Annotated in this window: 43 protein-coding genes and 5 pseudogenes (2 of these 48 running past the window's edge); 5 read left to right on the top strand and 43 right to left on the bottom strand. The window is 55.1% G+C overall.

Annotated features, from left to right (window positions below; translation table 11 throughout):
- From OMP38_RS23400 to OMP38_RS23360, 9 genes and pseudogenes are all read right to left on the bottom strand, one after another.
- On the bottom strand, positions 1-2,204 hold the 5' portion of the coding sequence (locus OMP38_RS23400) for a golvesin C-terminal-like domain-containing protein (protein WP_277567235.1). The gene continues 616 nt to the left of window position 1, outside the view; 2,204 of the gene's 2,820 nt are visible here — the first part of the coding sequence; the start codon lies at positions 2,202-2,204; its stop codon lies beyond the left edge, outside the window.
- 103 nt (positions 2,205-2,307) lie between these two features.
- Entirely contained in the window at positions 2,308-3,120 is an 813-nt protein-coding gene (locus tag OMP38_RS23395; protein ID WP_420869723.1) for a phytanoyl-CoA dioxygenase family protein, read from the bottom strand.
- Positions 3,121-3,143: 23 nt separating this feature from the next.
- Entirely contained in the window at positions 3,144-4,733 is a 1,590-nt protein-coding gene (locus OMP38_RS23390; protein ID WP_277567233.1) for an extracellular solute-binding protein, read from the bottom strand.
- Positions 4,734-4,805: 72 nt separating this feature from the next.
- Positions 4,806-5,667: pseudogene (locus tag OMP38_RS23385) on the bottom strand (carbohydrate ABC transporter permease).
- Positions 5,661-6,563 (bottom strand): ABC transporter permease, encoded by a 903-nt coding sequence (locus OMP38_RS23380; RefSeq protein ID WP_277567232.1) that lies wholly within the window; start codon positions 6,561-6,563, stop codon positions 5,661-5,663. Before OMP38_RS23380 ends, OMP38_RS23385 begins: the two are co-directional and overlap by 7 nt.
- A 49-nt stretch (positions 6,564-6,612) precedes the next feature.
- Entirely contained in the window at positions 6,613-8,370 is a 1,758-nt protein-coding gene (locus tag OMP38_RS23375) for a cache domain-containing sensor histidine kinase (protein WP_277567231.1), read from the bottom strand.
- 54 nt (positions 8,371-8,424) lie between these two features.
- Positions 8,425-10,071 carry a response regulator gene (locus OMP38_RS23370; RefSeq protein WP_277567230.1) on the bottom strand — a complete coding sequence of 549 codons (1,647 nt, stop codon included), beginning with the start codon at positions 10,069-10,071 and terminating at the stop codon, positions 8,425-8,427.
- Between the two features lie 142 nt (positions 10,072-10,213).
- Complete coding sequence (locus OMP38_RS23365) at positions 10,214-11,134, bottom strand: aldose epimerase family protein (RefSeq protein ID WP_277567229.1); 921 nt, start codon at positions 11,132-11,134, stop codon at positions 10,214-10,216.
- Positions 11,135-11,295: 161 nt separating this feature from the next.
- Positions 11,296-13,191 carry a beta-L-arabinofuranosidase domain-containing protein gene (locus OMP38_RS23360; protein WP_277567228.1) on the bottom strand — a complete coding sequence of 632 codons (1,896 nt, stop codon included), beginning with the start codon at positions 13,189-13,191 and terminating at the stop codon, positions 11,296-11,298.
- A 195-nt stretch (positions 13,192-13,386) separates the two neighbouring features.
- Between OMP38_RS23360 and OMP38_RS23355 the strand changes: the two genes are divergently transcribed.
- Positions 13,387-14,244, top strand: coding sequence for a helix-turn-helix transcriptional regulator (locus OMP38_RS23355; protein ID WP_277567227.1), 858 nt, complete (start codon positions 13,387-13,389; stop codon positions 14,242-14,244).
- Between the two features lie 665 nt (positions 14,245-14,909).
- On the opposite strand, the pseudogene OMP38_RS23350 reads toward OMP38_RS23355, so the two are convergent.
- From OMP38_RS23350 to OMP38_RS23325, 6 genes and pseudogenes are all read right to left on the bottom strand, one after another.
- Positions 14,910-15,642: pseudogene (locus OMP38_RS23350) on the bottom strand (COG4705 family protein); the annotation flags it as partial.
- Positions 15,643-16,201: 559 nt separating this feature from the next.
- A complete protein-coding gene (locus OMP38_RS23345; protein ID WP_277567226.1) occupies positions 16,202-17,395 on the bottom strand; it encodes an MFS transporter in 1,194 nt (397 codons plus the stop codon).
- Between the two features lie 201 nt (positions 17,396-17,596).
- Positions 17,597-17,723 (bottom strand): annotated as a pseudogene (locus OMP38_RS36185) (diglucosyl diacylglycerol synthase); the annotation flags it as partial.
- A gap of 67 nt (positions 17,724-17,790) precedes the next feature.
- Entirely contained in the window at positions 17,791-18,147 is a 357-nt protein-coding gene (locus tag OMP38_RS23335) for a glycosyltransferase family protein (protein ID WP_277567224.1), read from the bottom strand.
- Positions 18,148-18,249: 102 nt separating this feature from the next.
- Entirely contained in the window at positions 18,250-18,945 is a 696-nt protein-coding gene (locus OMP38_RS23330) for a response regulator transcription factor (protein ID WP_277567223.1), read from the bottom strand.
- Positions 18,932-20,404, bottom strand: a complete 1,473-nt coding sequence (locus tag OMP38_RS23325; RefSeq protein WP_277567222.1) for a sensor histidine kinase — start codon at positions 20,402-20,404, stop codon at positions 18,932-18,934. Before OMP38_RS23325 ends, OMP38_RS23330 begins: the two co-directional genes overlap by 14 nt.
- A 199-nt stretch (positions 20,405-20,603) precedes the next feature.
- Between OMP38_RS23325 and OMP38_RS23320 the strand changes: the two genes are divergently transcribed.
- Entirely contained in the window at positions 20,604-21,473 is an 870-nt protein-coding gene (locus tag OMP38_RS23320; protein ID WP_277567221.1) for an alkaline phosphatase family protein, read from the top strand.
- 39 nt (positions 21,474-21,512) lie between these two features.
- On the top strand, positions 21,513-22,079 hold the full coding sequence (locus OMP38_RS23315; RefSeq protein ID WP_277567220.1) for an undecaprenyl-diphosphatase: 567 nt from the start codon (positions 21,513-21,515) through the stop codon (positions 22,077-22,079).
- A gap of 126 nt (positions 22,080-22,205) precedes the next feature.
- Here the strand turns inward: OMP38_RS23315 and OMP38_RS23310 are convergent, their stop codons facing one another.
- Entirely contained in the window at positions 22,206-23,732 is a 1,527-nt protein-coding gene (locus OMP38_RS23310; protein ID WP_277567219.1) for a 3-keto-alpha-glucoside-1,2-lyase-like domain-containing protein, read from the bottom strand.
- Positions 23,710-24,882 (bottom strand): glycosyl hydrolase family 28 protein, encoded by a 1,173-nt coding sequence (locus OMP38_RS23305; RefSeq protein ID WP_277567218.1) that lies wholly within the window; start codon positions 24,880-24,882, stop codon positions 23,710-23,712. The genes OMP38_RS23310 and OMP38_RS23305 overlap by 23 nt, the downstream gene beginning before the upstream one ends.
- Before the next feature lie 454 nt (positions 24,883-25,336).
- Between OMP38_RS23305 and OMP38_RS23300 the strand changes: the two genes are divergently transcribed.
- Positions 25,337-26,014, top strand: a complete 678-nt coding sequence (locus tag OMP38_RS23300) for a helix-turn-helix domain-containing protein (RefSeq protein WP_277567217.1) — start codon at positions 25,337-25,339, stop codon at positions 26,012-26,014.
- Between the two features lie 95 nt (positions 26,015-26,109).
- Here OMP38_RS23300 and OMP38_RS23295 read toward each other — a convergent pair whose 3' ends face one another.
- The 26 genes and pseudogenes from OMP38_RS23295 to OMP38_RS23170 all read right to left on the bottom strand — a co-directional run bounded on the left by OMP38_RS23295 (position 26,110) and on the right by OMP38_RS23170 (position 56,586).
- Positions 26,110-26,445, bottom strand: a complete 336-nt coding sequence (locus OMP38_RS23295; protein WP_277567216.1) for a DUF6176 family protein — start codon at positions 26,443-26,445, stop codon at positions 26,110-26,112.
- A gap of 407 nt (positions 26,446-26,852) precedes the next feature.
- Positions 26,853-27,356 carry an ATP-binding protein gene (locus OMP38_RS36665; RefSeq protein ID WP_277567635.1) on the bottom strand — a complete coding sequence of 168 codons (504 nt, stop codon included), beginning with the start codon at positions 27,354-27,356 and terminating at the stop codon, positions 26,853-26,855.
- Positions 27,313-28,053: a histidine kinase dimerization/phospho-acceptor domain-containing protein gene (locus OMP38_RS23285; RefSeq protein ID WP_277567215.1), complete on the bottom strand. Its 741-nt coding sequence runs from the start codon at positions 28,051-28,053 to the stop codon at positions 27,313-27,315. The genes OMP38_RS36665 and OMP38_RS23285 overlap by 44 nt, the downstream gene beginning before the upstream one ends.
- A complete protein-coding gene (locus OMP38_RS23280; RefSeq protein ID WP_277567214.1) occupies positions 28,050-28,472 on the bottom strand; it encodes a response regulator in 423 nt (140 codons plus the stop codon). The genes OMP38_RS23285 and OMP38_RS23280 overlap by 4 nt, the downstream gene beginning before the upstream one ends.
- A gap of 673 nt (positions 28,473-29,145) precedes the next feature.
- Entirely contained in the window at positions 29,146-31,044 is a 1,899-nt protein-coding gene (locus tag OMP38_RS23275; RefSeq protein ID WP_277567634.1) for a glycoside hydrolase family 127 protein, read from the bottom strand.
- A gap of 10 nt (positions 31,045-31,054) precedes the next feature.
- A pseudogene (locus OMP38_RS23270) lies at positions 31,055-31,907 on the bottom strand (carbohydrate ABC transporter permease).
- Positions 31,894-32,772: pseudogene (locus OMP38_RS23265) on the bottom strand (carbohydrate ABC transporter permease); the annotation flags it as partial. The pseudogenes OMP38_RS23270 and OMP38_RS23265, both read right to left, overlap by 14 nt.
- An 86-nt stretch (positions 32,773-32,858) precedes the next feature.
- Positions 32,859-34,310 (bottom strand): ABC transporter substrate-binding protein, encoded by a 1,452-nt coding sequence (locus OMP38_RS23260; protein WP_277567213.1) that lies wholly within the window; start codon positions 34,308-34,310, stop codon positions 32,859-32,861.
- 129 nt (positions 34,311-34,439) lie between these two features.
- Positions 34,440-36,101 carry a cache domain-containing sensor histidine kinase gene (locus tag OMP38_RS23255; protein WP_277567212.1) on the bottom strand — a complete coding sequence of 554 codons (1,662 nt, stop codon included), beginning with the start codon at positions 36,099-36,101 and terminating at the stop codon, positions 34,440-34,442.
- Positions 36,102-36,203: 102 nt separating this feature from the next.
- A complete protein-coding gene (locus OMP38_RS23250) occupies positions 36,204-37,799 on the bottom strand; it encodes a response regulator transcription factor (protein ID WP_277567211.1) in 1,596 nt (531 codons plus the stop codon).
- A 461-nt stretch (positions 37,800-38,260) separates the two neighbouring features.
- Positions 38,261-39,301, bottom strand: a complete 1,041-nt coding sequence (locus OMP38_RS23245; RefSeq protein WP_277567210.1) for a LacI family DNA-binding transcriptional regulator — start codon at positions 39,299-39,301, stop codon at positions 38,261-38,263.
- 68 nt (positions 39,302-39,369) lie between these two features.
- The gene (locus OMP38_RS23240) at positions 39,370-40,926 is read right to left on the bottom strand and encodes a response regulator (protein ID WP_277567209.1); all 1,557 of its coding nucleotides are present in this window, start codon (positions 40,924-40,926) and stop codon (positions 39,370-39,372) included.
- Complete coding sequence (locus OMP38_RS23235) at positions 40,923-41,975, bottom strand: sensor histidine kinase (RefSeq protein WP_277567208.1); 1,053 nt, start codon at positions 41,973-41,975, stop codon at positions 40,923-40,925. Before OMP38_RS23235 ends, OMP38_RS23240 begins: the two co-directional genes overlap by 4 nt.
- 34 nt (positions 41,976-42,009) lie before the next feature.
- Positions 42,010-42,732 (bottom strand): hypothetical protein, encoded by a 723-nt coding sequence (locus OMP38_RS23230; RefSeq protein WP_277567207.1) that lies wholly within the window; start codon positions 42,730-42,732, stop codon positions 42,010-42,012.
- 9 nt (positions 42,733-42,741) lie between these two features.
- On the bottom strand, positions 42,742-44,070 hold the full coding sequence (locus OMP38_RS23225) for an ABC transporter substrate-binding protein (RefSeq protein WP_277567206.1): 1,329 nt from the start codon (positions 44,068-44,070) through the stop codon (positions 42,742-42,744).
- 133 nt (positions 44,071-44,203) lie between these two features.
- Entirely contained in the window at positions 44,204-45,550 is a 1,347-nt protein-coding gene (locus OMP38_RS23220) for an ABC transporter substrate-binding protein (RefSeq protein WP_338130619.1), read from the bottom strand.
- A gap of 362 nt (positions 45,551-45,912) precedes the next feature.
- Positions 45,913-46,818 carry a carbohydrate ABC transporter permease gene (locus OMP38_RS23215; RefSeq protein ID WP_277567205.1) on the bottom strand — a complete coding sequence of 302 codons (906 nt, stop codon included), beginning with the start codon at positions 46,816-46,818 and terminating at the stop codon, positions 45,913-45,915.
- A gap of 23 nt (positions 46,819-46,841) precedes the next feature.
- Positions 46,842-47,780 carry an ABC transporter permease gene (locus OMP38_RS23210; protein WP_277567633.1) on the bottom strand — a complete coding sequence of 313 codons (939 nt, stop codon included), beginning with the start codon at positions 47,778-47,780 and terminating at the stop codon, positions 46,842-46,844.
- 90 nt (positions 47,781-47,870) lie between these two features.
- On the bottom strand, positions 47,871-50,651 hold the full coding sequence (locus tag OMP38_RS23205; RefSeq protein WP_277567204.1) for a beta-galactosidase: 2,781 nt from the start codon (positions 50,649-50,651) through the stop codon (positions 47,871-47,873).
- 745 nt (positions 50,652-51,396) lie between these two features.
- Positions 51,397-52,410 (bottom strand): 5'-methylthioadenosine/S-adenosylhomocysteine nucleosidase family protein, encoded by a 1,014-nt coding sequence (locus OMP38_RS23200; protein ID WP_277567203.1) that lies wholly within the window; start codon positions 52,408-52,410, stop codon positions 51,397-51,399.
- Complete coding sequence (locus OMP38_RS23195) at positions 52,388-52,636, bottom strand: response regulator (RefSeq protein ID WP_277567202.1); 249 nt, start codon at positions 52,634-52,636, stop codon at positions 52,388-52,390. Before OMP38_RS23195 ends, OMP38_RS23200 begins: the two co-directional genes overlap by 23 nt.
- Before the next feature lie 3 nt (positions 52,637-52,639).
- Positions 52,640-53,113: a response regulator gene (locus tag OMP38_RS23190; RefSeq protein ID WP_277567201.1), complete on the bottom strand. Its 474-nt coding sequence runs from the start codon at positions 53,111-53,113 to the stop codon at positions 52,640-52,642.
- Positions 53,094-54,050 carry a hypothetical protein gene (locus OMP38_RS23185; protein ID WP_277567200.1) on the bottom strand — a complete coding sequence of 319 codons (957 nt, stop codon included), beginning with the start codon at positions 54,048-54,050 and terminating at the stop codon, positions 53,094-53,096. The genes OMP38_RS23190 and OMP38_RS23185 overlap by 20 nt, the downstream gene beginning before the upstream one ends.
- A gap of 88 nt (positions 54,051-54,138) precedes the next feature.
- Positions 54,139-54,681, bottom strand: a complete 543-nt coding sequence (locus OMP38_RS23180; protein WP_277567199.1) for a hypothetical protein — start codon at positions 54,679-54,681, stop codon at positions 54,139-54,141.
- 7 nt (positions 54,682-54,688) lie between these two features.
- A complete protein-coding gene (locus OMP38_RS23175; RefSeq protein ID WP_277567198.1) occupies positions 54,689-55,879 on the bottom strand; it encodes a hypothetical protein in 1,191 nt (396 codons plus the stop codon).
- A gap of 434 nt (positions 55,880-56,313) precedes the next feature.
- Positions 56,314-56,586: a hypothetical protein gene (locus OMP38_RS23170; protein ID WP_277567197.1), complete on the bottom strand. Its 273-nt coding sequence runs from the start codon at positions 56,584-56,586 to the stop codon at positions 56,314-56,316.
- Positions 56,587-57,648: 1,062 nt separating this feature from the next.
- Between OMP38_RS23170 and OMP38_RS23165 the strand changes: the two genes are divergently transcribed.
- On the top strand, positions 57,649-57,671 hold the start of the coding sequence (locus OMP38_RS23165; RefSeq protein WP_090117551.1) for a hypothetical protein. It continues 184 nt past the right edge of the window; 23 of the gene's 207 nt are visible here — the first part of the coding sequence; the start codon lies at positions 57,649-57,651; its stop codon lies beyond the right edge, outside the window.

The raw sequence follows: 57,671 nt of genomic DNA, 5'->3' as shown, positions 1-57,671 counted from the left end.
TGAACGTAGTCTTCGCCAAAGCGGGATGCCGAATAGGCGCTGGTCACCCAGCCCGTACCGGCGGCAAATCCAGTGTCCCTATTGTCGACGATAATGTCCAAAGGTTCCTTCGGCATCGAAGGGTTCGAGGCATCCTCGTGAACGGCCTCCAGGCCGGCATTGGTGGATTTCATGATCGAGATCATATCGGCATAAGGCTGATCCTGCTGATTGAGCAGGCCGATGTTGAAATTTTCGCCGTCCTTCCGTCCGGTCACGGCTTGATCGTAGTAGGAAAACCACCCGGAGCCGACGAACAGCGGGTTGCGCAGCTGACTTTCCGTAAAGGCTTTGTAGCCGAGCCCCCGGTCCGCGACGGTGGGAACGTGCGTCGCTCCGTTAACCGCGGACAGTCCGTGCTGCGTCGTGCTGAACGTGTACTCCAGGTTAAGCAGCGGCTTGCCGAATTCCTGATAGCGCGCCATCCAATTCGGATCGTTCGTATAATTGTCGACCGAGAACGCGTCCACGAACGCCATCGACGCCGCATCCCAGTCGAGGCTGGTGCGCCAAGTCGGCACGATCGACGAGCCTAAAAATAAGTGGTTCGTATCGTATCGGTCGATGATCGTGGTGACCGTCGAATAAAACGTTCTGGACGCAAGCTGGATATAAGCCGATACGTCCGCGGCCGGCACTTTGGACAACGTGATCGGAACCGCTTTCAAAGCTTCGAAAGAGGTCGCATTCGTTCCCAGGATCTGATTGACCTCCGCCAGATCCTCGTTATGCCGCTGCGCGAACATATCGACGAACCTTCCCTTCGCGGGCGATTCGGCGCCGAAGGCCAGCACCTTCGCGACGATGTCGGCGCTCCATCCCGCTTCGTTGTCGTACGTGTAGCCGATGAGCCACGGATCGCTCGCCGCCGCCTGAAGCTGCGGCTGAAGGGAAGCCTCGATGGTCGATTCGACCTGCGGATCGAACACGTCGTACGTCCAATCGATTCTGTTTAGCGTCGGCGGGTCCTGTAGCACCATGATATAAGGAAACGTCACCGTATTCGGTTTCGACCACTTGCTGAACGCGTTGAACCCCCAATCGATCAGCCGTTTTTTCGTGATATCCTCCCACTTCGCTTCATAATCGCTGCCGTACTTTTTCATGATATTCGCCGTCAAGAAGCTGACCCGCTCGCCGTTGGCGTCATTGGAGTAGGCGTCCGCATAGATCGCAGGGTCGGGTAGCTCCTCGAAAACCCTTCGGGGCGTCCCGTCCGCCTTCTTAAGCGGCGTCCCGTATCCCCATTCCCAGATGCTGGTCGTATCGACGCCCTTCAAGATAAAAGGGTACCCGTCAGGCGTAATGAACCACCAAATGCCGTCGATCTGCTGAAGCCTGAAGTAGCCGCTCGCGGTCTGTCTCTCCATCGCTTTGATCCCGCCGTACGGATCGTAGACGTCAGCATCCAGCTCGACGTCATCGAGCGCGGCGGCTTCCGTCGCATATTCCTGCTGCAGCTGCGCGTCCGTCGTCACCTTGCCCGGCCAATCCTCGTAAATCCACTGCCCGTAGCGGTCCGCCATCATGCCGTCCTTTTTCATTTCCGCCTGCAGCTCCGCGGCGGTCAATGCCGGTCCGGGATTGGCGCCTTCCTCTCCGACGCCCCGGTAGATCTGCACCTCGTTCAGCGGAATGTGCTGATAGGCATGAGAGCGCTTCATGTCGATGACGATAAACCGGGCGACGGCGTCGTGAAGCGGAAAGTTAACGGCGTAGTTAAGCGTGGTTCCGGTTCGGACGTGTTTGCCCGCCAAATAATAGTAGTCCGCATTCGCCTCCGCTCGGTATTTGACGGTGATCTCCTTAAATCCCCAGTAGCTGTTCGGAGAATTCATGACGACGTTGATCCGGTCCAGCGGATAATCCTTGAGCAGATCGAACACGACTTGAACCGTACCGGGCAAACTCCCGTTGCCCATCCATCCCGCATAGGTCGTCGTCGATCCGTCGAACAGCTTGCCCGTGGATGCTGGAACGATCCCCGTCGCGTTGTAGTCCGGCGAGCTTCCCGCATTCGGCGCAAGGCTGAAATAGTAGTTGCCGGTCCGAAGCACGGCGCCGGGTTGTTCGCCATGAATGCGGGCGGTCGGAACCAGAAATGCGGCTGCCAATACGAAAGCCAGGAGGAGCGGCCAAAAACGAAACGGATGCCGGGTTTCCATGATGCGTTCGCCTCCCATAGTGTCTTGCCTATGCGATAAAAAAAGAAAGCACCGTAGACGGGATTCGTCTGCAGTGCTTTCCGCGAATTAAACTGCGTGCGAATCAGGCCTGGTACAACGCCTTGAGCGGCACCATGGATTCCTGCGGGACATAATACTTGAACTTGTCGTCGCTGATGCTGCCGAGCAGCTGCCGCCGGACCGGGCCCGCGCCTTCCAGCAGCTTCTCGGAAGCTTGATGGTAATCGATCGGCCGCATCCAGATCGGGCTGTAGCCCATGAACAGCTGGCGTCGGGTAAACGAAGACGTGTTCGGCGCGCCTGCGTGCCAGACGTTTTGCGCGAAAAGAAACACGTCTCCCGGCTTGCCGCACAGCTGTACCTCGTCCTCGAGTGCGATGTTGACGTCCTTTTGGTTCGGATTAAAAGGCTTTCTGTGACTGCCCGGGATCAGCTTCGTATTGCCGCGGTTCGGCTCCGACATATCGCTCAGCACATAGCAGGCCTTAATATAATACGTCGCGGTCAGTCCGTTCGTCTTCGGGAACTGCGGATGCGGGCCGTCCTGATGCCAATCGATAAAACTGTTCGTCGCCGTCTGCTTCAGCTCGGGATTCGGTTTTCTCACCGTCAGATGCGAGATATGAAGCTGGATGTTGTAGCCGAGCAGGTTCACGACCAGCGGCAGGATCGTCGGCTCGTCGATCAACGACAGAAATTCCGGATGGCGCTCCACGCTGTTATAAATATTGTAGGACAGACTCTCACCTTCCTCCGCCAGCACGGCGTCGACCGCCTCGTTCAGCCGCCGCACCCGATCTTCGCTTAATACGCCGGGCAGCAGCAGATAGCCTTGCTCCTCGAACTGCTTTTTCAGCGCCGGTATATCCAGCTGCTTGCGGTCGTCATTGCTCACTTCGCTTGCACCTCCGCCCTTATTCATTTATTTCCATAGCCGAGCGCGGTGAGCTGCGCCTCGGCCGCATCCATGAACAGCTTATACTTCATCGTCGTTTCGAGCGTTTTCAGGAACTTGTCGTACTCGCCCAGGTCCCGCTGCCCGTAGGCGAACTTCGCCAACTCTTCCTTGATATACCGGTCCGCGTCGGAGGCGACGTAGCCTTCCGGCAGATCGACGAACCCGTTCAGCGTTTGAATACGCGGCTGATCGTTCGCGAACTTGATAAATGCGGCCTGCGGCACGAATTTCGTCTGCAAATAAGATATTTCGGGACGGCCGGTGAACTGGTACAGCCACGAATAGCCAACTTCGCCCGCCTTATCCGTCATGACGATTTTGTCGCCTTCCTTCGTATAGTGCGTGCCTTCGACGCCGAACTGCACGAGCAGCGACCCGCCTTTCGGATCGGACACGTAGTTCAGCAGATCGAATACGCGCTGCAGCTTCTCCGGATCCTTCTCGAGCGCCTTCGGGATCGCATACCGTCCGGGCGTATTGCCGATTTCCCAGGATCCGTCGAATTTCCCGGCCGGGCCGGCCGGCGGCTCCATTTGAATCCATTCCGCTTTCGGATTGACCGCCTTGATCTGTTCGATCATGTTTTCCTTCGTCATGTTCGGCCAGTCGATCCAGACGATGCCGGCCTGCCCTTTGAACGCCTTCTCCTGATGCTGCAGCGCCGTATTGGCGAGCAGCTCCGGATCGACGGAGCCCGTCGCGATCATCTCCTTGATGAAGGCGAGCGCGTCCTTCATAGCCGGGTCGTACAGCGCGTTCATCAGCTTTCCGTCTTTCTCGTAGATCGAACCCGGCGAACCGACGCCGAAGGCGCCGAATACAGGCGCGAACGCCCCGTTCAGCTCGGCCCCCGTCAGACCGAACGTATCCTTCTTGCCGTTTTTGTCCGGATCGTCATTCGTAAAGGCGGTTGCGACGGCTTTCAGATCCTCGATCGTTTTCGGTACCTGCAAGTTCAGGTTTTCGAGCCAATCTTTGCGGATGAAGTACGTATTGTACGGAATTTGCGAGCTTTTGGAGATCGCGAATATTTTCCCTCCGACCGCCCCCTTCTTGACGTTTTCCTCGCCGATAAAATCGGTCGCCTGCTTCAGCCGGTCCATATACGGCGTCAAATCCAGCAGCAGGCCCTGCTTGGAAAATTCGATCAGCTGCTGCCGGTCGAGCGCGAACAAATCCGGGAAATTGCCGGAAGCCATCCGGACGTTCAACTGGTTTTTGTAGTCGTCTCCGGAGGCGTATACGGTCAGGTTAAAGTCGACGTTAAGCGCTTTGTCCAGTTCCTTCTTGATAATGTCTTGGTCCGGAGGCGACAGATTGTTGCCGGTCTCGATGACCTCCAGCTTGATCTTTTTGCCGGCATCGGCGCTGGCTTGGGGCGTGGAGGCTTCCGTGCTTGCAGGCTTCGAAGCGGACGACGAGCTTGAAGACGAGTTCGAAGGCGACGAGGAGGCCTCGCTGTCGCCTCCGTTGCCGCAACCTGAGACGACGGCGCCGAGCAATGCGAATGACGACAAAAGCGCAGTCCGTTTGATCGATTTCGAGGACATGGCGAACCCCTTTCAAATCGCTGTATTGGAGCGGCCGCTAATCGTCCGGCGCGCTGCCGGACGCGGACCGGATCACCCTTTGATCGAACCGAGCAGCATGCCTTTGGTGAAGTACTTTTGGATAAACGGATAAACGACGAGCACCGGCAGGCTGGCGATCATGACGGAGGCCATCTGCAGCGTTTGCGTAGGCGTGATATTGTCGGCATTTTCGAGCGTCTGCTGGCTCTGCATCAAGATCTCGCGCACGATGACCTGCAGCGGGAACAGCGTCCGGTCGGTCACGTAGAAGATCGCCTGGAAAAACTCGTTCCAGTGGCCGACGAGATAAAATAAACCGATCGTCATGATCACGGGAACCGACAGCGGCGTCACGATTTGAAACAGGATGCGGAATTCCTTCGCCCCGTCGATGCGGGCGGATTCGAACAGCTCCTCGGGCAAGCCCTCGAAAAAGCTTTTCATGATCAGGACGTTGAAGCTCCATATCGCGTTCGGCAAAATCATCGCCCAGATCGAATCGATTAACCCGACGGACTTGACGATCAGGTAGGTCGGAATGAGACCGCCGCTGAAAATAAGCGTGAACACGATCATGAGCAGAAAGATCCGGCGTCCGGGGGAGGTTTTTGCGGCTGAGCGGGTAGGCCATCAGTCCGGTCAAGATCAGGTTGACCGCGGTGCCGACGACGGTGATCAGCACGGTGACTTTGAACGCCTGCGGCAAATTCGACTGCGTCAGCAGCGTTTTGTAAGCCGAAAACGTGACGTCCCTCGGGATGAGAATAAACCCGCCGTTGCGAAGCACTTCGCCGAAAGGCGTGATCGACACGGAGATGACGTACAGGATCGGGAAGATGGCCAGGAGTGCGCAAAAGACGAGCACGGCATAGACGAGGACGTTGAACAGCCGGTCTTCCAGGCCTTTCACCATATCCCTTCCCCCCATCTCTTGGCCACGTTGTTGGCAAACAGGACGAGTCCCATGCCGATCAGCGATTTAAACAGCCCGACGGCGGAGGCGAGGCTGAAATTCAGCTGCTGCAAGCCCGTGCGGTACACCCAGGTGTCCAATATATCGGCGACCGGGTACACCTGAATGTTGTAAAGAATGTAAATCTGGTCGAAGCCGGCGTCGAGCAGATGCCCGAGCTTTAAAATAAAGAGCAGGACGATGACGCTGCGGATGCCGGGGATCGTAATATGCCAGATCATCCGAAGCCGGCTCGCGCCGTCCACCCTCGCCGCTTCGTACAGCGTCGGATCGATGCCCGCGATCGCGGCCAGATAGATGATGGCGCCCCAGCCGAGATTTTGCCACACCTCCGAGCCGACGAGCACGCTGCGAAACGTATCGGTAGACGTCAGGAACGGATAGGAGCTGCCGCCGGCTTCGACGATCCAGCGGTTCACGATGCCGCCGTTTTGCGAGAATAGCGCGATCAGGATGCCGAAGATGATCACCCAGGACAAAAAGTGAGGCATATAGGTCAGCGTCTGCACGATGGAGCGCAGCCAGCGGATCCGGCACTCGTTCAGCAGCAGGGCGAGCAGAATCGGCGGGATCGTGCCCCAGACGAGCTTGTATAGGCTGATCAGCAGCGTATTCCTCAGCAGTTCTCCGAAATAGGGAGACTGGTAGAACGTTTCGAAATGTTTGTACCAGGGATTCGCCCAAGGGCTGCGCAGGATGCCGTCCATCATCGAGAAATCCTTGAACGCGATGACCATGCCGTACATCGGAAAGTACCGGAAGACGAGATAAAAGATTACGCCGGGCAACAACATGACATAGAAGGGCCAGTATTTGCGCAGGGCGGCGAGAGCCATACTTTCCTCCTTTCAGGCAGTTCGGCTTGGATGTAAGCGTTATCTGCATTCAGTGTATGACAGACTCGGCCATCCCCGTTATGCGCAATTCCCGTAAAAATGTTCGATTTTCCAACCTTACACCGGTTGGGAGAGCGGCAGCTCGACGCGAACGACGGTGCCTACGCCCTTTCGTCCCCCCGATGCGCAAACCGTAAGGGTCGCCGAAATGGATGCGAATGCGTTCGTGGACGTTCGCGAGGCCGATCCCGGTAAAGGAGTGCCTGGAGGGCTCGGCCGCCTGCTTGCGATAGACATCCCGAATGTCGCCTCGGCTCATGCCGACGCCGTCGTCGCGAACGTACAAGCGCAGCCTGCCGTGATGTACGCATCCCGTCACGACGACGCTGCCTCCGCCCTTCGGCGCAAGACCGTGGAACAACGCGTTTTCGACGAGCGGCTGCAGCGTCAGCTTCAATACGCGCAACTGCAGAAGCTCGGGCCTGATCTCGATCCGGCAATTGTACTTCGAGCCGTAACGAACCTGCTGGATATGCATGTACATCCTGAGTCCTTCGATCTCCTCCTCCAGCGCGACGAACTCGCCCTGCTTGTCGAAGCTGAAGGTGAGCAGGCCGACCAGCGACCGTATCGTCTGACGGACATCTTCGATCTTCTGCTGCTTGGCCATGCTGCTGATGCAAGCTAGCGTATTGTACAAAAAGTGCGGCGCGATTTGACTGCGCAGCATCTTCAGCTCGTATTCCTTCTTTTTTTCCTCCGCGCGTTTCGTCTCGTGAAGCAGATGCTGGATCCGGTCCAGCATCGCGTTGAAGCTGCTCGCGAGCTTTCCGATCTCGTCGCGGCGATTTTCGGGCAGTTTGGAGACGACCTGGAAGTCATGCAGCCGATCCATCTTGTTCACGAGTCCGCGGATTGGCCGCGTCAGCGTCCGAGACAGCATATAGGCGCTGAACAGCAAAATAACGATCCAGAGCATGGTCGCATTGCGATAATTGCCGTAGAGCGGCTGCAAGTCCTTGTAGAAGCTGTCCTCGGGGATAAACGCGATGAGCGACCAGCCCAGCCGGTTTTTTGCCGACTTTACCGCGATGAGCCGTTCTCCTTTTACGGTCATGGTGTCCGCTCCGGTTTTCAGGCCTGGCAGCTTGGCCGTAAATTCGGGGAGCAGCTCCGGCGGATAGGTTCCCGGCACGACCGGGAGAAGCCGCTCGCCCGCTTCCATGCGGTTAATGACGTTCCCGTTCGCGGTCAAGAGCGTGAAGGCTTGATAGATGAGCGGAGAGATGCGGGATACGAGGAGATCCAGGCCCAGCTCGGCGATGATGACGCCCTGGACATCGTTGTTCCGGTCTTTGACCGGCATCATATAGGCGAGCGTGCGGCCGGACAGCGGGGAAATATACGGCTCGCTCACCTGAATCGAGCCATAGTTGCCAAGCGCCTGCGCGTACAGCTCTTCCAGGTGGGGATTGCCGATAATGTCGTAATTGACCTGCGTATTGGAGAAAACGGTGCCATCGCTCCTCACGAAGTAAAGCGTCCTGACGACGGAGCTGTTGTAATCGGCAAAGCTCTGCAACGTGTGAACCACCTCTGTCTCGCTGCCGTCTTCAAGCAGGTCCTGTCTCGTCGAGAGCAGCAGCAAAATGTTCTCGACGTTGTCCAGCGTCGCGTCGATGTATTGGTTCGTCCTCGCCACGAGCAGCTCCGCGTCCTTCGTGACCTGATCCTTGAGCAGCGCCTCCGCTTCGCTAAGGTTGCTCCACGCCAGCAGCAGAAAGAGAAGCAGCGTGACCAAAAACAAATAAAAAAAACTGTTTCGTGGCGATCCCCGTATGGGCGAGCCGGCTGATGAGCTTCATGTTCGGTTCTCCCTCTCGTCTCCGCTTCGTTCGGCTTGGTAGCCAAGGCGCTTCACGTCGGTCGGCGCGGCTCCCGCCCAGTTGCGGAACGTGGACGTAAAGTAGCGGTAGTTCGGAATGCCCACCGCCTCCGCGACTTCATACACCTTCATGTCGGTCTCCCGCAGCAGCTTCAGCGCCTTTTCCATTCGAAGCCGAAGCACGAGCTGATGCACCGACTCCCCGGTCTCTTCCTTGAACAGCCTGCCGAAATATGCCGGCCCGAGGCCGATGCGCTGGGCGACGATCGGCAGCGACAGCGGTTCCTGAAGATGCGCCTGGATCCAGCTCCGCGCTTCGACGATCTCGCGGCGCGGCCCGGCTTCGGGAGCCGAGCGCACCAGGCCGGCAAAGCGCGACTCCAGCTCGCCCCAGTCCGAAGCGCCGCTGAGCTCGATAGCCGGATCGGAATGGCCCGGTCGCGAACGCGCCAGCCACTCGGAGGTCCAGGCAGCGAGCCAACGCTTCAGGGCGGCGGGACGAAAACGGCGCTCGGCGCACCACGGCGCGACGTCTCCCTGCATCGTCCTCATGAGCCGGTCGGCGTTCATCCCGGCTTGGCCAAGCAAGCCGGACAGATGACGCCGATGCGCGGGCTCCAGTTCGGAAAGCGGCTTAGGCGGGCCCATCTTGATGCGCGGCGACGGCGCGTCGTCGTAAAAGTCCGCCTCCCGCCACCAGGATGCAGCCTCGAGAAGCGCCCATACGTCCGCACGGCTTCGGGCCAAGCCGCCCACCGTCACGGACAGCGCGATTGCTTGCTCTTCGATCAACGGCGTTTCCCTGCTCTCTGCCTCGGCCAGCAGCGCGCCGAGCAGTCGCTCCAAGCGCAGCCGAACCTCCTCCGGCTCTTCGGCTTCCGATAACCAAACGGCGTATTCGCCGTCCCTCATCGGAAACCATGCCTTGCAAGTCGGCGTACGCCGTTCGTACGCGAGCAGACTCTCCAGTGTGGCGTCTTGCGCGATCCGAAGCTCGTCCTCCGGAGCCGTCAGTCGAAGGAGGACGAATCGCAAGGGCTGGTGCTCGTCCGGGAAGCCCAAAAGCGTCCAATCTTCGCCGGAGAGGTCTGACTTTGCGGACAGGCCGGTACGGTCAGCCTGTACGGGCAAGCGCTCTCTGCCGGGCAAGGCGCGATGTTCCTTTAACCGCGTCTCCAGTCTTCTTGCCGCCTTCAGCCTCCGGGACAAAATCTCCCTGCCGAGGTGCCCCCGATCGCGCAGCAGCGTCTCCCTGGCTTTTTGCAGCGCCCGCTTCAGCTCTTCTTCGTCAAGCGATACCTTCAGGATATAATCCGACGCGCCGAGCGCGATCGCTTTCCTCGCATATTCGAAATCGCTATGGCAGGTCAGCAGGATAATCTGCGTGACGGGATGGTTTTTGCGCAGTTCGCGGATGAAGGTCAACCCGTCCATAATCGGCATCGTAATATCGGTCACGACGATGTCCGGCGCGTGCTTTTCGCAGAGGGCCAGCGCCTCTTCGCCATTTTCCGCCTCGCCGATCAGCACGGCGTCGCACGCTGCCCACGGGAACGCGCGCAGCTCCTCGCGGATCGGGTATTCGTCGTCCACGATCAATACGCCGATCGGTTTTATCGTCATGTCGCGCGAAACCTCCCATCCTTTCTCTTGTTTTTATTTTTATGCGCGGGTTCGCGTAAAATGGCAAACGCAAACAGGACGAAGCGGATTGTCCGCTTCGTCCTGTTTGCGTTTGACGTTCGCATGTATGAAACGGCGTCGGTCACGCTGCGCCTCCGCCGAATGAAACCGTCAACGACCACTCGCAAGCTTGTCCGGGCAGGATCGTTTGCGCCGTACCGTTCGCTCTCGCGCGGTCCAGCGAATCGTAGTAGCCGATCGACGGCTCAAGCGCGATGGCGTTTTGGCGATTGAACATGCCTTCGTCGATCCAGACGCCGATATAGGGAACCCGCTGCGGGTCGAAGTCCATCCGCAGCCAGTTCCCGCTTCGCTCGCAGAACAGTCCGCACCGTCCCTCGGACACCTTGCCCGGCGCGTAGAACTTGCGTCCGTCGCCTGTCTGGCTAGCGTCGACGTCCGCTTCAGCCGCCCAAGCGTACGTTCGGCCCTCCTGCCGGGCAGCGCCGCCGAATACGCAGAGCATCTCCTGCGCCGACGGCGGCAGCTCGATGCGCGTCGGCTCCGACACGGCGAACTGCGGATGCGGCACCCAGAGAAACTGCAGCGGCGATTCCCCTAAGTTTTCGGCGCGATATGCCATCCGAAGCGTATCCGGAGACGTGAAATAAAGGCTCCTGCCCAGCCTGTACGGAAGCGCCACGCCGCCGACCGAGCAGTCGATTCGGCCTTCGCTTACTTCGGCGTCCCAGGCAAGCGCCCATACTTCGCCGTGATCGGGAAGCATAAGCGCCCCTCCGGCCTCGGCTGCGCATGGCGCGATCGTCGGGAAGCATTCGTCCCAGCCGCTCATGTCCGCATCTCCGAAGTTTGAGCCGTAAGCCGGCTGCTTCAGCGCCTGAAGGTCGGACTGTACGAGCCATTCCTTGCCAGTCGGCTTGTACAGCAGGGAGACGACCTTCCCGCCAAGCCCCGGGATCAGCTCGACGCGGATCTCCCCCGTCTCCATGATCAACGATTCGCGATTTTTATAGACGGCGGACCGAATTTGAACGTCTGCCAATGGCGCCAACCTCCTCATTCCACGCAGCCGGCGGAATCCATAACCCGCACTGCGATACGACGACCTTTATCATTTCACTTTACGACAGGTCGTCTCCCACGCCAATTCACGATAATCGGCTTTTGATGGAGGATTTTCGGATTCTGATCCTTGCGATTGCTTCACTTCGGGCGCCTTGGCTCCAACGGGTGGCCGATCACGGGAAACTCTCCGATTCTCAGCTTGGCGCCGCCATACGGCACGAGCTCCAGATCCACGATCGGCTGACCCTCCGCGTTCGGGTGAAGCGGAGGCGTGCCCGCGCTGTTGCCCTCCATCTTCCAATCGCGGATCAGCTGCCCTTTCGCTTTCAGGCGGACGGGCGAATGGCCTGCGATGAACGGTTGATAGGCGACGTCGGACGTTTCGACCGCGAATTCACTGCCGGACAGCAAGCCGTATTTCCATGGAGAACCGGGGTAGATCTCCCAATCATGGAACTTTTCCCGCTTCGTCAATAGCTGCCAGTTTTCCTGGACCGGCAGCGCATAGACGAGCGGGCCTCTTTCGACGCTTGCCGCATACAAGTTGCGAGTGACCGTCTTTACCGTCATCGGCAAGTTCAGCGTCAACCGGTCGCCGTTCTCCCAATGGCGCGTCACCGTGGCATAGCCGTCCTTCACTTCGAGTTCGATACGCTCGCCGTTCACCGTCAGCGTCGGATTCGCGCACCACGCCGGCATGCGAAGCGAGATCCCGAACGCAACCGGGCTACTCAGCTTGAGCGAGATCTCGACCGATTCGCGGAACGGGTAACTGCCGGAAACTTCGAGCTCCGCTACCGCGCCGCGCTGCGCCCCCACTTCCGCCCGCACCGCGCAAGGCGCGTACGATACCGCCGCCAGCCCGCCCGCGCGATCGGCCATCCACAGATGCGAGACGAATTTCGGCCACCCCTGGTGCATATTCGCCGTGCAGCAGCCGAAGTGCGGCTCCAGCCCGAATACGTTCGCGTCGGCGTCGTTGCTCCAGGCGCGCGGCGCGACATTGCACATCATCTGGTTCACCTGCTGATCGTACTGGTGGGACGTCCAGTCTCCGGAGATGGCCGCGGGAAGGGCGTTAAACGCCACCTTCTCCAAAATGTCGCCGAATCGGCCTTCCCCGAACACGCGCGTGAGCTGCTCCATGGAGAACATATACTCCACGACGGCGCACAACTCGACCCCTTGGCTTGGATGCGTGCCGGACAGCCATTCGTCGCCCGAAAACATGCCATGGGCCTGCCCATGGTAAGTCATCAGACTGTCGATGCCGCGCCGTACGGCCTCTTTTTCCCTCGCGTCTCCGGTTAGCTCGTAGCGCACGCCAGGCGCCTTGACGCCCATCGCGACGTTAACGACGTGCGTCTTCAAATCCCACTGCTCGACCTTCCGCCAGAACGGGAAGTCGTGGAACACTTCGGTCCAGCCCGTCGTCTGCCCGGCCACGATCTCGGCGAGCTCCAGCAGAAAGGCGTCCTGCGTCCTTCGATGCAACCACTGGATGCTCAGCAGCATCTCCATGCCGCGGGCTTCCGCCCACTCGAGCAACGGCCGATCTTGGATCGTCTTGCGCGCATATCGGAAAAACGACGTCATGAACGGGACGACCCGCGGATCCTCGGTGACTTCCGCGTATTGCGTCATCACCTTGAGCATGACCATGTACGGCCACCAGTCATGATTTTTGTCTACGCCGCTCGCCATTTCCTTCATTTGCGGACCGAACGAGCCGTCCTGCCGCTGACTGGCGAGCGTCCATTCGATCCAGCGCTTTGCTTTGGCGATCAGCCGTTCGTCCTGGAGCAGGTAAGCCAGCGGGAGCAGCCCGTCCACGTAGTACGGTCCCCGTTCCCAGCTCTCTCCCTTGCCCCCGAGCCAGCCGTTGTCGTCGCCGACGTCCGCCCAATGCTCGTCGAGATGCCCGGTCAATCCGTCCGCCTGAATGCGCAATTGATCGCGCAGCCACTCGCGCGGTTTGATCGCGCCGAGCGGCAATGCTTCGAAAGCCGTATAGGTCGTTGCGTTTGTTGTCATCTTCTCGCACCTCGCGTGTTCGGAATATCTACGAATATAGCACGCGGTTCCACTGCCCGCCGATAGCCGAACGCACACAATGATTATCCGATCGCAACCTCATTTCGACTTCTTGCAGACTTGCCCGATCCTTTTCTTTATACTGATAGATAAGCGAAATAAACGGCTCATATCATCGTCACTGGAGGATGCCGAATGTTCCAATTCATCTCTCCGCCCTTGCCGCATTTCATCTATTGCGGGGAAGACGCGTATCCTGCGGGGGGGCAGCATTCCGATCGCGCCGGCATCGGCGTATTCGACCTGCTGATCGTGACGCGCGGCTGTCTCTACATGGCCGAGGAGTCGGTACCGCTCGAGATTCCGGCAGGCTCGTTCGCCCTTCTCCGGCCGGACCGCGCGCATCGGTCGACGTCGCCCTGCCGGGAGGAAACGCATTTCTTCTGGGTCCACTTCCAGACGCTCGGCAGCTGGCACGAGACGGAACGGGAGCCCGCTCCCGCCGAGTTGCGCCCGGCAGACGTCCTGCACGAGATCCACCGCTTCGCGTTTTATTTGCCGCGGTCCGGGGCGCTGTCGTCGCAGGATGCCGCATACGACTGGCTGCGGCAGCTGTTGGCTTTGCAGGCGGACACCGGTTCGTTTTCGCAATGGCGACAGCAGCTCGTCTTCCAGGAGCTGCTGCTGCGCCTGCAAGAAGACGCGACGATGCCCGAGCGCCATTCTTACGTGACGATCGCCGAAGAGGCTGCGGCTTTCCTGCGCCGGAATTACAGGGAAACGTTAAACTACAAATGGATGTCCGAGACGCTTCATTTCCACGCCAACTACGTGTCCCTCTGCATGAAGCGAGCCTTCGGCTATACGCCGCTCCAATACTTGACCCGCTATCGCGTCGAACAGGCCAAAAGGCTGCTCATCGATACGAACGAGTCGGTAGGCCGCATCGCCGAGGAGACCGGCTTCGGCTCGTTTCCCTATTTCGTCCGCTGCTTCAGCAAGCAGGTCGGCACGACGCCCAAGTCCTTCCGGATGAGATTCCGGCAAGGCTAACGGGGATGCGAAAAAGCCTCGATCCGGACGGACCGAGGCTGGGCGACGCCGGAATCGAAGCCGCGGGAGGCAGATGCGCTTATCCTTCTTTCCCAGAATAATTCACTTAAGGCGTTACGACAAATGAATATAACGAATGAACCGGCACGCTTGCGTTTAAATACCACGGTCGAAACCAGGAGAGAACGGCTTGCCGGTTTTCATTGAGATCTTAAAACTATTGGTTGGCCTGGTCCATCGCGCTAAGCGAATCTTCCAGCACGTTTTGGCATTTGTCCGCGTTAGGTTGTTTTGAGCGGGTCGCCGCCAAAACTTCGTCGATCGTTCCATCGATCTGCGTCCACGTTTTGCGGTCGATTTTTCTAAGCTTTGATTCCGCTTGATCCCAATCATGCTCCAATTTGTTCGCGTTTGATTTCGTCGAAGCGAAGTCCTTTGATTTAACGGAATCAAGCATCTCGTTTTCAATTGCGATAAAGTTCGATAATTGTCCGCTTAACGTTGTTTGCGAAGCGTCTATTTCCGGTACGATATTTTGATTGCACCACATATACCCGCCTATACCGATCACGACGAACACGATCAAGGCCGAGACGGTTTGCAAAAAAAACGTTTTTGGGACTTTGATCAATCGATTTGGGGGTGCCCTCTTCGCCTTTTGCGATGATATCGACTTTTGTTAAAGCCAGGAATACGATAATTCCCAATATCGCGACCAGAAAAATAACGCTGGTAATCGTTGCGCCGAGTGCAAGGCCGCCATTGACTTTGGATTGCGACAGATAATCCCCTAAAGATGCCCCGAGTGGCCTAGTGAGAATATATACGATCCAAAACGCTAATATCTCATTGAGTTTGAGTTTCCATGCAACGATAATGATTGCGATAATGACTAGGACGGCGATACCCGTTTTCAAATACCCTAGCCCAAGTTGTTCGGAGAACAGATCGCCGACCGCGGTGCCGAGCGCGAACGTGAACAGGATCGTGAGCCAATAGAAAGCTTCCCTTTTCAAGGTGAAGATCGAATGAATCGAGAGCGTTTTTTCGCTCAGGTACCACAATAGTAATGTCAGCGCCAATAAGCCGCTGAAAACGATCGTACTGGTTTCGAGCGGAACGCCGATCGCGTCCGTCAAATTATCCGTAACCAGCGTACCGAATACGCTGATCAGGACAACGGTTAGCCAATAGAGGACCGGAACGTATTTCGTCGCTTTGAATTGAAGAAACAGAACCACGAAAAACGCAATGCCCATAATGATCGTAGTTAGAGTTAATCCCAGTCCCACGTTGACGCTCAAAAAAATCCGAGAAAGTCTCGCCTACCGTCGTGCACAATACTTTGATAATCCAGAAGAAAATCGTAACTTCCGGTACTTTGCTTAGCCATCCTTTTTAACTCATTCCGATTGACAGCCATAAGGTTTTCCCCTTTCCGGGATGCAAGCATGTGTCCTGTTACGTGTCTATAGTAAAGTAAAATAATAAACAGATTCTTAACTGGATATTTAATTTTCATTTATGCGGGGAGACCACTATGAAATCCGGATTTATGATGCGATATTTTAATACGTATTCACAGTTCCAAGGGAATTTGCATCCGCATGGATTTCTACATCACGATTGCTGTATTTCAACGCATTGTCTATCAGAATATGTAGCAGCTGCTTGATCTTGCCCTGATCGGAATTCAGAAAACCGAACAGTCCGGATGCTTTAGGAAAATATAGGGATCCGGACTCGTCCGGTTTGAACGCCCAATCTGGCCAACGACTCCAGCTTGGCGCTAACGTTTCTTACATGGGGTTTAAGCAGTGTTTCTGCGGAATATACGGTTCCTCCGTTTGGTAGTTCGTTACGATTTTCCGCCCATTGCGGCTATCAAATGAAGCGCGCTATCCGTAATCCAGGTCATCAAGTGCTGCAAAAAATCGCCTCTTTTCTTATTAATCCATCAATAAGAAGGAACCTCGGCGCGGTGCCGCTTGCCGACTCCAGCGATATATAGCGCGGCGCACAGTCCAAACAAGGCGGCGCATCCCCAGATCGGCGCCGATAATTGAAACCGTTCGGCGAGCCATCCGCCTGCGAGAGGTCCCAGGATCACGCCGGTCCCCTCTACCGCCGACATCAGTCCCCAACCTGCGCCTTGGGCATTTTCCGGCACATAGCTCGCCAGCAAAGCGTTCCAGGCCGGAAGCAGCGCTGCATAGGATATGCCGATCAGGATGGCCAACAGTTCGGCCTCCGGGAAACGGCGGGTGAACGGAAGCAGAAAAATTGCGAATGCGATCACGCTGAATCCGCCGGTCAGAAGCCCCTTGCCCGATAAGCGGTCGTTCAGCTTGCCCAGCGGCACGAGGCTCAGTCCTGCTGCGGCACCGCCGGATATGATGACGAATGACAGTTGCGCGGGCGTCAGACCGATGCCGCTCTTGGCAAATCGGGACAACACCGGCAGCAATAACCCGCCCGCAAGCGTCTGAACGATCATGATCGGAAGCACGATCCCCATCGATTTGGCGCGGCTCACGAAGACCAGGCATTGCGCTCCGATTCCCAAGACCGGCCGGACCGCTCCTCGTCTAAACGAGCAGCTCAGCGCGATCGGAACGGCCGCCGCGAGCAGGATCAGAATGACCGTGAAGGCCGTCTTGTAGCCCAGTCCGATCGCGAAGTTGATGACAACCGGCCCGGCGCCCATCCCGGCCAGCCAGAAAAAGTACAACATGCCCATTTGCTCCGAACGACGGCCCGGATCGATTCTGGTGATGCATGCGAGCCATAACGGCGAGCCGCCGAGTCCGAGCAGCGCCGACGAGAGCAGCAACCGCCCCGTAGAATGCGCGTGATTCATCAGCAGCAGGCTGAGGATGCATAGCACCAATCCCGAGACGATGATCGATTTTTGCGACATGCGGTCCATGAGGAAGCCGATCCCCAGCTTCACGAAGCTGTCGACCAAGTAATGGATCGAGACCGCCATGCCGATCGCGGAGACGGCCAAGCCTAATCGGTCCGCAGCGTAGACCGGCAGATAAGAAACCAGGATCGCGCCCCGGGCGAATTCGATTAGAAACAGGACGAGATAAAGCCGGTCGAATGAACTGGAAGCCAGACTGCTTTGAATTCGTTTAATGAATTTCATGCGCGATTCGCCTGCCTTGTATCATAGTATCCGTCCGCCGGGAAGCGCGATAGGAAGCGTGGGCATTCAGGACTTCACTCACGATGGCTTGCGAGGCGTCCCCGAAGGCGCCGGCCTCCATGTCAGACCGCTCGGAGATGAGCCGCTCTACCGACGACTTGGCGGAAGCGGCATCGCCGGCTGTGCGCAAGGCATGTCTGCCTTCCCAATATTCGGCGTTCCCCTGCTCCTGTCCCGGAATGGGACGGTATACGACGACCGGCACTTGCATCGCGATCGCTTCGGTCAGCGTGATCGCACCGGCTTTGGTCACGATGCACGACGCGACGGACAAGTACGATTCCATGTTTTCGATAAAACCGACCACCCGCACGCGCCGCTCTTCGCCATAGCGTCTAATTTAACCGGCGATAAAGCCTGGCATCGCGTCCGGCGACGAGAATCAGAGAGACGGACGCCGGCAGGGTCAACAGCTCTGCGATGAGCCTCTTCCGGTCCGTCAATGCGCCGATCATGACGAGAACGTGCGTCCGGTCGGGGTCCAACCCCTTCTCTCGGCAAATCTCCGGCCGCGAGCGCCGAGCGCCGCCAAATTGCCGGCGTATCGGAATGCCCGTGACGTGGATGCGATCCTCTCGAATCCCCGTTTGCCCTTGCTTGGCAAATTGCCGTTCCAACGCCTTCGATACTTGAAAATGACCGTCTCCGAATCGGGCGTATATAATGAGAATCGTCAATGCCTGATCCTTCATCACCCATGCTCCTTGAAGCGTTTCTTAACTAAATGTAAACAGCGGCACAACGAAAACAAGGCTTCATCCGCTTGCCGGATGGAGCCTTGTTTTTTCGATCGGTCATATTCTGAAACGATAGCCCGCGCCCCATACGGTTTCGATATACACGGGCGCCGAGGCATCCTTCTCGATTTTCTCCCGCAGCTTGCGGATGTGGACGGTCACCGTCTGGGTGTCCCCTATGGCATAGATTCCCCAGAGACGATCGAACAGATGATCCTTGCTGAATACCTGATTCGGATGCTGCGCGAGGAAGTACAGCAGATCGAATTCCTTCGCGGTGAGCGAGACCTCTTCCTCCCGGATGAAGGCCTGCCTGGTATTCGCGTTGATTCGCAGCTCGCCGATCTCCATATCGCCGGTCCTTCCGTTGCGTCCCGTCAGCCTGTCATAGCGGGCCAGATGCGACTTGACGCGCGCCACCAGCTCGGCCGGCTTGAAGGGCTTGCCGATATAGTCGTCCGCTCCGAGACCCAATCCCCGGATGACATCGATATCTTCCCTTCGCGCGGTCACCATCAGAATCGGGACATCGGACGCCTCTCTGAGCGCCTTGCATACCTCGAAGCCGCTGAGCTTCGGCAACATGACATCCAGCACGATCAGATCGAACTGGCCGGTCATGCCGAGCTGCAGCCCCGCTTCGCCGTTATCGGCCAGAACCGTCTTGTACCCGCTCATCTCCAGATAATCTCTCTGCAGCTCGGCGATGCTCGGTTCATCTTCTACGATGAGTATCGTCTTATTCAATGACATTCGCTCCACCTCCGTCGATCGGGATCGTCAGAATCACCCGCGTCCCTTCCCCTTCCACGCTCTCCGCCCTTATATCACCGTCGTGAGCCAGCATGATCTGCTTGGCGATGGCCAATCCCAACCCGCTGCCGCCCGTACGGGAGTTGCGAGACCATTCGGCCCGGTAGAATTGCTCGAAAATGTGGGGCATCGCCTCCGCCGGAATGCCGCTGCCGTTGTCCTCGATGGCGATCTCGACGTGACCGTTATCCGTTCGGGCGGATAGCCGAATCAACGGGCTTCCTTTGTCCATGTACTTCAAGCTGTTCTGGATGACGTTGCCCAGGACGCGCTTGAAGGAATCCGGATCGACCTGGACGAGGACGGACGACCCTACTTCGAAGTCGGTCATGAGCGCCACGCCGTTTTTCTCGAGTTCGAATCCAAGGTCGTCCGACCAATCGCTTAGCAAGCCGCGAACGGACATCGGCTGCATGCGGAAGGGAACCTTTTGCATGTCCAGCTTGGAGTACAGGAACAGTTCGTCGATCAGTTTATCCAGTTCGTCCGCTTTGGAGGCGATGGTTTTCATGTATCTGTCATGCTTTTCCCGGGTATCGGCGATGCCTTCCATAATGCCGTCCACATAGCCTTTGATGGCGGTTATCGGCGTTTTGAGATCATGCGAAATATTCGTGATGAGTTCTTTGCGATTTTCTTCGTATTGCATTTGCAGCAGGATCGATTCCTTTAACCGTACCCGCATTTTCTCGAACGTGATCCCGAGCTGTCCGATCTCGTCTTTGCCTTCGACTTCGATCGGGACATCGAGCTCTCCCTCCGAAAAACGGCCGGCGGCGAGGCGAAGCGCGAGGAGCGGCCGAATAATCCGGGTCGACATGTAATAGGTCAGGACGATATTCGTCAAGATCAAGGCGGCGATGGCGGCGGTAAAAAGAATCGGGAACCATCTTTTCGCAAAATGAACGAGCGGATCGATTTTCGTTAGCAGGAACAAGGTCACCGGCTTGTCGTCGGCCGCCTTCAAATCGTACTGAACGATCTGATACCATTCGTTATTGTTTATTTTTACCGTCGATTCCTTGTGAAAATCAAGATGCTCGTACGGCGGCAAATCCGACGTCAAGGCGGAATTGCCCGCGATTCCCGTCGAAGCGTAAAGGGCCTGGTTCCCTTGACGGACGAAAATCGAAATTTGTCGCGAAGCAAGTTCGACGGACAGGTCCCGCAAATAGGCGGTGTTCGTCAGCAGCTCCGGATCTTCCGCAAAGGTGTGCTTGACCAATCGATGGTAGTCGCTTTGCTCGATGCCTTCGATTTTGGATTCGTAAAAGGCCTTGATGTTCTGCGCGTCGCCCCGGAAAACGATAAGCAGCAGCGATGAAATCAGCACGAGAAACAATAGCGGTATGATCAGCATCGCCGCGTAAGACCAAAGCAGTTTCCAACGGATCGACATATGTCCCCTCCCTTCTCCGTTCCACTTTAAGGCATAAATCTAAATAAGCGATTTCGCATTTATTAACGAATGATTAAGCGATTTATTCGCGGCCGATCGCCGGTATAAATTCAACCGCTTAATAATTCTTTAATGTTCTTCCCCTATAGTGATGGAATCTGATCGCTGCCCTGCATGCAAAGGAAACGGAGAGAAGCCCATGAGTCTCATCGGACGCCGCGCGAAATTGCTCTTGTCTACGCTCGCCGTTGGCGCTGCCGCCGTCGCTGTCGCCCACCCTGCCGGCTTCGCGACGCAAACGGAGCAAACGCAAAAATCCAAACCGGACCATATCGTGATCGTCATCGAGGAGAACCATTCGTATCAAGAAATTATAGGCAACCCGGCGGCACCTTATATGAATGAACTATTCAATACGGGCGCGAGTCTCGTCAACCACTTTGCCACCCGACATCCAAGCCAGCCGAATTATTTGGATCTATTCTCGGGCAGCAGCCAGAGCGTCAAAGGCGACGACGTGCCTGGGACAAAATTCGCTACCGACAATTTAGCATCCGAGCTGTTGAAACACAACTATACGTTTGCCGGATACTCCGAAGGGCTTCCGAAAAAAGGGTACGACGGACCTTACGACTTAAAGACCGGTTATGCGCGAAAGCACAATCCATGGACGAACTTCACGAACGTGCCTTCCAGCGCCAACCTGCCCTTCTCCGGCTTTCCACGCGACTATTCGAAGCTTCCGACGGTGTCGTTCGTCATTCCGAATCTGGCGCACGATATTCACGACGGAACGATTCGCGACGCGGACAAGTGGCTGAAGTCGAACCTGGACGGGTACGTGCAATGGGCCAAGACGCACAACAGCATGCTGATCCTCACTTGGGACGAAGACGATACCAGCGCCCGCAATCAAATCCCGACCGTATTGGTCGGTCCGATGGTCAGAAAGACGAAGGTGACGGTCAAAACGAACCACTATTCGGTCCTTCGCAGCATCGAGGATTGGTACGGACTTCCCTCTCTTGGCCTCAGCGAGCAAGCGAAGGCTTTGCCCGTGCTGAAATAAAAACCCGGCGCAGCCGTTATGACCGAAAGGATGATCTAAGTGAACTACTGGCTCTTTCAGCTAATCAATCAACTCGCGGATCGCTACGATTGGATCGACGATATCATGGAATTTTGCGCGCAGGACATCGTCTTCGCGATGATCGCCATTTTGGGCATTCTATGGTTCACGGGAAAAAAACAAAATCAAAAGGCGGTCTTTTTTGCGGCGGTCACCGCCTGTGCCGCCATGCTGATCGGCTCGCTCGTCATTTCCCCCGCCGTCCAGCATCCAAGGCCGTTCGCCACGCACCAGGTTCATCAACTGGTCGCGCACGCCGCGGACTACTCGTTCCCGAGCGACCATGCGATGCTCGCGTTTTCGATCGCGTTCAGCGTGCTCCTCGTCAAGCGAAGAATCGGAATGCTGCTGCTCGTTCTTGCGGTCGTTACCGGCTTTAGCCGGGTGTACGTCGGGGTTCACTATCCGGCGGATATCGCGGGAGCGGCCGTTCTGTCCGCTGTCGCCGCCTTCGCGGTCCACCTGCTCCGCGACCGTCTGGACCCGATTCCGGAGCGTTTGATTCGGATCTACGGCAAAGCGCGCAGGCTTGCGGTACGCCGATAAGCGGATGAGCGGATGCGCTTGCAGTGAAGCCAACAACGATGCGATCCCCCCCCCCCCCCAAAAAACGGAACCGTCCCCGCAGCCTACAGGCCTTGGGGACAGCTCCGTTATGCGCTCAAGCCGACATTAGTTGGAAGATAGAACAAATGCGTCATCGAAGGATACGTCTGCCGAGGTGGTTCTGAATCCGACCTTCCCCGCCGTCAATTCCGCGACAGGATTGGTCCATTCCGTCTTTAATGCGCCATCCACATACCCTTTTACGGCATTGCCTTTAACGGAAGCCTTGATCGCGTACCACTGGTTCGCCTGCGCCGCGAACGGGGTGCTCGAAACCAAGGTCAACTGCCCGCTCACGGACTTGTACAACTCCAGCTTTTGATTCGAGGCGTTGATTCGATACATATAATAATTATTCGTATCCTGAACCCGGAAAAGAATGCCGGCATTGGCATCGGCGACGGGCATTTTCACGCTAGCTTCGTACGAATAATCCGTCCATGAATCGCCGACGGTCATTAAAGCAGCGGTCCAACTGTGCTGAGTCAACACTTTTAAGCCGTCTGACGACACGCTCCATGAACCGGAAGCAGCCGTCCACCCCGTCGTGTTACCGTCTTCAAAATCGTCGCTGAAACGGATGATCGGGGAAACCTTGGCATCGTCGAAATGGACGCCCGCCGAAGTGGTGCGGAATCCGATGCCTCCCGTTTTCAACTCCGCTGCGGGATTGGTCCATTCCATCTTCAATTGTCCGTCCACATAACAGGAAATCCGGTTTCCTTGCACGACCGCCTTCATGGTATACCACTGCTTCTCGACGGCCGTGAACGGCGTGCTGGCCGCCAGCGTCATTTGCCCGTTGACGGATTTGTATAACTCCAGCTTCTGATTCGACGAATTGATTCGATACATATAATAATTGTAAGCATCCTGTACCCTGAACGCGATGCCGGCATTGGCATCGGCGATGCCCATTCTCGTCTTGGCCTCATACGCATAATCCGTCCATGAGCCGCCGGCATTTGCGGTAGTCAGGGAGGTGACGGTCCGGCTCCCGCTGGACAGCACGTTATTCGCGCCGACCGTCGGTACGTACCAGCCGCCCGAGACGGACGTCCATCCCGCCATATCTCCGTCTTCGAAGTTATCGTCGAACAACAGCTTGGAATTGGCAAAGACGACATCGTTTACATTGCTGTTGACGTTCATTTTCAGGTCGCTTAGGCTTGTCGCGAGCTTGCCTTTCACGTATACATCCGAAAACGCGACACCGTTGACCATTCCGCCCTTCGTCGCATTTCCGGAAATTCGGGATGAATTGCCGCCAAGCTGGCGGAGATTAATATTTTTCAATAATACGTTGCTGACATCGCCGGACGTGCTGGCCGACACTCCCAGCCAATAGTTTCCGAATTGATTGATCTCGACGCGCTCGACGTCGATATTCTCGAACGTAATATTTTGAGCGTAGCCTTCCTCGGGGAGCGTATTGTATTGGTAACCATGTTCGATCAGCAGCGCCCGGTCGCTTTGATAGACGTACGAATTTTTGAAAGTCACCCCGATCTGCGGCTGCGCTACGTCCATCCCGACCTTAAAAGCCGCGGCTCTCGTCCATGCAAGCGCATCATCGAATACGACATCTTCCAAATGCTCTAGCGCGTCCGGCCACCCTTTTGGACATCCCCGTCTGCAGCCAGGTTTTCGTCGAATAGTTGTCGTCATCCGAGATGGCGACCGCATGCTTCACAAGCACGTGCTGACTTTCGTTGATATCGATCACGTCATCCTCGATTTTGTACAAATCCTGAAAGCCTTTAAGATTTTTGATCGTCACGTGGTCGGAACGTACGACCATGAAGGACCAGAAGCCGGCATCCCGCAGGATTAAACCGTCGAAGGTAAAATTGGTGGTAGCGAGCGGGACCAGCAGGTTATTCAGGAAGCCTTCGCTTTTATTCGGCGCCGGCATGATCCGCTCCCGCATCGCAATGCCGTTGCCGTCTATCGTTCCGCGACCCCGTATGGTGATATTGCTGGAGTTTACGGCAGTACGAATGAAATACGTACCGTCCGCATTCCGCGAATCCTTCCGAAAATCGATCGCGTAGTCTTCTCCCTTGCCCGTACCGACAATGACGGCGCCGCCGGCCAGGTAAAAGGTTACATTGCTTTTTAAGGTCAAGTTCCCGCTCTTATAGACGCCGGCCGGAACGAAAACGATGCCGCCGCCGGCTTGATTGGCGTCGTCGATCGCCTGTTGAATCGCGCCCGATGCCATCAATGTCCCCGTTTTATCCGCGTTGTACGGCGCTTGGGTTACATTGTAAATCCCGGCGCCCGAGGACGGAGGAATGTCCGTCTCTAACGGATCCGCCGCGATGACGATTTTCTTCTTCAGATCATTGATTTTGACGATGACGTAGGTGGAGGAAGAAAGCGTAAAGGTCAGCTTGTTTCCGCTCGCCGTCCCCTCGATGTTTTTGGCCATCGGACTGATGGAGAAAGAGGTGATCGGCACATCGGCGGTCACTTCAATGCTGACCGTGCCGGCAAATGAAAACTGCGCGTAATCGTAGTCGTCCTTGTAGCTGATGACGGGTACCTCTTGGCTGTCCGCCTTCAGTGAATATATGCTAGATGCGGTGTAGATGGACGGCATGGGATAATTTTGGATCGTGGCCGGCACGGCAACGGCTTCCGCCGACGATGCCGGAGCGGCGTCCGCGCTCTCGTTCGCATCAGCGGCACGGGGGAGAAATCCTGCGAATAGGAGGGCAAGCACGGCCAACAAACTCATTGCTTTTCTTCTAATAGTGAACATAAATACCTCCTTAAAAAGATTCATTCGCTTTTTTCGAAAGCGCTAATGCTTATTGGAAAAAAACAACCTGCTTCGACGATTAAGCCCCCCTCCATTCAAACTTTTCCCTGACAAAACGAATTATAATATCATCCCCAAAAGAAAGGAGAGTGGCAGGACCACTCTCCAGGGACACTTATTCACTTTTCAGGCATTCATGAACATTAATCGGAGCAAAATCGCGATTGCCAGTAGAAAATCCGCGTGCAGATGAAGAACGGAAACTTCTTTCGTCCGCCCGCATTCCATGCTTTAGTCAATTGACGACTTTTTTGTGATAAAATAAAGAAAATGATGCGCTCAGGAAGCGGAGAAGACGGGTTTATTCCGAACCGTACGGGGTAATTATCCTATGCTTATTTTCCCTGGCAGGAGAAAGGAGGTGTTGGCCGTGAAGCGCAACGAAGAAGACGTGCTTCTTCTCCAGGCGATGAAGGATACGCAGGACAAACGAATGTTTCAAAGGTATCAGGCCGTTTTTATGTACAAGAGCGGATATTCGGTCAAAGATATTCAAGGCGTTTCCCAGCTTAGCGAGAAGACGATATACACGTATATCCGCTCGTACGAGCAATCCGGCCTGGAGGGACTGTCCATCGGAAGCTCGCCCGGGGCGCCTCGCAAACTCACGGCAGAGCAGGAGACCCGCTTGATCCAGCTGATTACGTCCAAGCGGCCCAGCGAACTCGCGCTTGCCGAGCAGGCCAGGTGGACGCTTAAGCTCGTATCGGCTTTGATCGAGCGCGAGTTCAACCAAACCTACACGCCTAGAGGTACGTCAAGACTGTTGCAGGATTTAGGGCTCGTATTTTCGGATACCAGAACGGCCCAGGCGCTCGGCGACAAGAAGAAAAACCGGCCCCATCGCACGATTCGCATCCCCACGATTTTTCTCGTGCACAAGCCTCAAACGGACAGCGACTCGCATCTGCGGTTCATCGAGAACACGCTGCAGCTGCATCCGACGGGACGAATCGCGCTTATGCTCGGTCCGGAAGAACGGACGGAGCCGATCTCGGAAGAAGATCTGTATGAACTTATGTACTATCATCCCGTAGGCAGACCTTGAACCGGCCTTAACCCGGCGCACTGCTCTGATATCAAGAGGTTGCCCCCGGTCGGCTTCGCGACTGCGGGACAGCCTCTTTTTGAATCGGCGATCTATCAGGGAAGCCGGCCCGCGTCGAACAGAACTTCGAGCGACTGGACGCTGTCCCACGTTTTCTGAAGCATCTCGATCGATTCCGTATCGACGGGGATCGCGCTGCCGCGATCCGGCCCTTCCTCTATCGCTTCGTCGGCAGGATTGCTCCTCGTATAGAAAATGATATGATCCGCTTCTTCGCCCTTCTCCAGGAAAATCGACTCGACCACGATATTTTCGCTTCTCATCGTCTCGTAGACGAAATCCATTTTGTTTACCTGCATATCTTTAACGAAATCTATAAATTCCTGGGTCATTCCCGGCTTGATTTTTACTTTCAGACATTGGACTTCCACGTGAATCCCACCTCTCTTTAGGAATGGCGAGCGGTTGAACGAGGTCAATCTGGTGTATTTATTTCTAGAATTAACCTTTCCCCTGCGAGATGAAACCGAGGTGCGGCGACCGGCGCCACGCGCCGATCGATCTCGTCATTAACGATTCAATCGGAGTCCGCCGTTGTCTAATACGTATAGCCCGCTAATCTTTGAATAAAAAATTTACCTATTTCCGAGCGCACTTTTTCTTATCGCAAAGCCGCTATTCAACCTTTTTTAGGGACGTCGTCTACAAACCAATAAGTTCACCTGCCGAAGTTGCACGGAACGTCGGCCCCGAATCCTCGCCCGGAAGCGTACGCGCGGTCCGGGCATCGCGTTCTATCTGCAAGCGTCAGCCGGCCGTAGGCTTGGCGGTCGTTCTATCAATCAGGAGCAAATGTGAGAGCGTCGTTCCGACGCGGCACAACGATGCTCTCCGCGGCGTTGGTCTCTACGAGACCTTTGAATCGTGCTTGCCGACCCGCACCGAAAAAACGAAAACCGTGCCGGGTTCGCCGGACGGTTCTACGCGGATGCTTCCTTCCATGAGCTCGCACAACGTTTTGCAGATCGACAGCCCTAATCCGCTGCCGCCGTACTTGCGGGGGGGTCGAGACGTCCGCTTGCGAGAACGGCAAAAACAGCCGATCGATCTCGCTTGCAGGAATGCCGATGCCGGTATCCTTCACGACGAACTCGAGCGCGATCCGGTCGTCGGTCTCTTCGAGCAGGCCCACCCGGATGCCGATGCCGCCCTTCTCCGTGAATTTTACCGCATTGCCGATCAAATTGATGAGAATTTGCTGCAGACGATTCCGGTCCCCTCGAAGAAGCTTGGGAACGTCAGGCTCGACGGCAACCGTATAGGCGAGCCGTTTTTCTCGTATTGGGGCCGTGAACAGCTTCCCGACCTGAGCCAGACAGTCCCCCCAGCAAAAAGAGCTCTTGTTCCAGCTCCATTCGGCCGGCTTCGATGCGGGACAAATCCAGGACGTCGTTGACGATTTGCATAAGCATATCCCCGTTATTAGCCATGACCTCGGCCAGCTCGGATTGTTCGGACGTCAGACCGGATTCCCGCAGCAGATCGAGCACGCCGATGACGCCGTTCAGCGGCGTGCGCACCTCGTGGCTCATATACGTTAAAAATTCCATTCTCGCCCGGGAAGTACGCTCGGCCGCTTCCTTCGCCTCGATCAACGACCGCTCCGCTTGTTTGCGGCTCGTTATATCCCGCACGGTGCAGGCCAGCAGCCCGGATTGGTCCGCGTCGCTGCCCCAATGGATCTCAGCCGGAAAGGATGTGCCGTTCTTGCGACGCGACTCTACCCCCAACAGCTTGCCGAACGGAGGAGCCAAAGGTTCGTCCGCGCCGACGGCGGAGGGGAGGAGCAGCGATACATTCAGGCCGTTCAGTTCCCCTTTGTCGTACCCGAACATGCGCGCTGAAGCGGGATTCGCTTCGAGAATGACGCCCGACGCATCGAGCACCAGCATGGCATCGATCGAGGTATCCGTCACGACGCGTGCCTGCGATTCTGGCTTCGCAGGCCGCTCCCCCTCGCGCGCGCGCAGCCGGTTCATGCGCTCAAGCTCCACCGCGCTCCTTTTTTCCGGGCATCGTGCAGACATATCAAGCCCTGAATCCTGGGTTTGAGCTCCTTCGGAATGATCGGCTTCATGAAAAAATCGATGGCGCCCAAGGAGCAGCCTGTCGCAAAACCGCCGGCATCCGCGGTTCCCGAGATGAAGACGACCGGAATATGTTCAAGGCTGCTATGTGACTTCATATGGTCGGCCGCCTCGCCGCCATTCATCCCGGACATTTGAACGTCAATCAGGATGACGGCGATCTCCTCGCGCAGCAAACAACGCAGCGCTTCGGTCCAGGAGCGTGCGCGGACGAAACGGTACGATGCCCCGTCGAGAGCGGCTTCGATCGCACGCGAATGCTCCGATTGGCCGCCGACGAACAGAATGTTCTCGAAAGAATCCCTTTCCACCTGTTCCCCTCCCCCTGCTATGTATTGGATATTCCATTTGTACGAATACCGCGCTCCTTCATCTTTGGAGCGATAGACGGTTCAAGTGTTTATTCTAAAAGTGCGTGCTAGCGCCTTTGTAGAATTAATTCCCATCTCCATATTATACGGGGTTAAGAATATAGGTTCAATGCGATATTTATTTAAGATCGAAAAGAATTGTGTAATTAATATTTACCTATCATTGAGGAGAACGAGGGTTATCCGGCAATACGCCGCCCTCGATGTACACCCTTTAACGCTGCTTCGCGTCGGCTCGCTGAAATTCAGTATGACGGCTGCGAGCATGGCCGACCCGGTTGCAGCAAGCATTAATTGCTTACGCCGACGATCGCGATCGCGGCGGATCCATTTAAATTGACCTTCGCTTTTTGGAAGCTCGCGTCAACCGTTCGCCAGCTTAAGCAGCTCTTCAACCACGATGTCCGGACGGTAGGCATGAATGTCCATCTCGCCACGGCCCCGACTATTGCTCGTGACTTCCCTGTTCATGGACCTTTTCTCTAAAGCCCACGTAGTTCGAAAAAGCACAACTTGATAAAGAAGGCGGATTCCATTTTTTCGACGCAAACAGCCTCGATCAATGCTGATCGAGGCTGGGTTACGACCTAGTAGCCCTATACTGCTTATTGAATTATACTTCGCCGCGCCGCTCTTTCGTCCCAAGATCGTCACGCCGAATCAAGCCTGGCCCAGTGGGTACAACGCATTCCGCTAATAGAAATAGAGATTCTGATTTCTCGCTTCGCGAATCCACACCTGCATAAATCCTCCCCCCGCGGTTATCCCAGGCGTAGTAAGGAATAAGAACGCACGGTCTTCCCGTCTCTTCTTGGACGGTCAGAACGGTTACGCCGCCAAGCAGATCAGAACGATAACTGGCATGGAACGGTTCATTGGCGGAGAGGGCGAAGGCGTCGTAGGTCAAATCCGGATTGTCGGCTTGCTCCGCGCAATAAACGACGGGGCCGCGCTGAACGGCGATTCGGCCGCGATCGGCTTCGACCTCCGCCCTTGCGCGCACGATCGCCACAGGCATATCCAGTTCAAGCGCGACGGAATCCCCCTGCGACCATTCGCGGTCCAGCACAAGGTATCCCCGGTCCGTCAGCGCTTCTGCACCCGAGAGACTCCTGCCGCCTATCATCAGCCTATAGCCCCTGCACCATCCGGGTACACGCAATCGTATGACGAATTTGCTCGTCCGTTCGGGATCCACTTCAAGCTCGATCCTGCCGTCCCACGGGTAATTCGTCGTTTGCTTCAGCTTGACGCGAAGCTGGCCTGCGACCTCGAATTCCGCTTCGCCATTCATGTACTGATTGACGGCGAGCCCCTCGTCCGTTCTCGCATACGCGTACTGGCCGATGGAAGGCAAATATCGTACCAGATTGGTAGGGCAGCAGGACGTGCCGAACCATTCCACGCGATGGTGGCCGCCATCCGACGCCAGCGGATTGACGTAGAAAAACTTGTCGCCGGACAGCGATATCCCTGTTAAAGCGCCGTTGTATATTTCCCGCTCCACCACATCGGCATACTTGGCATCGCCGAACAGCAGATTCATCCGATGGTTCCAGAATGCCATGGCGATCGCGGCGCAAGTCTCGCAATAGGCCGTCTCGTTCGGAAGATCGTAATCGCGGGTAAAGCCTTCATTATGCCGCGAAGGCCCGATTCCTCCCGTCACGTACATATTGCGTTCCACCGTATGCGCCCATACGCGATGCAAGGCATCGACGTAGGCGGAATCGCCGGAAGCCAGCACGACGTCCGCCATGGCCGAATAGAGATACATGGCGCGCACGGCGTGCCCGGTCACCTTCTCGATGTCCCGAACCGGAACGTCGTCCTGACAATACGCCGGTCCCCATTCTTCCTTGTCCCAGATCTCGCCTTGGCCATGGCCGCGGCCGCGCTCCTCCAGCAGCCACAGGGCGAGCTTCCAGTAACGCGCCTCCCCGGTCGCGCGGTACAGCTTGACGAGCGCCAGCTCGATCTCCTCATGCCCTTCGACCCAATGGCGCTTGCCGGGGCCGAACAGGCGATCGTAGTGGTCGGCCAACCGGCAGGCGACATCGAGCAGCTTGCGCTTGCCCGTCGCTTCGAAATAAGCGACCGCCGCTTCGATCAGATGCCCGCCGTTGTACATTTCGTGCTTTTCCATATCCGTCCACTTGCGCACGGGCGCGACCAACGTAAAGTAGGTGCACAGATAGCCGTCCGGCTCCTGAGCGCCGGCGATGAGCTCGATGATTCGGTCGATTTCCGCTTCCAACGCGGGATCCCGATTCGACATCAGCAGATAGGCCGCGCCCTCCAGCACCTTGTACACATCGGAGTCGTTGAAGTAGATCCCTTCGAATTCGCCCTCCATCAGGCCGGCGGCCTTGGCGAAGTTGGCGATGCGCCCGGTTTTCTCGCATTGGTCGAGACAGGCCTTGATCGTGACTCGGCTCAGGATGTCGAGACGCGGACGCCAGCATGCATCGTCGATTTTTACCTTCGTAAAGGGAACGCTCTGCCAATTCATCAACGGGGCTTCATCCTTTCAACCCAGTCAGCGTAATCCCTTCAAGGAAATAGCGCTGTCCCACCAGGAATACGACGACGCAGGGCAGCACGACGGCCGCCGACGCCGCCATGAGCAGATCCCACTGCGCGTTATAGGTGCCTTGAAACATCTGCAGGCCGAGCGCCAGCGTGAAGAGCCGGTCGCTTTTTTAAATAAATGAGCGGTCCCATGAAGTCGTTCCACGTTCCGAGGAAACTGAACAAGGAGACCACGATCAGCACGGAACGGCTAAGCGGCATGATGATTCTGGCGTAGATTTGAAAATAAGTAGCGCCGTCCACGAACGCCGCCTCGTCAAAATCCTTCGGGATGGTGAGATAGAATTGACGGAGCAGGAAGATATTGAAAATGCCGCCGCCGAAAAAAGACGGCACGACGAGCGGGTAATACGTGTCGTAGAAGCCGATCGTCTTCCATCCGAGGAAGCTGGGAATCAGGGTGACGGCCGCCGGCAGCATCATGCTGGACATGAGGATGCCGAATACGGCGTCCCTTCCTTTCCACCGGATCCGCGAAAATCCGAACGCCGCGATGCTGCTCGTCGCGACCGTGCCGACAAGCACGCCGGCCACGATGATGAACGTATTGGCGAAGAACGTGCCGAACGGCAACACCGTCAGCGCCCGATGGAAATTGTCCCAATGAAAAGGCTTCGGAATCCACTGCGGCGGCATGGTGAAGATTTGGGACAGATCCATGAGCGAGCTTCGCACCAGCCACACGAACGGGATGATGAACAGGGCGGAGATCGCGAAAAGGGCGATATAACCCGATGTCAGCGCAAGCCTCGATGGCCTCACGCGCGCTCCCCCCCCCTTCATAATACACCCAGGACTTCGAGGTCCTGAACACGATAAAGGTAAAAAACAGGATAATGAGGAACAGCACCCAGGCCAGCGCGGACGCATATCCCATCTCGGTATCCCGGAAAGCCGTTCTCCAGAGGTAGAACACGTAAAACAAGCTCCGGTTATTCGGTCCGCCCTGCGTCAAGATATAAGCCTCGTTGAACACCTGGAACGAACCGATGATCGCCATAATGGTGTTGAAGAAGATCGTCGGCGTGACCATCGGCAGCGTAATATGGCGCAGCTTGCTGTACCATCCGCCCCCGTCCACCTCGATCGCCTCGTAGTACTGCTTGGGAATGCCCGACAGACCCGCCAGAAAAATGATGACCGTACCGCCGATTCCCCACAGCGTGGTAAGCACGACGGACGGGATGACGCTGCTCTCCGAATACAGCCAATTGCTCGTCGGCAGATGCAGCCAGCTGAGCGCGGAATTGACCAGGCCCAGATCGGGATTGAGCAGCCACATCCAGATCATGGCCGAGGCGACCGCCGGCACGATGCTGGGCAGGTAGATGATCGTGCGGAATACGGCTCTTCCTTTGACATTCATATTCAGAAGCAGGGCGACGACGAAGGAAATGATAATGACGGCAGGCACCCGCAGAAGGACAAAGTAGAACGTAATGCCCAGCGACTGGTAGAACAAATCGTCTTTGCCCGAGAACAGCCGGGCATAGTTATCGAACCCGACGAACGAGGTGTGCGCCTTGAAGACGTTATAATCCGTCAGGCTGAGCGCCAAGCTGGCGATCATGGGACCTAACGTGAAGATGATGAACCCCAGGATGGCCGGCGATGTGAACAGCAGCCCGTAGAACAGTCCTTTTCTCATGCCTACCTCCGTTCTCCATGCTTCCCGATTGGGAAGACGACGGCTTCAGCGAAGACGCCGTCTCCCCCGCTCGCTTGCTTCTCCCCTTATTCCTTCACGTCGCGTCGGCCCTGAACCTGGGCTTGCGCCTTGGCTGCGACGGAATCGAGTGCCTGCTGAGCGGTTTGTTGGCCGAGCCATACTTTATCCAGCGCGGGATTCACGATATCCATGATCTTGTTGAAGTTCTTCACGTAACCCGTCGGCGTTTGGTGGCTGCTGTTCAAGAGAACGTCTACGACCGCATCTTTATAGCCCGAAGGCCGGGAATCGAGGTTTTCCGTCCATTTCGCGAGCAGCGCCGGGTCCGTATACCAGCTCCGATAAGCAGGCATCCAAGTTCCGGCCGTGATCAGGTCGATCGCCGCGTCCGGATCAAGCAGCGCCTTCATGAGCGCCCAGGCTTCTTTGGGATGCTTGGTCGATTTGAACATGGAGAACATCCCGGAGACGACGGTCGTCATCGGCTGCTTCAACGTCGGCAGCACGCCCACGTTGAAGTGGAACTTCGATTGGGCCAAGCCTGCGGTCGACCATTGCCCGTCGATGGCCATGGCCACTTTTTTCGTCTGGAGCGCGATATTGGTGGCCGGTATGTTCTTCGCTTGAACCGGGGAAGGCGCGACATGATAGACATTGATCAAGTCCGCCAATTGCTGAATGGCCTCTACCGCGGCCGGCTGATTCAGCGCGAAGGTCTTCCCGTTCTCGGAGACGAAGTCCCCGCCGTTGGAATAGATGAAGTTGCTGTAATTGCCCCACCACGTTCCGATGTTAACGCCATACTGCTTAATATTTTTGGGATCGAAGGCGGGATCGGCGGCATTCCTTCCCTTGGCGTCGATCGTCAGCTTCTTGGCGACGTCGACGAATTCGTCCCAGGTCCATGCTTCCGCTGCTTTGGCCGGCGGAGGCGTTAAGCCTGCGTCTTTGAAAATATCTTCGTTATAGAAAAGGCCGAACGTCTCCGGTCCCGGGCCCAGGCCGATGACATTGCCCGGTTCGAGCGAATACGTAATATTCGGGACCAGCTCTTCTTTCTTGAACGCCGGATCGGACGAGAGGAAATCCTCCAGATTGTAGAACTTGCCTTGCTCGGCCAGCGGGTAGGCGATGCTGGCGGATTCCATCTGCGCGATATCCGGCTCGTCGTTGCCCGCTACCATGGTCGTGAGTTTGGTGTCGTAGTCGGTGGGGATGTGCTGCAGTTTAACCGTGATATTCGGATATTTTTTCTCGAATTTGTCGATGGCCACCTTGTAGGCCGCCACTTCCTCGGGCGCTCCCCATACCGTCATGCGAAGCGTAACGGGTTCGTTCGATTGGTCTTCGCCGGCCGAAGCCGAGCTTGCCGCATTGGCGGGAGAAGCGGAATTGCCGCTTCCGGAGCCTCCAGAGTTTCCGGAGCCGGAGTCGGACTTCGTACACGCGGACAGAATCCCAACCAGTGCGATAAGCAGCGCGATCACAATCGAGACGGATTTCTTTTGCCGTGACATCTACCGTTCCCCTTTCGATGACAACCCCATTGAATTCATAGCTGCAGTCTATGATGTTCTCATTATAAAACGGTGTATAGCGCTTACATAACCCGAGCCAATTTGGAATGGTGGACTTCTATTGGCTGTTTACGCCGGAAGCGTGATCGTCACCTTCGTTCCGTCGCCGATCGCGGAGGAGATGACGACGCCGTACGCTTCGCCGTAGGTCATCCGGATCCGGGCAATCGTGTTCTTAATGCCAATCGACGACGATTCCCGGTATAAAATCGCGTGAACCGTGTCGCCGCTCATGCCCTTCCCGTTGTCCGCGACTTCAAAGTACCGGGTCCCTTCCTCGATCCAGCCGCGTATGCGAATCAGGCCTCCCGCTTCCGTCTGATCGAACCCGTGCAGGATGGCATTCTCCACGAACGGCTGGAAAAGAAGCCTCGGCAGCTTGTAGTCGTACAGCCTCGCATCGATCTCGTAGCTGACCGCGAATTTCTCTTCGAAGCGGACGGACATGATGTAGAAGTAGTTTTTCATCCATTCCATTTCCTCGGATAAATGAACGGCTCCCCAATCCTTCCGCGACGTATAGTGGAGCATGTTGGACAAGCAGACGAGCATTTTGCTTAATTCCTTCTGGCCGTTCTCGATGGCCGTCCAGTTCATGACGTTTAACGTATTGTATAGAAAATGCGGATTCATCTGCATGTTCAGCGCCTGGATCTCCGCTTCCTGCTCCTTTAATTTGATCTCGTAATTTTCCGAGACCAGCAGCCGAATCCGGTCGTTCATCCGATTGAATCGCTGGAGCAGGATCCCGAATTCGTCGTTCGTGCTGACGACGACCTGCGTCTGGAAGTCTCCTTCGCCCACGGACCTCATCGCGCCGAGCAGCTTCTTGATCGGATTCGTGATTTTTCCCGAGATAAAATAAGCGAATATAAGCGCGACGATTCCCAGCATGACGGCCAGAAGCGTGGTAGAGCCGCGGATGAGCGGAATGAGATTGCCGGCGAGAGCGGACTCGGGCGTCATGACGATCGACATCCATCCGGTCACTTGCGAGCGATCGAAGCAGACGATCGTATTGACGCCGTCGATCTTGATTCTTCGCGTGCCGCTTCCCGTCCGTTGAACCTGATCCACCCAATCGTCCGAATAGACTTGCGCAATTTTGCCTTTCTCGCTGCCGGCCACGATGCGATTATCCGGAGCCAGCACCAAGTAACGGGAGCCTTCGGGAATGCTTTTCTCGTACAGGGAGGTCAGCGTGTCCGCTTTGAAGCTGATCGTGAGCACGGGGCGCTCGATGCCCGGATTCAGCTTCTCCAGGGTCGTATTGTTTAAATAGGAGAAATCGAGCAGTCGCGTCGCGGTAAATAAATAGCGGAAGTCGATCGCCCCCTTCTCCAGATACGATTGATCGAACATCTCCGTGAAGTCGTAGGTGGGATACCACACCATCTTGCCCGCTGCCTTCTCCGCCGCGCGGTAAATCGCCGAACGCGTCGGGTCGCCTTGGGGCAGCGGCTGGCCGAACGTAAAATAAGACGTCCACAGCTGGTAGGCGTACACGTCGTCCACCTGCGAGAAATATCTTCGTAAAGCGTCGGACACTTGGCGATCGGCGGAGAGCAGGTCCGCTTTGTTGCCCGGATTCAAGCGGTTGAACACCCCGAACAAATCCTTGTCTACGAACAAGGCCGCGCTGTTCTGGTCGATAATCCGCAGCTTGTTGTCCATGATCTCGTTATTTTTCTTCACGATCTCGTAAACGTTCTTCTGCGCTTGTTCGGTCACGACTTGCAAGCCGGTGCGATAAAAAAAGCGTCCCCAGCACGATAAGCGGGACCGCGATCAGGAATATGTAGCTGGCCAACAGCCGAGAGCGGAATGTTCGCTTCATCCTTCTCTTCCCTTACGCGCATAAGCCGCGTGCTTATAAGCTTCCGGCGACATGCCGTTCCATTTCTTGAAGACTCGGCAGAAATACTTGGTATCCTGATAGCCGCATTCGGCGGCGATCTCGTATATTTTCATTCCGTTCCGCGCGATCAATTCCTTGGCCCGCCGCATGCGAGCCTCCGTCACGTGATCGGAGAACGTCCTTCCCGTCCGGCTCTTGATGAGCGTGCTGAAGTACGACGGGTTAAAATAAAACCGCTCGGCCACCTTCTCCAGCGTCAACTCCTCCTTGGCGTTCTCTTGAATCCATCTCAGGCACTCGTCGACGACCTTCTCGCTTTTATCGGATTGGGGCTGCCTGATCGCATGGTGTACGTCCCGCAGCCGAGCCTCCAGAACCGTCATGAGCTCCGTAAAGGTGCGGCACGCCGGAACCTCGTTCAAAGCCGCCGACGCGATAACGCTTCCAACTTGCCGGTCGACATAACCGCGAATTCTGCTCTTCACTTTGATCAGGGTCAGCGCGGCGTATTCCTTGATCCGCTTCGGGTCCGCATGACCGCCGGCGGCAAGCCGATCGAATGCCGACCGGCACATCTCGACGGCCTCTTCCGCATCCTTCCCTTGCAGAGCGGCGAACAGCTTCTCTCCGTCCAGAACAAGGGGATCGTCGGCGGGAAGGCGTTCATCGTGGAACAGGATGCCGTTCCAACAAGGATGGAAATGATAACGGCCGGCCGTTTGGGCTGCCCGATAAGCCGCAGGCGCTTCCGTCCAGAAAGATCGGCAATCCGGGCCGATCCCGTGGGTGAGACGTCCGTGCCCGGCCCACTCCGCGCCCAGTGTGTCTGCCATCCGGCGAATCTCAGCCTTCCTCTCCGGGGTAAGCCGCGGGGTTCGGATGAGGGTAGCGGCTTGGCAGACGCCCTCCTGAGGCGCTTCGATCAAGATCGTATGCGCTTCGCCGAATTCCGCCCACGCCTGCTCCAGGCGGCGCAGCCAAGCCGCGGAATCGAATGGCGCCCTGCTGTCCGCATCGATCCGTAATTCCGAGACCGCTACGATTCCTCCTCCCTGTATCCACGCCGACGACTCGATTTCTTTGCGTTCCAGGTCCGTTAAGCTTCCATTTAACCAAGACAGCAGGAGATGGTTGCGGTAGGCGGAGGAAGCGAGGCTCAGCCGTTGCTTTAACGCTTCCGTCTCCGAATGCTCCCTGGACTCCGCCGCAAGCTGCTCCTCGATGCGGCGAAGCACGAACTCGACCTTCTCTGCCTCCACCGGCTTCAAGATATAATCGCAGGCCCCGTGACGAATCGCGGTCTGCGCGTATTCAAACAGATTATACGCCGAGATCATGACCACCTTGGTCCGACGGCGTTCGTCCTGCAGGATCTTCAGAAAAGACAGACCGTCCAGATTGGGCATCCGGATATCGCTTAGCACGGCATCCGGCGTTTCGGACCTGACGAGTTCCAGGGCGCTTGCCCCGTCTTTGGCGACGAGAACCTCGTCTTCGGGCCGCAGGTTGCGGATCAAACTCTCCATTCCTCTGCGATGTCTCGGCTCGTCGTCCACGACTAGTATTTTCATCGCGCTCAGCCCCCTGGTAGACGAATAGAAAAAAAGCCCCTTCTTACGAACAGGCGGCTAATTTATTTAATACGATTAAAAGTCCTTAAAAGAGGTGCCCATCCCTTTCTATTATAGACGGGTCATGGGCCTGTCGAAAGCGGATTATCATTGGATAGGTGGACTTTGATTGGATTGCGGCCATTCTACCCCCCCCCCCCCATGTTGCCCCATAATTATGCGTCGCTGTTATCGTTCGGCAAATTAAACGTAAAAAAAGCCTCGAAAAATGCTGATCGAGGCTATCTTCTCGTCCTCCTTCCTTCTTCTTCATGTATTTTGTGCGGTAGTCGTCGTCAACGTCGCCAAGGAAGAAGACGCAGCTCGTACGGCGGCTGGACGGCTTACTGATCCGATCTTTGGCTATGCGCGAAAATGGAAAAGGCAGAGGGCGGCGCCCAGGCGGCGCCCCTCTGCCTTTTTTAATCCCCTTGCCCCCCCGGCGCCGCCGTGCTCTGCCGAACGATGAGCCTGGGCTCGAGCGGCGTGAGCTTCCTCGCCGCGGCGCCTCCCATCAGCTCGCGGAGCACGCGCACGGCGGTTCGCCCGAGCTCCCCCGCCTGCTGCGACACCGTCGTCAGCTCGGGGATGACGTGGCGCGCCAGCAAAATGTCGTCGAAGCCGACGACGGACATGTCGGACGGCACGTTCAGCCCGTGCTCGGCCGCCGTCTTGATCGCGCCGATCGCGGTGAAGTCGTTCACGCAGCATACCGCCGTGGGCAGGTCGCGAAGCGACAGCAGCCGATTCATCTGCTCGCGGCCGGCATCGGCGGAGAAGCCGCCGGGAATCGTCCAGGCGTCGCGCACGGCCAGCCCCGCTTCCTTCATGGTCCGGCGGAAGGAACGAACCTTCACCGCCGTCGTCGACATGTGCCGGGCGCCGCCAAGAAACCCGATGCGCGTATGCCCAAGCCCGATCAGATGGCGCACGGCCAGCGTCGTGCCTGCCGCCTCGTCCGTGGCGACGCGCGTCAAGCCGGCATCCTTGACGTCTCCGTTCACCAGTACGAGGGGAATGCTGCGCGCATGCTCGGCGAGCTCGCGGGCGAGCGCAGGATCGCAGGATCTGAGATTCACGCGGCCGCCCATGAACAGGATGCCGTCCACCCGTTTTTCCCGCATTAAGTTGAGAAAATGCGATTCCCTGCCGTAATCCCCAAGCGTGTTGCAAAGAAAAAAGGTATGTCCGGACGCAAGTCCCTCCTGCTCGATCCCGGAAAATACCTCGGGGAAAAACGGATTCGTGATATCGGGCAATATAACGCCGATGATGCCCGTCTCTCTTTTCGTCAGACTGCGCGCCACGGCGTTGGGCTGGAATTGATGCTTGTGCATGATCGCCTCGATCTTCGCGCGCGTCGTCCGGCTGACGGGCGCCGAACCGTTCAAGACGCGGGACACGGTCGCCACGGACACCTGGGCTTCTTCGGCGATATCGTACACCGTCACTTGCTGCTTCATTGAACCTTTCCTTTCCCTTCTTTCCTCCGGCGAATGTTCGCGCAGGGTTCTATGCGGCTCCGCTTCGATCATTCCTTTTGGCGGAAGGCCGTTACCGTCTCTCCCGTAACCTCCTTGAACACTTTGCAAAAATAAGAAGCATCGTGATAGCCCACCTTGCCGGCAACCTCGTACACCTTCAGCTGCAAATCCCGCAGCAGGCGCTTCGCTACCTCCATGCGGACCCGATTCACGTATTCGGTCACGCGCAGCCCGGTCTCGCTGCGGAACAGATTGGACAAATAATTCGCGCTGAAGCCCAATTCGCCTGACAGGCGGGCGACGGAGATGTCCTCCGCGTAGTGACTTCGGATATACGCGATCGCCTGCCGAATCTCTTTGCGGTTTGCCGGCACCGCCTCGGACTCGGGGAATCGTTCGCGGCAGAACGCGGCGAAATCCGCCTCCATGCGCCGGATCGGATCGAGCCGGTCGATGCTGCCCGAGAGCGCGGACCACCAGTCCGGCACGGCATGCGCGGCCGGATCGGCGTGGTGATAGAGCGAAGCGTACAGGTCGACGAGCTGCCGCTGAAGTACCGCCTTCGCGGGCTTCGCGCGGGACAGCAGGCCGAATTGGCAGGCCGCGGCCGCGGCCATGTCTTCGCCCGATCCCGACCGCACCGCGGCTTGCCAGCGCCGGGCCGCCTCCTCCGTCTCCGCTTCCGGATTCGCGGGGGCCGGCGGCGGAAGCTCCGCTTCGAATAAGCGGCCCCAGCCTTCGTACACGGCAAGGAACAGCGCCCGCTCCGCTTCCTCGTACGCCTCGCGAAGTCCGTACAGACCCGCGCTGCCCCGGCCCGCGGCGATCGCGGCCGCCCTCGAGCAGCGGTCTTCGCCCTGACCGAGCCAGCGTCCCGCCAGCTCCCTCGCCGCCCGGCCGCTCCCGCAGCCTCGCGCGCCGTCGTCGGGCATGCCTATCACGAGCGCCAGCCTGCCGGATCGAATCGGGATCGCAAGCGTCCTTCCGCATTCGAGCTCGGCAGCCCCGTGCCGGGCTTCCTGCTGGATCCTATCGCCGTCCATCTCCTCGCATTCCCGCGACGCCAGAAGGATGAGCCTGTATTCGGCCGCGGGCAGCAGCTCGGTCAAGCCGTCATCCGCGGCGGGATGGGCATTCGCCTCTCCGGTCATCCACTGCTTCAGACGTGCGGCCTGCGCTTCCGACCGGTTCGACCGCTCCTCTTTCCTGCTGGTCCGGAGCCTGCTCAGCTTCTCTTTGACTTGGCCCAACATCGCGACCATCGTATCCGGCTCCATCTCCTGCTTGAGCAAGTAGTCATCGGCGCCGAGCTTCAGCGAATCCTTCACGAATTGAAAATCGTCGTAGGAGCTGAGCATGACGATCACCGTGTCCTCGCCTCTTTCGTTAACGGCCTTCACTAAGTCGATGCCGTTCATCTCCGGCATGCTGACGTCGGTCAGAATCAGATCGAACCGCTGCGCCGCCATCTTCTCCAGCGCTTGCTTGCCGTTGACCGCCTCCGCCGCGATCCTGAAGCCGCTGCGCTCCCAATCGATCAGCGTCCGTATCGCGTGCCGATAGACGGCGTTGTCTTCTACGATCATCGCCTGGTAACGGCTCAAACAGCATCCTCCTCCCGCCGGTAGGGCAATGTCAGATAGATCGTCGTGCCGCGGCCGGGCGCCGTGTTGAACGATAACCCGTATCGCTCGCCGCACAGCGTGCGGATGCGCTCGTGCACATGGCGGACGCCGATGCCGTTGAGGCCCGGGTATCGCCGCTCCCTGTCCGCCGAGAGCAAGGTCGCCGCGTAGTCCGGCTCCATGCCGATGCCGTTGTCCGCGACCGCGATCCGCAGATCCGGTCCGACGCGCTCCGCGGCGATGCGGATGCGTCCGGTGCCCTTCGATATTTCCAGGCCGTGCATGATCGCATTCTCCACCAGCGGCTGCAGAATGAAACCGGGCACGAGCGCGTCCAGCAGGGCGCCGCCCACGTCATAGCGGATCTCGAACGCATCGCCAAGCCCGATCTTCTGCAGATGCACGTAATCCCGTACGTTGGCCAGCTCCGTCTCAAGACGCTCCAGTCCGCCGGAATGGCGGATCGACGACTTCAACAGCCCGGTCAGCGCGCTCACCATCGACTCGATCTCCTCCTGGCCCCGGCTGCGGGCGAACCAGCGGATCGTCCCGAGCGCGTTGTACAAAAAATGCGGGTTGATCCTGGACAGCAGTACCGTGTATTCAGCCCGCTGCGTGGCGAGCCGCTCCTCGGACACGCGGACGACCAGCTCGTTGATCCGCGACACCATCATATTGAATCTCACGGCGAGCATGCCGATCTCGTCTCGCCCGGCGGGCTTCGCCTTGACGCTCAGATCGCCGTCCTCTACCTTCCTCATCGTACGCTCCAGCAGCTTGATGTCTCTCGTCGTGCCCGCGGAAAACCAGAACGCGACCGCCATCGCGATAAAGATGAACAATACGCATATGAAGACGATGATCGTTTCCAGAATGCGCGTCCCCTCCAGAAGCCGGGAGAGCGGGATGAAGCACAGGACACTCCATCCGGTGTCCGAGGATTGAAACCGCATGAGCAGCGACTGCATGCCGCCGATCCTGACCGTTTGCCCATCCGCAACCCCGTAGCGCGAACCTTCTTCCGGCACCCGCAGCGCCTCGGATTCCGCGTCCGGGCTGCCCTTATAGAGCGGCTCCCCCGTTTTCGTTCAGAATGAACAGATTGTCCGCCTGGATGATGGAGCCGTCGGAGAGCAGACTTTTGAAGTAGGCTTTGTCGAGATGGAAGACGATGACCCCGAAGCTTCGGTTGACCTGATTGATGTCGAGATAATATCGGGAGAGCGCCACTTCGTCCGTGCCGTGCAGCGAAGCGGACCAATAGATGCCCGTCCCGGCATCCGCAAGCTTCATTCGCGCGGATTCGGCGATCGCCCTCGCGATCCTCTCGTTCAGGTCTCCGGCGGCTGCGGCCGGTCGCTGCCACCAATATAGCCGCCCTTGCTCGTTCATGATCGTAATGGAATTGATAAAAGGATTGTTGTTGCCGTATTGATAGAGCAGTCCGGCGACGCGGTTGAAGTCGAGCGCGTACCGGTCCTCTCCGGCCTGCGCTTCCTGCTCCGACACGATGTGCGTGAGCAGCTTGTCGTTCAAGAGGAACAGCGTCGAGGAGACGAAGTCCTTCACGTGGTTATCCACGTTCTTGGAATATTGGTCGATCACGTGTCGGGTCAGTTCCCGCGTATTCGCTTCGATAAAGTAGCGCGAGGCAAGCGTGGCCGCGGTGCCGATCGACAGCGCCAGCATCAGGATGATGACCATATTGGAGAGCAGAATCTTCCTGCGAATGCGCATATCGCGCAGTCGTCTCATCGGATTCAGCCGTTCATGAAGACGTCGCATCGCCGCCAATCATCCTCCCTTCGCGCCCGCCCGCGGGCGGATCCGGTCGAACGCCGCGTCGAGCTGGGCGATGCATCGGTCGACGTCGTGCCGCGGGTCGCCCAGCAGGCCGATCAGTTCGTTGCGGAACGCTTCGACGAGCTCGACGTTCACGAATTCGGGATAGAAGGCGGAATAATCAAGCACGCGACCGGCCTGAATGTATTCGCGATCCAGCTCCTCGTACGCCGGATCGAAGTCGAGCTTCGCGTTCGGCGCGATCGATATCCCTTTCTTGTTGTCCTGCATGACCGCGGCCATCTGTGCCGAAGAGAAGTACCGCACGAGCGAGATCGCTTCATCCGCGTGCCGGGATTTTGGATTGACGACGAAGCCCCCGGTCGTCTTCATCGCGAACTTCGACGAAGACGCGTCGTTCGTCGAAGGGAACGCGAACATGCCGATATCCGCGTCCGGCTTGAACGATCGGACGCCGTCCACCGTCCAGCTTCCGTTCAGGATCATGGCTGCTTCGCCGCTGGCGAGCAGCTCGAGCGCTTCGTTCCAGTTCGTGCCGAACGGGTCGTCGCCGGTATAGGGGAACCGGTCCGCCAGCCTCCGAAGGACATTCTTGAAGTTGCCCTTGTCGTCGGCGAACGAAGCCCTGCCGGCTTCGACATCCTCGATCCAGGTCGGCGCGCGGATGCCGGACGCGATCAAGTCCGGCTGAATGTCCAGATTTAGCGTCCACATGTCCTGGTAACCGGCCGCGATCGGCTGGATGCCGGCCTGCTCGAGCTTGCGGCAGGCCGCGAGGAACGCGTCCCATGTCCGCGGGATGTCGCCGATGCCCGCCTTGGCGAACGCGGCGCGGTTGTAGAACACGCCGACGCCGTTGCGGTCGAACGGCACGGCCCACACTTTGCCGTCCTTGCCCTCCACGCCGCCGAGCAGCTTCGGATCGATCCCGGTCAATGCCGGATTCCCCGTCATGTCCATCGCGTATCCCGCATCGATGAACTCCTGAAGCATCTGGATGTTGTCCGTCATGTAGATGTCGGGCATCCGCTCGACGGCCGCCAGGTTGTGCAGCGTATTGGCGTACGTATCCCCGTCTTCCGATATCACCTCGACCGTTACGTTTGGATGCGCTTCCATATATTTGCGCGTGCCGATCTCGAGCCACTTGCGGGCCCCTTCTTCGCGAAAATGATGGTACCATGTCAGCTTGACGGCCGGCGCCTCGGCCCCGGGCGAAGCCCGCTGCTCGGACCGCGCGATATAGCTCCATATCGCCCAGGCGAACGCGCCCGCCGACAGCAACGCGCACAATGCGACGAGCCATCCTCTCGATCTCATCCGATATACCGGCCTCCCTTTCGCAGCAGATGCGCCCAGTATAGCACACGCCGGCCGTCTTCAAATACGTCCCAAGCGGAAAATGCCGCCCTGGAATTCAAGCGGCATTTCCCCCCGGCGACTCTCGAAGCGGTCAGCCTTGCATTTGCTGCTTATAGGCGTCCAGCTGCTTTTGCAGCTCGGCCTTGACCTTGTCGTAGCCGGCCGCCTTCAGCTTGGACTTGAACGCCTCCACCGCTTTAGCCGGATCGCCGGCCTTGCCGAACGCGATCGACGGACCCATCTCGCCCGTGACCTGCGAGATCGCGGTCAGCTCGGCGTCCACCGGCGTCTTGTCGAAGACGAATTGGCCGTACGGATAAGGATGCTTGATCTTGTCGTACTCGGCGTAGAGCGTCGTCGGCAGCTGATCCCATACCGTGCTGCTCGGAATCTCAAGCTTGTCGTTGCGGCCGCCCCAGAAGTCGGAATAGAACTCGTTTTTCTTCGGATCGTAGCCGGCCGGCAGCACGCGTTTGCCGTCCTTGATCTCGTACTGGACGCCTTCGATGCCGTAATTCAGCAGACGGTAGATTTGCTCGTCGTTGCGGATCAGGTCGTAGGCCATGAGCGCGCGCTCCGGATTTTTGCTGTGGGCGCCGAGCGACGTGCCGCCGTGCGTGATCGATAGCTCCAGCAGGTTGCCGCTCGTCCTTGCGAACGGATACATCTGCAGCTCGGAGCCCGGCTGCTCGCGGTCCATGTCGACGCGAAGCGTGCCGAACGTCTGCGTATGGTGCTGATCCAGCCCCGTCAGCCCGCCCTTCAGCAGCGTGCGCGTGTCTCCCTTGTAGTTGAGCACGTCCTCCCGCCAGAAGCCTTTGTCCGCCCAAGACTTCATCTTGGTCGCGTAGTTCAGCATCGTATCCTCGTCGAAGATCGGGCTGACGACCGTGTACGGATCGTCGACGCTCTCGGTGGCGAATACCGGCAGCCATCCGGTCGAGATCGGCAGCTCCAGCTCCTGCGTATACGAATTGACCCATCCGCCGAACGTGCTGACCCCGGCCGTAGCGTCCCAAGGGATGACGTTCTTCTTGTTGTCCTTGATGTATTGCAGGTACTTCTCGATGCCGTCCCAATCCTTGACCGGCCCGGTAATGCCCGCCTCCTTGGCCCAGTCGCCGCGGTAGAAGAAGCCGTGGTTGACCCATTGCGTGTATGCGTTTTCTGGAATGAGCACGATCTTGCCCTTGTACTTGCTCTCGGCCCAATCTTCCTGCGGGATCGATTCCCACGTCTGCGGCGCGTACTTCGGCAGCAGGTCGTCCAGGTTCATGAACGCGCCCCGCTGCGCGTTGCCCCACGTGTCGAGCCAGTCGGTGCCGATCGTGATCAAGTCGACCGGGTCTCCGGAAGCCAGCAGCAGATTGTACTTCGTCTGCCAGTCCGCCCACTCGACCCATTTCCATTCCAGCTCCGCGTTGATCTTCTGCTTCATGAGCTTGTTGATCTCGGCGAGCGCGGCGTCGAACTGGCCGTTCTTCGGCTTGTCGCCTAATATGACGTAGCTGATCTTGACGAACTTGGACGTGTCCGCCGCGCCTGCGGCCTGGGATGCCGATGCCGAAGCCGTTGTCGTTGCGCCTGCGTTATTGCCGTCTGCGCCGGGACTCGCTTCCTTGTCATTGCCGTTCCCCCCCGCTGCACGCCGCCAGGCCCGCGGCGAGCGTTAGCGCCGGTACGATAGCGCCGAGCTTTTTAACTTTGATCATGGTATTGCCTCCCCCTTCGTTATAAATGGACGGCTTGCGAATCGCTGCTATGTGAAGGACGCGCTGCTTGCCGCCTCCCGGCACATCATTATCCTTTGACCGCGCCTACCGTGATGCCCTGTATGAAGAAACGCTGTACCAACGGATACAGCAGGATGACGGGCCCCGTCGCGACGACGGCCGTCGCCATTTTCATCGATTCAAGCGGCAGATCCCGCAGATCCACGTTGGAGGCCGCGGACGAATTTTTGACGAAGTCCGCGCTCGTCACGACGCCGTACAGAAACAGCTGCAGCGTGCGGTACTTCATGTCGGGCGACAGGAACAGCATCGCGTTGTACCATTCGTTCCAATAGCCGATCGCGATGAACAGACCGATCGTCGCGAGCGCTGGCGTCGTCATCGGCAGGATGAGCCGCAGGAAGATGGTGAAGTCCCCTGCGCCGTCGATCTTGGCCGACTCCGTGATGGCGTGCGGAATGGAGCGGACAAAGCTTTTCATCATGATGATGAGGAAGGGAGACAGCAGACCCGGCAGCAGCACGGCAAGATAATTGTCCTTGAGCGCCAGGTACTGGTTGACGAGCAGGTAGAACGGGACGAGGCCGCCGGAGAACAGCGTGGTGAAATAGATGAAAAAGGAAATCCGGTTGCGGTAGTGGAAGTCGGGCCGCTGCAGCGCGTAACCGGTCATGGCGACGATGAACAGCCCGACAGCCGTGCCGACGACGGTGATGCCGATCGTGACCCAATAGGACCCGATGATAAGGTCGGGGTTCTCGAAGACGATCTTGTAGGCGAAGGTGCTGAACACGCGGGGCCAGATATTGAACCCGTGCCTCGCGATCGAGCTCTCGCTCGTGAACGACGTGCCCACGACGAGCATAAACGGAAGGAAACAGGCCAGGGCGAATGCCCCGATGAACCCGTATCCGAAGATGCGGACCAGCAAGGTCGAGCCGTCCACCTTGATGGCCGTTCGCTGTGCCGACATGGCCGATCGCTCCTTTCGCGTTTCTAGAAGAGAGAGTTGTCCGGGGACACTCGCTTGACTAGCCAGTTGGCGCTCAGCACGACGAAAAATCCGAACACCGACTGATACAGGCTCACCGCGCTGCCCATGGAGAAGTTGAAGTTGGTCATGAGCGAGCGGAATACGTAAGTCTCGATAATATCCGTGGTGGCGTACAGCGACGAGTTGTTGGCGCCGACAAGGTTGTAGAACAGTCCGAAGTTGCCCCGCAGCACGCCGCCGAGGGAAAACAGCAGCAGGATGATGAACGTCGGCTTGAGCCAGGGCAGGATGATGTAGCGGATCCGCTGGATCGCGTTCGCGCCGTCGATCTCCGCGGCCTCCACGATCTCCGAATCGAGCCCCATAACGGCGGCGAAGTAGACGATCGAGCCGTAGCCGGTCGACTGCCACAAATACGTGATGACGATGATGAACGGCCACAGGTGCGGATTGGAATACGTCTTCACGGGGTCGGCGCCGATCATCTTCAGGAAGCCGTTAAGCAGGCCGTAATCGTAGCTCAGGATGTTGTAGGCGATCAGGCCGATCAGCACGAAGGATATGAAGTAAGGCAGGAACATGAGCGATTGCGACACCTTCTTGAACCACTTGCTGCGCAGCTCGTTCAGAAAGATCGCGATCGTAATCTGGAGCGCGTTGCCCAGCAGGATGAACATGACGTTGTACGCGATCGTGTTGAACGTCAGCCGCCACAGGTCGCCCGTCATGACGAGGAAGCGGAAGTTGTCCCACCAGACGAACGGGCTCTTGAAGATGCCGGCCGTGTAGTTGTACTGGATAAAAGCGAGATACAGGCCGGGCATGGGCAAATAGGAGAAAATCAGAAAGAAGGCGATGGCCGGCAGGCACATGAGCAGCAGCGTGCGGTTGGCGAGCAGCGTGCGCAGGGTCGCGCGCCGCTTGGTCTTGGGCGCGGGCATTGCCGTTCCGGCTGCCGGCCCGGGATCGTTCGCCGCCGCGGCGGTCGATACGTTCATATGAATCCACTCCTTTTGTCGGCGATTAACGGATCATACGGCCGCGAACCCGAGCGCGCGCAGCTCTCCCGGCTGACCCGGGACGACCGCTTCGACGAGCAGCCGCAAGCGCCGGTCCGCCGCCTCTAGCAGCCACGCCCCGGGAACATAGAAGCTGTCCGGGCTGCCGCCGCTCATCGCGGGGCGCTCCTCGCCGCCCGGCAGCCACAGCCTGCCCACGAGGCGGTCTCCGGCGAACGCGGTCAGCTTGAGACAGGCGCCCGCCGCGGTCGCGCGCCAGCCGCCGCCGGAGCCTGCATCGGGCAGCGAAGCGTACAACCAGGCGACGCCGCCGGATTCAAGCGCGTACGGGAATTCCGCATGCGCGGCATCGGGCTCCGCGAGCGACGCGGAAGCGAGCAGCTCCCGCTCCCCGGCCGACCGGAGGCTGCCGAGGACGGCCTTGCCGCCCTCGAGCAGCACCGGCTTGCCGGCCGCGACGCCGAGGCGCCGTTCCAGCGCGAGCGTCAGCTGGCGCGCGCCTCCTTCCGCTCCGATCCACGGCGCGAGCGATAGCCATGGATCACCCGGCTCCACCGTGCCCGCTTCCGCGCCGTCGACGAATACGGCCAGACGGCTCTCCAGCCCAGGCACCCAGAGCGTCCGGCTGTCCAAGCCGGGCTCGAACGTCACCGTTCGGCGATAGTACTCGAGGGTACGCGGATCGTTCGGATGCCAGCCGCCGAAGCCGGCCATCGGCCAATGTTCGTCGTCCGCGTCCGCCGCGACCCGTGCCGGATCGGGCGAAGGGTCGGTCGTCCGGCGATAGCGCCAGCCCTTGGACAGATCGCGCTCCGACGTTACCGCCGTCAAGCCCCGGATCCCCTTGGTCGCATGCAGCCGGAGCGCCGGCAGGCGCGGGTCGTCGAAGTTGGAATGTCCCCAGATCTCGACCCGGGCGGCGAGCCCGACCGGCGACCGGCCTGCAGGCAGCGGCAGGTAGCGGCTGGCGCCGGCCGGCACGAACGTGCCCGCGTAGTCGCCATCCGCGTAGAGCGACACGATATCGCTGGCGCCTGCGACGAGGAGTCCCGCAAGCGGCCGAAGCGATATCGAATCCTCTCCGTGCGTCACGCCTCCACCGGCCACGGTGTATGAATACCAGGCGAACCCGCGATAAATGCCGCTCTTTTCCAAGCATTCATAACCTTCGGCCATTGCGGCGCTCGCCGCAGGCAGCGGCAGATGCGGTTCGATCTCGCTCGCATGCCACGGCAGCTCAAGCGCCGGCGAGCCTCCTGGATCAACGGGCGGCGTCCCGAACGTCAGCTGACGCCGATCGGCGTCGATCCCCTCGAGCAGAAGCGCGTCCCGCCTCGGAATGACGAACACGTTCATCCGCCGGCCGTCCTCCCATGCGAATTCGCAAGACGCTCGGATATGGCCGCCGATGGCGATCGTACATCCGGTATCCGTCATGGATACGTCGGCCCTCTCGGCCGATACGGCCGTCGGTTGCTCGGCGAACTCCAGCGATACCTTCCCGTCCGCGTCCTCAGCCGTATGGAAGACAAGCACGCAGCCATCCTCTCCGCCGGCTGCCTCGCATAACTCGGCCGTCGAGGAAGAGATCGCTCCTTCCACGCCCCAGGGGGCCAGGCTCACCGCTTCGGGCAGCATGAGACACAGCTCCCGCGTCGTGTCCGACACGAAGATGAGCCGTCCGCCGCCTCGAAGGCCCAGGCGGTAAGGTCCCGCGTCGAAGCCTCGTTCCCGCCATTCATGGCGCTCCGCCGCGTCCGAAGTCTCGTCGGCGTCAAGCGGCGCAGCTTCGGCGAGATCCTCGCCATAGAGGCGAAGCAACCGGCTAAGCAGCCTCCCCTCGTAGGCTTCCTCCCGCACATGGCCCTCCGGCGAGATCATGCCGCCGAAATCGTAGTCGGACGTCATGAAGGCCATCGGCTTGCCCCAATTGTTGATCGCATTCGTGAAGCCGAAGTCCGTACCCGAAGCTTGAAGATAGGGACCGAGCAGCTTGACGCCGCAAGACAGCAGCCTCCTCAGCAGAAAGTGGCTCCGGTTCGTCTCGGTGACGAGCAGCGGCAGCCCGCGCAGCGTCAGTTCGCGCTTATACGCCAGCGCGAGCGTCTCGAATTCGGGATCGCGGTTGTCCGGATAGAAGTTGCAGGTAGGCAAGACGCCTTCCGCGTCGCCGCCGGCCTCGGTCAGCCCGCCTTGCCCCGCGCAGGCGATGAGCGGTACCCGGATGCCGTGGCCGAGCGCCAGATCGCGCAGTGCCGAGATATAGCCCGTTGGGTCCGCGCAGCTGTAAAAGTCGAGCTCGTTGTCCAGCTGCACGGCGACGACCGTACCGCCCGCGCCGGGCTCGAAGCGCTTCAGCAGCGGCAGGATCTTGTCGTACCAGCGGGCAACGTGCGCCAGGAACTGCGGATCGTTGTCTCTCAGACGGATGCCGTCCTTCGCCAGCAGGTATGCCGGCAGCGCGCCGCCGTCCCATTCGGAGCAGATATAGGGCCCGGGTCTTGCGACGACCCGCAATCCCGCATCCGAGGCAAGCGCGAGGAAGGCGGCGACGTCCCGCTCGCCGGTGAAATCCCAGATGCCCTCCTCCTGCTCATGATGGTTCCAAGGAAAATAAACGTCGATCGCGTTATAGCCGAACGCTTTTAGCTGCTCCATCCGCTCACGCCAAAGCGGGCTCGGAATACGGAAGTAAAACAACGATGCGCATAACAAGATTTCGCTTCTCCCGTTGATCGCCACTCGGTCCAGCCCGAGCCTTACCTGCGATTCGCTCTGCGTTTGCGCCGTCATAAGATCCTCCTTCCGATGTGTAATCGCTATCATGTAACCGGTTTCTATTTCAAATATTAAACGCTTACAATTTACGATTCATTAAACAAAACACCGATTTGCTGTAAAAAAACTATCGACTTTGACACTTGCCTTCGCCAGCGCGTACGCACAAAAAAATCCGCGGCCTCCGCCGGCGCCAGCAGGCCGGTCAAGGATACGGATGCGTTCCGGCAAGGCGAACTGCCCGACAACGAAGGAACCCACTCGGTAGACCTGAAGATGCACCTAGGAGTCGCATAAATTGAAAATAATATATAAAAATTTACAGGAGTAAATTATTTGCAAATCTGACTATTTGCTATCACAAACCTTGAAAAATTTCTTAACTAATAGGACACCGCCCAATACCTTTGTGTGGTGTCATAATTGCTGAGAATTTTAGAACTTAAGCCCTTGATTTCACAGGGTTATTTCCAAAATTATTGAGAATAACAATTGCTTCTAAACTGCGAGTACTGTTTCTTGTGATAATTATTGAGGAATCTCATTTTGTTCAAATACATTTTAATATACGCCAACATTCATGAACTTATAAATGTTGTTTGATCTCCCTCAGCCATAGTAGTGGTCGCCAGCCCTGTTCGATACTTTCACCTAAGGATGACCGCCATGTTTGAGCGTACAACATAAAACCCTGATTTATCATGATCAGGGTTTTTGAGAAATATGCATTTATAAATAACTTAATCAATAAATTTAGTAGTTAATCCGAAAAATCCAAGTATTTAGTAAGTAGTTTAAGCACCGCAGCGCTTGTATAACCAGCATACTTTTGAACCTTATCGTGCTTTTCCTCATCAGCAAAGTCGACAACAGATTTTAGAGATATAACTGTTGGTTGTGGATTAGGAGAATTTTCTCCAGCAAAATATACTCCATAATTCTCCATATCAATCCCAATTAATTTTCTATTTTGGTCTAATATATCACTCACTATTGAAGAACTAGAAAGCACAGCAGCACCAGAAGCCACAGGTCCAATATGGACGGCAAGAGGCGTATCGGGCTTTTCTCCTGGCCATAAACGTCTAATCTCTTCTAGGGCGTGCGAATCATTTGCCAATAGCTCTATCTTTGCTCTAACTTTAGGTTTTAGCCTAATAGGATATGGATCAGGTTTAAAAACTCTTTCTTTATTTTCTGTAATATATTTACCGCTGCCATAATCCCAAGTTTGATCTGAAACTAATATATCTCCTAAGTTGACTTTACCTCGAATGCCAGCTGCAATTCCAGTCATTACGAGATATCTTGGTCTAAATAATTGAATAAGTTTCATCGAGAGTGCAGTGGCAGCAGTCATTCCCATTTGCGGTGCTGCTGCTGATACGATTCTGAAATCTCTATTTTCACCTTTGATGATGCTTGAATAATAATTTGAGTTTTCATCTTGAGGGACATGCAAATGACTCCAATCCTGAGATATCATTCTAATCCCTTCTAGTTCAATTTTTTCAAGTGCACAAATTACAGCAATATCAACGCTATATTGAGTACTATCTTTTGCTGAAACATTTACTCTTTTTGTATTTAAAATATATTCTACTCGATTTTTGAGGGCCAACGACCACGTATCCGATCCCACTTCGTATTTTATTAGCCAGAGTAACTGGTCGTCAAAAACTGTTTTAACATTCTCAAAAAGCTCTTCATGAGCGGTAACTCCAATAATGTTTGGTGGAAGAGGATACCTTTTAGAAATCATCAACTCGCGCAAAAAAAGTTATTCCACCATCTTGCTTAGCTACCTGGTTAAACCTATTTGGAATCTGTATATCTAAAATAAGAAGATCGAATTCTTGATTAAGCAACTCTCTTTTTGCGTTAATAATATCTGGTGCAACAAAAATATCTTCTTCTTTAATCCCATCAATTGACAAAAAAATCTCTGTTAGTTTTTGTTGTTTTATTGTATTGTCATCCACCACTAAAATCTTTAGCATATTTTATCCACCCTTATTTAACTGGACCAGAGAGCCCTTACTCAAGAGCAAACCAAATTCATCTCGCCAATTTTTATATGCTGTGTTGTAGTAAACCAATCCAAAAAATATACTTGCATACTCATTCTTTAATTCATCTACTAATTGTGGAAGAGTAATCGTGTCCTCTCCTTCACCAAACTTATCAAATTGTGTGACAATAATTACAGGTATATTTATATTTTTTCGTTTCATTTGCCGTAGCAATTCTCTTCCAGCAAATTTCCTGGGTCTTCCCCCGGTCTCTGTAGGAGTTTTATCAAAACTAGGCAAACTCATATCAAGTATTATTAATTCATGAGAGTAAGAATATATTTCTCTGAGTCCACTTTGATAGGAGTATTTTTCTGTAATTTGTGATTCATTTCTTATTTCAGCTATAAAATCAACGAGCTGCTTTAACTTATTCATATCATCTTCAATAATCAGTATTTTCATACAATAACCCCCAAGCATCAATTATTAGCTGAACTCGAAATTTATTGTCAGACGCTGAGACACTTATTTTTCGTCTCGAATCAAGATCAACGCTGATAATCTTGTTAATCTTGTAAAAACCAGTTCCCCCTTCTTTACTCGCCCGTTCATGAGATTTATAGGTTACTACACTATCATTGATCTCTTTTATTTTTTCAGATAAAATATTATGATCTGTGTGTTCTGGTAATTGATTGACAATATTTATTTCTACTATAAAGTCATTAATTATTACTTCAACTTCAACACTGGGTGAAAAGTTTGTGGTACTACAATGTTTTATGATGTTGTCAAATAAAGTGAAATATATATCAACAAATGACTTCAAAGTTTTCCCTTTAAGTATGCCTGGAGCAGAAAATTTTGTGGCCGGCGCAAATATCTGGTTTGGATAAATGTTATTGATAACTTTTGTAGCAATCTCAATAGGCAAACTTATATCATATTCAGAGTATGTTGAAGTTTTTGATCTACGAAACCAATTTTCTACATTATTCAATTCATATTGTATTGCTGTTTTGGCCTCTATTATTGCATTAACTAAATCCCCGAGAGCATTCTCATCTATATATTCTCTTTTAAACTTCAGTTGTTCTAAGTTCTTCATTAATTCATCAAATTTATTATTAATTTCTTCCTTTATTTGTCCATTAATAGTATTTCTAATCTCCTTCAAGTTATCATCTGTTTTTCTCCAAAGATATGAAAAAATTAATTCAAGAAACTCTTCAAAGCTAAGATTCTTGGTGACAATTTCCCAATACATACTTTCAAATTCAGCTGTGTAAACTTGGTAGTCAAATATTGCATTAGGATTCTTGTTTTCTAATTTAATTTGAATTAAAGTATTCTTTAAATAATCAATTCTCTCATCAATTCCGCGTGAAAACTCCGACAATAAATGTAAAATTGTTTCAATACTATGGGAATCGCAATTTTTTAGCTTTTTCTTCCAATATTCATTTATTCGATAAACATTATTTTCACTATCTTTTTTGTGTTATTAGATTTAACTTTTCTAAGGGGCTTCGTAATTGCCCCTGAATAGTTCCATGCCTAATACCGTTACTTAAATATCCATCCAGTCCGTATTCGTTGCTAGAAACAAAATGATTTCTAACTTCCAAAATAATTGATAAAAGTGCTCGCATACTTCCACGAGATAATCTTATCATCGTCATCTCATTTTGTTCAAATCCTTCTAGATTTTTATACTCGTCTATAAATACATCATAAAATTCAAATTCTTGATCCTTGTTGAGCATGATTAAAAATTTAGAATATTTCTCTCGCAAACTGTTTTGAATTGACTTTTTAATTCCTTCAATGTCCACATATATTTTACTTTCTTCGATTTCTATAATCCCTTGTTTAATCGTTAGTCTATGTGTGATATTTTTAATTTCCTCGGAGTATTTGGCAACATTTAGAGGATCAATTTCTTTCAATATCTGACAAATTGCTATTCTTTCTTTATCAATATCGTCAGTTGAATTAAATGCAACTGAACTATCCATGATATGTGGCACACAAACATTATCTAAAAAAGTAGATTATTTTTTTTACATCTATGCCTACTGTCAATCCAAGTTCCGATGGACGTTCATACCCGTTTAAGATCAAGTAGTCTTCATAACTTTCCGAGATGTAGAAATCCTTATCTTTTTTGATATTCCTTGAATATATTTCATATAAAATTGGCAGACAAATATTACTTTGAATGGATGCCGGCTTTTCCACTTCTACTTTCATTAAGAATTCTTCAATAGGCATGCACACAAACAAATTTGAATTAGAAAAATAAATATCAACAACTAATTCTATTGCTTTATCATAATCATTTGTTTTAATCAAAAAGTTCAAGTAGTCTGTTATATAATGTTGCTTCACTATAATATTTTCTGAATCAGCATAACTTAAGATCAAGTCATAAGCACGATCAACCAAACCAGATTGAAGGAAAATCTGAGCTAAAAACCTATTTTTTCTATGGATTGGAATGTCCATGACTTTAATTGATGCATCATTTTTTTCAGAAATGTTATAAAGGAATTTATACGTTACACTATCGTTGTGCTCACGTTCTAAATAACTGAATATCAACTCTTTAATTTCTGTATTCCAATACAGAATATTATAAGGATTGTATGATATTGAGTTTAGTAGTCCAAACCTTATAAATTTTTTTGCTGTGGCATCATATTGGTTAGGATAGTATTCAGTATGTAAAATCCATTGCAATTGACTTGCCCATTCACATGAAATATATATATCTATAAGCTTTTGAATGCCCATATAGGATTCTTGTGCTTGTTCATTTTTTGTAATGATATTAAATAAATGCTCAGAAATATTAAATAATAATGTCGAATTTTGATATTCTATTATATTTTCACCAAGTGAAGTTATTGATTTAACAAAGGGAAGTGTTATTTCCAATCTCTCCGGCATTTCCTGATATATATCTTGGTATTCAGTCTTAACTTCCTCGTATTTACCCTTAGTATACAAATCAATAATTTTCATTACTTTGCATAACTCTTTGTCGTTATATTTGAAAGATGGATTACTTCCCGAACTGTTAATGATGTTGGTAATTAAATAATTTTCAAAACTATTATTCATTATGTTTATGCTTTGTTTGACTGCTTCAAGATTTTCAGTTTTTGAATCAAAGGAGAGGAGATATTGACAAACTCTGATATATAAAAGCAATCTATCAATCATCGAGTAACTGCCCATTCTTGACATCATTTCACAATAATTGTATTTTCTATTTTCTCCGTAAAGATCAAATCGAAAGCTAACATCATGAATAAAGTTTTTAACAAGATCTGAACCATTCGAAAACAGATCACGTAAATTCTTCCTGTACATATCTGAAGGATAATTTTTTTCGTTTTTTTATGCTAAAAAAAATTACTTAATATTTTCACATAAAATGATACATTATTACTTCTTGTTATGGTTTGTAGATAATCTTTTTTGCATCTCCGTTCCATCGGATAGTTCTAAAAGATTAAGTTTACTTTCAATAAGCCATAAAGATTGACCAAATTCCTCTTCGATTTTATTAAGTGTCACAATTGCATCATCATATTTCCCCAATAATAAACTACGATCAAAATCTCTTTTCCTATTTAAAAAAAAATGAAAGCTCACTATGAAATGCAGATAAAATAGAAGCGTGCCAACACAATTCTTCCACTATTGAGTCCGAGGCTGCGTAAAATACGCTTCTGCCTAATCGATTTATTTCTTTTTGGAAAGGGATTATCTGCAATAATCCCTTTATAATAAGGCAATAAAGAAAGCTCTTTAATTATACGCACATAATTTAAAGAGCCCATCAACTTTAAAGAGGCAACCCCTTGAAATTTTCTTTTCTGGATTAATTGTTTTATTCTAAAAGTAGAAATAAACTGTGTTTCCACGCGCCCTACCTCCACATTATTTATCGACAAGACTACCTAATAGTAATAATATACCATAAAAGTGAATCATACCACATATGTGCATGCCAAACGACTTGAATCATAACACCATTAACAGTACTAAGTACCTATAATCAGTCATAAATAACACTCAGGCCGCAATGCAATACCTATTCGTAGGGGCTAATGAAAAAATTGCAGAATTTAATTAAGCAATTAGAGCTATTGTAGGAACAGACGAACAAGAAGTAACTGAGAAACTTAAAGCAGGTATTCTTGTACCAAGCGCGGCTAAGAAGTACTTTCGCCATTCAGCTACGTCGTTTACTAGATGGTGTAGAATAACTTTGAGCCGGGGATAGGAAAAACAGGTCTGATTCGGAAATTTATTTTGTTTTTCCCGCTATTATTAAGTTCAAGTGAAAGCCAGCAGAGGTACTTGGAGCAACGTGTAGCAGCGCAGTATAATGAGGAGCGAGACCTCTCCGCTCCTGTTCCGCATACGAATTGAATACCAAGCTAGATGGTACACTCCTCACAGATTACCCACTACCTTTTTTTTTAATTTCACACCAGACAATGGCTTTCACTCATGGTCCCACGGCTTCAGATAGATTACCCCCTTCTTTTGCCTTAACCCCTTCCATGATGGCAACTTACTGAATTAAGTTTAACTGAACCACAAGACGTCCACACGTCTCACGAGTGAGCGATCATTACGTCCAGGCAGAGCAACACTGCTGAATAAGGTTCCGTGCCTGTCACAAGCAAATACGCATGGTGAGTTTAGCAAAGGTAGCACGCAAGCATGTAACAATCTAAAAAAATTTTCTCATCGTTGTATTTTTATTCGTTTTTTCGCATATTTTCTGTATATCTGACAATTTACTATCCGAAATCCTGCAAACTTTCTCAACAAATATGACATCACCCAACCTTGCTTTTCGACCATCGGACAACCGGTATAATTTAGCCCTTGTAAGGGAACGCTAGTTCGTATTAATATAAGAACAAATGTTCTGTAATTAACCTCGTCTCTCCGAGGCTCAAGGAGGAATCGCCATGCCGGTCAACATCGAAAAGTA

The organism is Cohnella ginsengisoli (assembly GCF_029525555.1).
In the GTDB taxonomy this organism is placed as follows: Bacteria; Bacillota; Bacilli; order Paenibacillales; family Paenibacillaceae; genus Cohnella; species Cohnella ginsengisoli.
This window is presented reverse-complemented; position numbering and strand designations above follow the sequence as displayed.

Bases quoted from the DNA above. Each gene is read 5' to 3' on its own strand.
- OMP38_RS23390 (WP_277567233.1), bottom strand. From the start codon at position 4,733: ATGTCCTCGAAATCGATCAAACGGACTGCGCTTTTGTCGTCATTCGCA.
- OMP38_RS23380 (WP_277567232.1), bottom strand. From the start codon at position 6,563: ATGGCTCTCGCCGCCCTGCGCAAATACTGGCCCTTCTATGTCATGTTG.
- OMP38_RS23370 (WP_277567230.1), bottom strand. From the start codon at position 10,071: ATGACGATAAAACCGATCGGCGTATTGATCGTGGACGACGAATACCCG.
- OMP38_RS23360 (WP_277567228.1), bottom strand. From the start codon at position 13,191: ATGACAACAAACGCAACGACCTATACGGCTTTCGAAGCATTGCCGCTC.
- OMP38_RS23355 (WP_277567227.1), top strand. From the start codon at position 13,387: ATGTTCCAATTCATCTCTCCGCCCTTGCCGCATTTCATCTATTGCGGG.
- OMP38_RS23345 (WP_277567226.1), bottom strand. From the start codon at position 17,395: ATGAAATTCATTAAACGAATTCAAAGCAGTCTGGCTTCCAGTTCATTC.
- OMP38_RS23335 (WP_277567224.1), bottom strand. From the start codon at position 18,147: ATGAAGGATCAGGCATTGACGATTCTCATTATATACGCCCGATTCGGA.
- OMP38_RS23330 (WP_277567223.1), bottom strand. From the start codon at position 18,945: ATGTCATTGAATAAGACGATACTCATCGTAGAAGATGAACCGAGCATC.
- OMP38_RS23325 (WP_277567222.1), bottom strand. From the start codon at position 20,404: ATGTCGATCCGTTGGAAACTGCTTTGGTCTTACGCGGCGATGCTGATC.
- OMP38_RS23320 (WP_277567221.1), top strand. From the start codon at position 20,604: ATGAGTCTCATCGGACGCCGCGCGAAATTGCTCTTGTCTACGCTCGCC.
- OMP38_RS23305 (WP_277567218.1), bottom strand. From the start codon at position 24,882: ATGAGTTTGTTGGCCGTGCTTGCCCTCCTATTCGCAGGATTTCTCCCC.
- OMP38_RS23285 (WP_277567215.1), bottom strand. From the start codon at position 28,053: ATGAACCGGCTGCGCGCGCGCGAGGGGGAGCGGCCTGCGAAGCCAGAA.
- OMP38_RS23275 (WP_277567634.1), bottom strand. From the start codon at position 31,044: ATGAATTGGCAGAGCGTTCCCTTTACGAAGGTAAAAATCGACGATGCA.
- OMP38_RS23260 (WP_277567213.1), bottom strand. From the start codon at position 34,310: ATGTCACGGCAAAAGAAATCCGTCTCGATTGTGATCGCGCTGCTTATC.
- OMP38_RS23250 (WP_277567211.1), bottom strand. From the start codon at position 37,799: ATGAAAATACTAGTCGTGGACGACGAGCCGAGACATCGCAGAGGAATG.
- OMP38_RS23245 (WP_277567210.1), bottom strand. From the start codon at position 39,301: ATGAAGCAGCAAGTGACGGTGTACGATATCGCCGAAGAAGCCCAGGTG.
- OMP38_RS23230 (WP_277567207.1), bottom strand. From the start codon at position 42,732: ATGCGACGTCTTCATGAACGGCTGAATCCGATGAGACGACTGCGCGAT.
- OMP38_RS23225 (WP_277567206.1), bottom strand. From the start codon at position 44,070: ATGAGATCGAGAGGATGGCTCGTCGCATTGTGCGCGTTGCTGTCGGCG.
- OMP38_RS23220 (WP_338130619.1), bottom strand. From the start codon at position 45,550: ATGAAGCAGAAGATCAACGCGGAGCTGGAATGGAAATGGGTCGAGTGG.
- OMP38_RS23215 (WP_277567205.1), bottom strand. From the start codon at position 46,818: ATGTCGGCACAGCGAACGGCCATCAAGGTGGACGGCTCGACCTTGCTG.
- OMP38_RS23210 (WP_277567633.1), bottom strand. From the start codon at position 47,780: ATGCCCGCGCCCAAGACCAAGCGGCGCGCGACCCTGCGCACGCTGCTC.
- OMP38_RS23205 (WP_277567204.1), bottom strand. From the start codon at position 50,651: ATGACGGCGCAAACGCAGAGCGAATCGCAGGTAAGGCTCGGGCTGGAC.
- OMP38_RS23195 (WP_277567202.1), bottom strand. From the start codon at position 52,636: ATGCTAAAGATTTTAGTGGTGGATGACAATACAATAAAACAACAAAAA.
- OMP38_RS23190 (WP_277567201.1), bottom strand. From the start codon at position 53,113: ATGAAAATACTGATTATTGAAGATGATATGAATAAGTTAAAGCAGCTC.
- OMP38_RS23175 (WP_277567198.1), bottom strand. From the start codon at position 55,879: ATGATTGATAGATTGCTTTTATATATCAGAGTTTGTCAATATCTCCTC.